Origin of the sequence: Marinobacter sp. RI1, from assembly GCF_041155085.1 — a bacterium.
Classification (GTDB): domain Bacteria; phylum Pseudomonadota; class Gammaproteobacteria; order Pseudomonadales; family Oleiphilaceae; genus Marinobacter; species Marinobacter nauticus.
The window spans coordinates 2179820-2237490 of sequence record NZ_AP031605.1 but is presented as its reverse complement, the minus strand read 5'-3'; the positions used below and the strand labels follow the sequence as shown (position 1 = coordinate 2237490).

Annotated in this window: 50 protein-coding genes and 3 tRNA genes (2 of these 53 running past the window's edge); 13 read left to right on the top strand and 40 right to left on the bottom strand. The window is 57.1% G+C overall.

What is annotated here, in order from left to right; genetic code table 11:
- The 12 genes from pyrF to purU all read right to left on the bottom strand — a co-directional run.
- Positions 1-266, bottom strand: the 5' portion of a protein-coding gene (pyrF, locus tag ACAM27_RS10010; RefSeq protein WP_014421818.1) for an orotidine-5'-phosphate decarboxylase. 445 nt of this gene lie to the left of the window's left edge; the window shows 266 of its 711 coding nt (coding positions 1-266); its start codon is at positions 264-266; the stop codon falls past the left edge of the window.
- Positions 267-313: 47 nt separating this feature from the next.
- On the bottom strand, positions 314-1486 hold the full coding sequence (gene lapB, locus ACAM27_RS10005) for a lipopolysaccharide assembly protein LapB (RefSeq protein ID WP_369611886.1): 1173 nt from the start codon (positions 1484-1486) through the stop codon (positions 314-316).
- Positions 1486-1788 (bottom strand): LapA family protein, encoded by a 303-nt coding sequence (locus tag ACAM27_RS10000; RefSeq protein WP_011784539.1) that lies wholly within the window; start codon positions 1786-1788, stop codon positions 1486-1488. Before ACAM27_RS10000 ends, lapB begins: the two co-directional genes overlap by 1 nt.
- Positions 1789-1859: 71 nt before the next feature.
- Positions 1860-2156 (bottom strand): integration host factor subunit beta, encoded by a 297-nt coding sequence (locus ACAM27_RS09995; RefSeq protein ID WP_011784538.1) that lies wholly within the window; start codon positions 2154-2156, stop codon positions 1860-1862.
- Between the two features lie 132 nt (positions 2157-2288).
- Positions 2289-3980, bottom strand: a complete 1692-nt coding sequence (gene rpsA / locus ACAM27_RS09990; protein ID WP_011784537.1) for a 30S ribosomal protein S1 — start codon at positions 3978-3980, stop codon at positions 2289-2291.
- Positions 3981-4109: 129 nt separating this feature from the next.
- A complete protein-coding gene (gene cmk / locus ACAM27_RS09985) occupies positions 4110-4790 on the bottom strand; it encodes a (d)CMP kinase (protein ID WP_023008146.1) in 681 nt (226 codons plus the stop codon).
- Complete coding sequence (locus tag ACAM27_RS09980; protein WP_369611885.1) at positions 4790-7018, bottom strand: bifunctional prephenate dehydrogenase/3-phosphoshikimate 1-carboxyvinyltransferase; 2229 nt, start codon at positions 7016-7018, stop codon at positions 4790-4792. The genes cmk and ACAM27_RS09980 overlap by 1 nt, the downstream gene beginning before the upstream one ends.
- 1 nt (position 7019) lies before the next feature.
- Positions 7020-8144: a histidinol-phosphate transaminase gene (gene hisC, locus ACAM27_RS09975; protein WP_369611884.1), complete on the bottom strand. Its 1125-nt coding sequence runs from the start codon at positions 8142-8144 to the stop codon at positions 7020-7022.
- A 29-nt stretch (positions 8145-8173) separates the two neighbouring features.
- The gene (pheA, locus tag ACAM27_RS09970) at positions 8174-9271 is read right to left on the bottom strand and encodes a prephenate dehydratase (RefSeq protein ID WP_011784533.1); all 1098 of its coding nucleotides are present in this window, start codon (positions 9269-9271) and stop codon (positions 8174-8176) included.
- A gap of 2 nt (positions 9272-9273) precedes the next feature.
- Entirely contained in the window at positions 9274-10356 is a 1083-nt protein-coding gene (serC, locus tag ACAM27_RS09965) for a 3-phosphoserine/phosphohydroxythreonine transaminase (RefSeq protein WP_014421824.1), read from the bottom strand.
- Entirely contained in the window at positions 10353-12923 is a 2571-nt protein-coding gene (gene gyrA / locus ACAM27_RS09960) for a DNA gyrase subunit A (protein ID WP_014421825.1), read from the bottom strand. The genes serC and gyrA overlap by 4 nt, the downstream gene beginning before the upstream one ends.
- A gap of 126 nt (positions 12924-13049) precedes the next feature.
- A complete protein-coding gene (gene purU / locus ACAM27_RS09955; protein WP_011784530.1) occupies positions 13050-13904 on the bottom strand; it encodes a formyltetrahydrofolate deformylase in 855 nt (284 codons plus the stop codon).
- A 144-nt stretch (positions 13905-14048) separates the two neighbouring features.
- On the opposite strand from purU, the gene ggt reads away from it, so the two are divergent.
- From ggt to ftsH, 3 genes are read left to right on the top strand one after another with little or no spacing between them, the layout of a single operon-like run.
- Complete coding sequence (gene ggt, locus ACAM27_RS09950) at positions 14049-15809, top strand: gamma-glutamyltransferase (protein WP_369611883.1); 1761 nt, start codon at positions 14049-14051, stop codon at positions 15807-15809.
- Positions 15810-15853: 44 nt separating this feature from the next.
- A complete protein-coding gene (locus ACAM27_RS09945) occupies positions 15854-16102 on the top strand; it encodes a hypothetical protein (RefSeq protein ID WP_369611882.1) in 249 nt (82 codons plus the stop codon).
- Positions 16099-18000 (top strand): ATP-dependent zinc metalloprotease FtsH, encoded by a 1902-nt coding sequence (gene ftsH, locus ACAM27_RS09940; RefSeq protein ID WP_369611881.1) that lies wholly within the window; start codon positions 16099-16101, stop codon positions 17998-18000. The genes ACAM27_RS09945 and ftsH overlap by 4 nt, the downstream gene beginning before the upstream one ends.
- A 27-nt stretch (positions 18001-18027) precedes the next feature.
- Here ftsH and ACAM27_RS09935 read toward each other — a convergent pair whose 3' ends face one another.
- The 3 genes from ACAM27_RS09935 to yghU all read right to left on the bottom strand — a co-directional run bounded on the left by ACAM27_RS09935 (position 18028) and on the right by yghU (position 22172).
- Entirely contained in the window at positions 18028-18903 is an 876-nt protein-coding gene (locus ACAM27_RS09935) for a universal stress protein (protein ID WP_369611880.1), read from the bottom strand.
- Between the two features lie 91 nt (positions 18904-18994).
- Complete coding sequence (locus ACAM27_RS09930) at positions 18995-21283, bottom strand: Lon protease family protein (protein WP_369611879.1); 2289 nt, start codon at positions 21281-21283, stop codon at positions 18995-18997.
- Positions 21284-21299: 16 nt separating this feature from the next.
- Positions 21300-22172: a glutathione-dependent disulfide-bond oxidoreductase gene (yghU, locus tag ACAM27_RS09925; RefSeq protein WP_121206301.1), complete on the bottom strand. Its 873-nt coding sequence runs from the start codon at positions 22170-22172 to the stop codon at positions 21300-21302.
- Positions 22173-22318: 146 nt separating this feature from the next.
- Here yghU and ACAM27_RS09920 point away from each other — a divergent pair, with 146 nt between their 5' ends.
- Genes ACAM27_RS09920 through ACAM27_RS09910 form a run of 3 tightly spaced genes read left to right on the top strand, consistent with a single transcriptional unit; the run spans position 22319 to position 26672 of the window.
- Entirely contained in the window at positions 22319-23056 is a 738-nt protein-coding gene (locus ACAM27_RS09920; protein WP_041654795.1) for an ABC transporter ATP-binding protein, read from the top strand.
- A 4-nt stretch (positions 23057-23060) separates the two neighbouring features.
- The gene (locus ACAM27_RS09915) at positions 23061-25436 is read left to right on the top strand and encodes an ABC transporter permease (protein WP_369611878.1); all 2376 of its coding nucleotides are present in this window, start codon (positions 23061-23063) and stop codon (positions 25434-25436) included.
- 27 nt (positions 25437-25463) lie between these two features.
- The gene (locus ACAM27_RS09910) at positions 25464-26672 is read left to right on the top strand and encodes an efflux RND transporter periplasmic adaptor subunit (protein ID WP_369611877.1); all 1209 of its coding nucleotides are present in this window, start codon (positions 25464-25466) and stop codon (positions 26670-26672) included.
- A 61-nt stretch (positions 26673-26733) separates the two neighbouring features.
- On the opposite strand, the gene ACAM27_RS09905 is transcribed toward ACAM27_RS09910, so the two are convergent.
- From ACAM27_RS09905 to ACAM27_RS09885, 5 genes are all read right to left on the bottom strand, one after another.
- Complete coding sequence (locus tag ACAM27_RS09905; RefSeq protein ID WP_014421834.1) at positions 26734-27420, bottom strand: PEP-CTERM sorting domain-containing protein; 687 nt, start codon at positions 27418-27420, stop codon at positions 26734-26736.
- 151 nt (positions 27421-27571) lie between these two features.
- Complete coding sequence (msrB, locus tag ACAM27_RS09900; protein WP_369611876.1) at positions 27572-28765, bottom strand: peptide-methionine (R)-S-oxide reductase MsrB; 1194 nt, start codon at positions 28763-28765, stop codon at positions 27572-27574.
- A gap of 96 nt (positions 28766-28861) precedes the next feature.
- Positions 28862-30328 carry a sensor histidine kinase gene (locus ACAM27_RS09895; RefSeq protein WP_369611875.1) on the bottom strand — a complete coding sequence of 489 codons (1467 nt, stop codon included), beginning with the start codon at positions 30326-30328 and terminating at the stop codon, positions 28862-28864.
- A gap of 2 nt (positions 30329-30330) precedes the next feature.
- Entirely contained in the window at positions 30331-31032 is a 702-nt protein-coding gene (locus tag ACAM27_RS09890; RefSeq protein WP_369611874.1) for a winged helix-turn-helix domain-containing protein, read from the bottom strand.
- 151 nt (positions 31033-31183) lie between these two features.
- Positions 31184-32002 (bottom strand): NAD(P)H-binding protein, encoded by an 819-nt coding sequence (locus ACAM27_RS09885; RefSeq protein ID WP_369611873.1) that lies wholly within the window; start codon positions 32000-32002, stop codon positions 31184-31186.
- A gap of 115 nt (positions 32003-32117) precedes the next feature.
- On the opposite strand from ACAM27_RS09885, the gene ACAM27_RS09880 reads away from it, so the two are divergent.
- A complete protein-coding gene (locus ACAM27_RS09880; protein ID WP_369611872.1) occupies positions 32118-32864 on the top strand; it encodes a cupin domain-containing protein in 747 nt (248 codons plus the stop codon).
- On the opposite strand, the gene ACAM27_RS09875 is transcribed toward ACAM27_RS09880, so the two are convergent.
- The 7 genes from ACAM27_RS09875 to ACAM27_RS09845 form a co-directional block, all read right to left on the bottom strand.
- Positions 32842-33992, bottom strand: a protein-coding gene (locus ACAM27_RS09875) for an IS3 family transposase (RefSeq protein WP_374730284.1) whose coding sequence is annotated in 2 segments (ribosomal slippage) — positions 32842-33755 and positions 33755-33992 — 1152 coding nt in all. Because the reading frame shifts where the segments join, the coding sequence is not laid out codon by codon here. The genes ACAM27_RS09880 and ACAM27_RS09875 overlap by 23 nt on opposite strands.
- Before the next feature lie 98 nt (positions 33993-34090).
- Positions 34091-34516 carry a hypothetical protein gene (locus ACAM27_RS09870; RefSeq protein WP_369611867.1) on the bottom strand — a complete coding sequence of 142 codons (426 nt, stop codon included), beginning with the start codon at positions 34514-34516 and terminating at the stop codon, positions 34091-34093.
- A 436-nt stretch (positions 34517-34952) separates the two neighbouring features.
- Complete coding sequence (locus tag ACAM27_RS09865; RefSeq protein WP_369611870.1) at positions 34953-35309, bottom strand: hypothetical protein; 357 nt, start codon at positions 35307-35309, stop codon at positions 34953-34955.
- Between the two features lie 510 nt (positions 35310-35819).
- Positions 35820-36128, bottom strand: coding sequence for a hypothetical protein (locus ACAM27_RS09860; protein ID WP_369611869.1), 309 nt, complete (start codon positions 36126-36128; stop codon positions 35820-35822).
- A gap of 480 nt (positions 36129-36608) precedes the next feature.
- A complete protein-coding gene (locus ACAM27_RS09855; protein ID WP_369611868.1) occupies positions 36609-36971 on the bottom strand; it encodes a hypothetical protein in 363 nt (120 codons plus the stop codon).
- Between the two features lie 144 nt (positions 36972-37115).
- A complete protein-coding gene (locus ACAM27_RS09850) occupies positions 37116-37541 on the bottom strand; it encodes a hypothetical protein (RefSeq protein ID WP_369611867.1) in 426 nt (141 codons plus the stop codon).
- An 89-nt stretch (positions 37542-37630) separates the two neighbouring features.
- Entirely contained in the window at positions 37631-38101 is a 471-nt protein-coding gene (locus ACAM27_RS09845) for a hypothetical protein (protein WP_369611866.1), read from the bottom strand.
- Between the two features lie 368 nt (positions 38102-38469).
- Here ACAM27_RS09845 and ACAM27_RS09840 point away from each other — a divergent pair, with 368 nt between their 5' ends.
- Positions 38470-39456 carry an integron integrase gene (locus ACAM27_RS09840; RefSeq protein ID WP_369611865.1) on the top strand — a complete coding sequence of 329 codons (987 nt, stop codon included), beginning with the start codon at positions 38470-38472 and terminating at the stop codon, positions 39454-39456.
- Here ACAM27_RS09840 and ACAM27_RS09835 read toward each other — a convergent pair.
- Positions 39453-39788: a 4a-hydroxytetrahydrobiopterin dehydratase gene (locus tag ACAM27_RS09835; protein WP_011784492.1), complete on the bottom strand. Its 336-nt coding sequence runs from the start codon at positions 39786-39788 to the stop codon at positions 39453-39455. The genes ACAM27_RS09840 and ACAM27_RS09835 overlap by 4 nt on opposite strands.
- A 127-nt stretch (positions 39789-39915) precedes the next feature.
- Here ACAM27_RS09835 and imuA point away from each other — a divergent pair, with 127 nt between their 5' ends.
- The 3 genes from imuA to ACAM27_RS09820 are packed head-to-tail and all read left to right on the top strand — an operon-like array spanning position 39916 to position 45152.
- On the top strand, positions 39916-40608 hold the full coding sequence (imuA, locus tag ACAM27_RS09830; protein ID WP_369611864.1) for a translesion DNA synthesis-associated protein ImuA: 693 nt from the start codon (positions 39916-39918) through the stop codon (positions 40606-40608).
- A gap of 3 nt (positions 40609-40611) precedes the next feature.
- The gene (locus ACAM27_RS09825) at positions 40612-42033 is read left to right on the top strand and encodes a DNA polymerase Y family protein (protein WP_369611863.1); all 1422 of its coding nucleotides are present in this window, start codon (positions 40612-40614) and stop codon (positions 42031-42033) included.
- The gene (locus tag ACAM27_RS09820) at positions 42033-45152 is read left to right on the top strand and encodes an error-prone DNA polymerase (RefSeq protein ID WP_369611862.1); all 3120 of its coding nucleotides are present in this window, start codon (positions 42033-42035) and stop codon (positions 45150-45152) included. Before ACAM27_RS09825 ends, ACAM27_RS09820 begins: the two co-directional genes overlap by 1 nt.
- Positions 45153-45208: 56 nt before the next feature.
- On the opposite strand, the gene ACAM27_RS09815 is transcribed toward ACAM27_RS09820, so the two are convergent.
- The 4 genes from ACAM27_RS09815 to dbpA form a co-directional block, all read right to left on the bottom strand.
- On the bottom strand, positions 45209-46543 hold the full coding sequence (locus ACAM27_RS09815; protein ID WP_031209652.1) for a sodium ion-translocating decarboxylase subunit beta: 1335 nt from the start codon (positions 46541-46543) through the stop codon (positions 45209-45211).
- Between the two features lie 13 nt (positions 46544-46556).
- A complete protein-coding gene (gene oadA / locus ACAM27_RS09810; RefSeq protein ID WP_023011360.1) occupies positions 46557-48344 on the bottom strand; it encodes a sodium-extruding oxaloacetate decarboxylase subunit alpha in 1788 nt (595 codons plus the stop codon).
- Between the two features lie 42 nt (positions 48345-48386).
- Complete coding sequence (locus tag ACAM27_RS09805) at positions 48387-48638, bottom strand: OadG family protein (protein ID WP_011784486.1); 252 nt, start codon at positions 48636-48638, stop codon at positions 48387-48389.
- Positions 48639-48863: 225 nt separating this feature from the next.
- The gene (gene dbpA, locus ACAM27_RS09800) at positions 48864-50237 is read right to left on the bottom strand and encodes an ATP-dependent RNA helicase DbpA (protein ID WP_369611861.1); all 1374 of its coding nucleotides are present in this window, start codon (positions 50235-50237) and stop codon (positions 48864-48866) included.
- Between the two features lie 104 nt (positions 50238-50341).
- Here dbpA and ACAM27_RS09795 point away from each other — a divergent pair, with 104 nt between their 5' ends.
- Complete coding sequence (locus tag ACAM27_RS09795; protein WP_011784484.1) at positions 50342-50878, top strand: DUF2058 domain-containing protein; 537 nt, start codon at positions 50342-50344, stop codon at positions 50876-50878.
- 99 nt (positions 50879-50977) lie between these two features.
- On the opposite strand, the gene ACAM27_RS09790 is transcribed toward ACAM27_RS09795, so the two are convergent.
- The 6 genes from ACAM27_RS09790 to alaS form a co-directional block, all read right to left on the bottom strand.
- A tRNA-Arg gene (locus ACAM27_RS09790) sits at positions 50978-51054 on the bottom strand.
- A 20-nt stretch (positions 51055-51074) separates the two neighbouring features.
- Positions 51075-51151, bottom strand: a tRNA-Arg gene (locus tag ACAM27_RS09785).
- 55 nt (positions 51152-51206) lie between these two features.
- Positions 51207-51296, bottom strand: a tRNA-Ser gene (locus ACAM27_RS09780).
- A 126-nt stretch (positions 51297-51422) separates the two neighbouring features.
- Positions 51423-51620, bottom strand: a complete 198-nt coding sequence (gene csrA / locus ACAM27_RS09775) for a carbon storage regulator CsrA (protein ID WP_011784483.1) — start codon at positions 51618-51620, stop codon at positions 51423-51425.
- A 172-nt stretch (positions 51621-51792) separates the two neighbouring features.
- A complete protein-coding gene (locus tag ACAM27_RS09770; protein ID WP_011784482.1) occupies positions 51793-53031 on the bottom strand; it encodes an aspartate kinase in 1239 nt (412 codons plus the stop codon).
- Positions 53032-53136: 105 nt separating this feature from the next.
- Positions 53137-55767 (bottom strand): alanine--tRNA ligase, encoded by a 2631-nt coding sequence (gene alaS, locus ACAM27_RS09765; protein WP_278800384.1) that lies wholly within the window; start codon positions 55765-55767, stop codon positions 53137-53139.
- A 158-nt stretch (positions 55768-55925) separates the two neighbouring features.
- Here alaS and ACAM27_RS09760 point away from each other — a divergent pair, with 158 nt between their 5' ends.
- Positions 55926-56462, top strand: a complete 537-nt coding sequence (locus tag ACAM27_RS09760) for an RDD family protein (RefSeq protein ID WP_219194515.1) — start codon at positions 55926-55928, stop codon at positions 56460-56462.
- A gap of 8 nt (positions 56463-56470) precedes the next feature.
- Here ACAM27_RS09760 and lptG read toward each other — a convergent pair whose 3' ends face one another.
- Positions 56471-57532, bottom strand: a complete 1062-nt coding sequence (lptG, locus tag ACAM27_RS09755; protein WP_011784479.1) for an LPS export ABC transporter permease LptG — start codon at positions 57530-57532, stop codon at positions 56471-56473.
- Positions 57525-57671 carry the 3' end of an LPS export ABC transporter permease LptF gene (gene lptF / locus ACAM27_RS09750; RefSeq protein ID WP_369611860.1) on the bottom strand. 957 nt of this gene lie beyond the right edge of the window, so 147 of the gene's 1104 nt are visible here — the last part of the coding sequence; the start codon falls outside the window, past its right edge; it ends in the stop codon at positions 57525-57527. Before lptF ends, lptG begins: the two co-directional genes overlap by 8 nt.

Sequence of the window (57671 nt, the reverse complement as noted above, 5' to 3'; positions counted from 1 at the left end):
TTCACCATCCACACGCCCAGCTCTGCAGCGGCAGCCACAGCAGCCGAGGTGGTATTAGGGATATCGTGAAATTTCAGATCCAGGAAAATATCAAACCCGCGACTCTGGAGCGCTTTTACCAGATCCGGGCCTGAGCGCGTAAACAGCTCCTTGCCCACTTTCAGGCGGCATTTTGCCGGATCAAGCTGATCAGCCAGGGCCAAGGCGGGATTCTGGGAAGGAAAGTCGAGCGCGACGATGATTTTCGGGTCGTTCAGGTTTTGCACGTTCAGGTTCCTGGGTAGAAAGGTAATCGGGATGGGTCAAAGCGAGGTTATTCCGCCTCTACGCCCTGAATGGGACGCACGGTTTCCCACTGTTTGCAGCTTGGGCACAGCCAGTGTAACTGTTGGCCGGAGAATCCGCAGCTTACGCAACGATAGACCGGGCGGTTGGCGAGAATCAGGTGCCCTATTCTGCTGACAAGGCGCCCTTCATCGGTGGTCATGCCTTTTTCATAGCCCGCCATCTCCACCAACCGCAAAAGCCCTCGCACGGAGGGCCTGGTCTCCAGCTCCATGCGCAGTAGATCAATGGCCGCCGGCCGGCCGGAGGAACGCTCAACTGACTCCACCAGGGCCAGCAGCAGGCTGGTACTGGGATACTGCTCATAGAGCTTACGAAGCTTTTTATAAAGGCGTGAAACATCACCATGCTCACGCTCCAGCTTCATCAATCGGTCTATCGCTTCCGGACCGAACTCCGGATTCTGGTCGAAAATTTTCAGGGACTGGTTTGCCGCCTCCCGAAAATTGCCCTGCCGAATCTGGAGCTTCATCAGCAGCAGGGTTGCCCGCACACAGGAGCGGTCGTAATCCAGCGCTTCTTTCGCCAGCTTCTGCGCTGTCCAGCGGTCGTCGTTACGGCTCAGGGCGCCATCAGACAATTCGCAGGTAATGTAGGCCAGCGCTTTGAAGGTAGCAGGATCCGCATCACCACGAGTGAGGGTTTTTGCCACCTGGGCCGCTTTCTCCCACTCTCTCTCCTGCTGATAGAGCTCAATCAACGCAGTGGCTGAGCGGCGCCCGTACTCGCGGTCGCCCATCAACTGGTGAAACAGTGCTTCGGCCCGGTCGAGCAATCCGGCATTCAGATAGTCTATTGCCAGTTCCTGGGTAACCTGGGGCGAATAACGGGCCGGCAGCTCAGGCCTGGCAAGAAGATTCTGGTGAATCAGAATGGCGCGGTCTGTCTCTCCCTTGTTCCGGAAATGGCTGCCAATGGAGAGATGCAAGCTGACGGTGTCTTTGTTGACGGCAAGGGATTGAACGAAGTTCTCGACAGCCTGATCAGAGTAGTTGGTAAAGAGAAACTGCAGACGGTCCCGAACGGAATCCTCGTCCATAATGGCTCGGGAGGCGCGACCAGAGCGGTTTCCGTATCGACCTACAGCCCAGCCAGCGGCAACGGCCGCCGTCAGAAGCAGCCACTGAAACAGCATGTCCATCAAAGTGCCCGGTCGTTTTGTGCCCTGGATTTTTCGAGTGCGTGCTCTGTCCGCTCAAGACGCTTCTGCAGATGACGGCGCGATACAGACGTCCGGACGGTAGCCATGGTAGTCACAAGCACCCCAACCAGTGCACCAATCACAAACGCCATGATGATCCAGACAGCAACGCCATGGGGCTGGGTTTCGAACAACAGGAAGTTGAGCGAGACCGCCATCTGATTATTCAGGGAAAACACCAGCGCCAGAAGAATCAGAACCAGAACCAGCAAGGTAATTAGGATCTTCCGCAGTCCTGCCATGTCTTAAGCGCTCCCAACGGGTCAGATGCCCGGTATGTGAGGTTTCGTGTGTTAATTGCCTTCTCGGGGCCTCAGAAACCTTTTTTCATGCTGTCGTTGACCTGCTCTCGCAGCTCTTTGCCGGGCTTGAAGTGCGGCACAAACTTGGCTGGCAGTTGCACGGCGTCTCCGGTTTTCGGGTTACGTCCGGTGCGGGCAGCCCGATGATGCAGGGAAAAACTGCCAAATCCACGGATCTCAATTCGCTGGCCGTCGGCAAGGGACTGAGACATATGCTCGATGATGCTTTTCACCGCGAGCTCAACATCCTTTACGGAGAGCTGAGTCTGCTTCGAAGCGATCAGTTCAACCAGTTCGGACTTCGTCATGAGGCTTTTCCCTCTGTCGTTATTATTCCGCAGCAAATTACCGGGTCCCAATGCCTCTAGTTTAGCCAAACCAGAAAAAAACACAAAAAAAACGGGCTCTTAGAGCCCGTTTTTTTGACACCAACCGGAAACTTAGTCCTTGTTAGCGTTCTGCTGCTGCATCTGCTCCTTGATCAGGTCACCGATAGTGGTGGCACCTGAGGATTCTGCAGCCTTACTGCGTACGTTTTCCAGGGCCTGCTTGTCGTCCTCAACGTCTTTGGACTTGACAGACAGGTTGATCACGCGGTTTTTGCGATCGATGCTGATGATCTTCGCTTCAACTTCTTCGCCTTCCTTCAGAACGTTACGCGCGTCTTCTACGCGGTCACGGCTGATTTCAGAGGCTTTCAGTACCGCTTCAACTTCTTCGTTCAGGGCAATGGTGGCGCCTTTGGCGTCAACCGCAGATACGGTGCCCTTAACGATGGAGCCCTTGTCGTTCAGCTGAACGAACTCGGCAAACGGATCGCTTTCCAGCTGTTTGATGCCCAGGGAGATGCGCTCACGCTCTGGATCAACAGACAGGATAACGGTTTCAACTTCGTCGCCCTTCTTGTATTCGCGAACGGCTTCTTCGCCAGTCTCGTTCCAGCTGATGTCAGACAGGTGAACCAGACCATCGATGCCACCGTCCAGGCCGATGAAGATACCGAAGTCCGTGATGGACTTGATCTTGCCGGAGATACGGTCGCCCTTGTTGAAGTTGCTGGAGAAATCTTCCCACGGGTTGGCAACGCACTGCTTGATGCCCAGAGAGATACGACGACGCTCTTCGTCAATATCCAGGATCATCACTTCTACTTCGTCACCTACCTGAACAACCTTGGACGGATGGATGTTCTTGTTGGTCCAATCCATTTCGGATACGTGGACCAGACCTTCAACACCCTCTTCCAGCTCGGCAAAGCAGCCGTAGTCGGTCAGGTTGGTTACGCGAGCAGTAACCTTGGAACCTTCCGGGTAACGACCTTTGATGTCGACCCAGGGATCTTCGCCCAGCTGCTTCAGACCCAGAGACACACGGTTGCGCTCACGGTCAAACTTCAGGACTTTAACATTGATTTCGTCGCCCACATTCACGATTTCGCTCGGATGCTTGATGCGCTTCCAGGCCATATCAGTGATGTGCAGCAGGCCGTCAACACCGCCCAGGTCTACGAATGCACCGTAGTCGGTCAGGTTCTTGACGATACCCTTGATTTCCAGACCTTCGGTCAGGGTTTCCAGCAGAGCTTCACGCTGCTCGCTGTTTTCAGCTTCCAGAACGGCGCGGCGGGAAACAACCACGTTGTTACGCTTCTGGTCCAGCTTGATAACCTTGAATTCAAGCTCTTTGTTCTCCAGGTGCGCAGTGTCGCGAACCGGACGAACGTCTACCAGGGAACCCGGCAGGAAGGCACGGATGCCGGCCAGATCAACAGTGAAACCACCTTTGACCTTGCCATTGATAATACCCTTGACCACTTCCTCAGCTTCGAAGGACTTCTCGAGAACCTTCCACGCTTCAGCGCGCTTGGCCTTTTCACGGGACAGACGGGTTTCACCGAAACCGTCTTCAACTGCATCGAGAGCCACATCGACAACATCGCCGACAGCTACTTCCAACTCGCCTTTTTCGTTCAGGAACTGGGAGGCGGGGATAACGCCTTCGGACTTCAGTCCGGCGTTAACGGTGACCCAGTCGTTGTCGACGTCAACTACGGTTCCCTGGACGATGGAACCCGGTTGCATGTCAATTTCTTTTAGACTTTCTTCAAAAAGATCCGCAAAGCTCTCGCTCATTATGTGCCCTATATGATCAACGCAAGTGTGCTCCGTGTCACCAGCAACACGGTCTGTTAACGATGTCCGGAATCAGCCAGCGGCTGGCAGAGTACGCTGTTCCGGCATTTCAACGACAAAAAGGTGTAGTCAGGCCTGACCTGCTGCGGCCATACACCTGTCTAACACCTCTTCGATACTCAAACCCGTAGAATCAATGACTTGCGCATCATCTGCAGGCTTGAGGGGGGCCGCAGAACGGTTCATATCCCGCTCGTCACGTACCCGTATCTCCTCTAAAAGGGCGTCAATGTTAACATCGACACCTGCTTCCTTCAACTGATTGTAGCGCCTGCGGGCCCGCTCCTCGGCACTGGCGGTCAGGAAGATTTTGACCGGTGCATCCGGAAAGACCACCGTACCCATATCGCGCCCATCGGCCACCAGCCCGGGCGCCACCCGGAAATCCCGCTGGCGCTGCAACAAGGCATCGCGCACCGGTTGCATGACGGCGACTTTTGACGCGTTATCACCGCAGGTCTCGGTGCGGATTTCGGAGGTAACATCTTCCCCGGCCAACAGAACCTTCGCAGGCTCACCCGGAGGCGTCGGCATGAACGCAACATCGAGCCCTGCGGCAACCCGAACCAGTGCCGGCTCGTCGTCCAGCGCAACCCCTTGGCGGGCAGCCGCCAGGGCCGTCAGCCGATACAAGGCACCACTGTCGAGCAGATGCCAGCCCAGTTTGCGGGCCAACATCTGGGTAACGGTACCCTTGCCAGAACCGCCAGGGCCGTCAACCGTAATTACCGGTGCCTTGCTATTACTCATCAATCACTACCTTCTGCGTTAATTCGAATACCTGTCTGCAATGCCAGATCAACAAAACCCGGGAACGATGTAGCCACGTTGGCGCAATCGTTGATCCGGATAGGTCCGGTTGCGCGCAATGATGCCACCGCAAACGACATGGAAATGCGATGATCACCATGGCTTTCCACGGTACCGCCGCCTATTTCCTGGCCGCCATCTATAATGATGCCGTCGGGTGTCACGGTGGTCTCCACACCCAGAGCCGCGAGACCGTCCGCCATCACCTGGATACGATCACTCTCTTTCACCCGAAGTTCCTCGGCGCCGCGCAATACCGTGCGCCCTTCGGCACAAGTTGCAGCGATAAACAATACCGGGAACTCGTCGATAGCCAGCGGCACCTGCTCTTCCGGAATGTCGATGCCCTTCAAACGGGCTGACTGTACCCGAAGATCGGCTACCGGCTCTCCACCGATGACCTTCTCATTGAACACTTCAATGTTGGCACCCATCTGTTTCAGGATATTGATTACACCTACACGGGTGGGGTTCATGCCAACGTGGCGAAGCGTCAGGTCAGAATCTTCGGCAATACTGGCCGCCACCAGGAAAAACGCGGCCGAGGAAATATCAGCCGGCACATCAATGGCGCAAGCAGACAGTTTGCCTCCACCGGTGACACTGGCAGTCGCACCATCGCGGTGAACGTGGTAACCGAAACCCTCCAGCATGCGCTCGGTATGATCCCGGGTTGGCGCCGGCTCAGTCACCGAGGTAACACCCTCAGCGTAGAGTCCCGCCAGCAGCAGACAGGATTTCACCTGGGCACTGGCCACCGGCATTTCGTAATGAATGCCAGTGAGTGCATGTCCACCCCGAATCTTCAACGGCGGCCGACCACCCTCACCGGTGTCGATGACCGCTCCCATGGCACGCAGTGGATCTGCCACGCGCCCCATAGGCCGCTTCGACAAACTGGCATCGCCCGTGAGCTCAGAATCGAAGGGCTGAGCGGCCAGCAATCCGGCAAACAGGCGCATGGCCGTACCCGAGTTACCCAGATACAACGGGCCACGGGGCGCCTGCAGGCCTTTCATACCGACGCCGTGAATGCGCACGAAGCCGTCATCCGGACCTTCGATGGTGACGCCCATATCCCGGAACGCCTGCAGGGTGGCAAGACTGTCCTCCCCCTCCAGGAAGCCCTTCACTTCGGTTGTCCCCTCAGCCAGGGCACCGAGCATGATGGAACGGTGAGACATGGACTTGTCGCCCGGAACCCGGATGTCACCTCTCACGGTGCCGCCCGGCTGCATTTGGAAAGTCACCTGTTTATCGCTGTTGTTAGTCACGTACGCCTGTCCTGAAAGCATTTTGGAAAAATGTTCCCGCGCCGCCTTGGCACGGCTGAAAACCCTGAGCAACGTGGCACCATCGCCACAGGCAATGGCAGCGCGGAGTTGATCCAGATCTTCGGTAAAGTGGTCTATTACCCGGAGTACGGCATCCCGATTGGAGAGAAAAATGTCGTGCCACATCACCGGATCGCTTGCGGCAATCCGGGTAAAATCACGGAACCCACCTGCGGCATAGCGGAAGATATCCATATTCTCATCTTCGCCCGCCAGAGTGTCTACCAGCGAAAAAGCGATCAGGTGGGGTAAATGGCTGGTGGCCGCGAGCACCTCATCGTGATACCCCACCGACATGGTAAGCACGGTCGCACCGGCACCTTCCCAGACGGTCCGCAAACGATTCAGGCCATCTTGGTCGGCATTTTGCGACGGCGTCAGGATCACCTTGTGATTGGCAAAGAGATCGGGCCGGGCCGCACGGATACCGCTCTTCTCGGAACCGGCAATGGGATGGCCGGGTATTACCCAGGGCGGCAGCTCACCAAACACTGCCTCCACATCAGCAACAAAACTGGACTTGGTACTACCCACATCAGAAAGGATGGCGCCCTCTTCGAGAACGGGCCGAATTTGTTCCAACACCGCACGGGTGGCCCGCACCGGAACGGCCAACACCACCAGATCACTGCCCTTTACGGCCTGCTCGATGGAATCCGCAGCCTCGTCTATTACACCCAGTTCAACGCCGAGAGCCAGTTCATCCTGACGGGTATCAAAACCGGTCACCATTCCCGCAAGCTGTTGCGTGCGTATGGCGCTGGCCAGAGAACCGCCAATCAGCCCCAGGCCGATAACCGCAACCCGACGAAAAGGCGCACTCGGAACTGTCACTTCATGCCCCCAGCCCTGCTGACGCCAATGCCTCAGCCAGCGCATCAAGAAAACGTTCATTTTCTTGCGGAAGGCCGACCGATACACGCAGGTGCCGGGGCATGCCATAACCAGCGACGGGCCGAACAATCACGCCATGGGCCAACAAGGCCTGATAGATACCGGCGGCTGGCTCACCCACTTCCACGGCAATGAAGTTGCCTGCCGAAGGGATGTAGGGAAGCCCCATGCGATCGAAGCCTTCCGCCAGTTGTTGCAGGCCGGCTTCGTTCACCTCCCGGGATTTCTGCAGATAGGCTTCATCCTCAAGAACAGCTGTGGCCGCCGCCAGGGCAACGGTATCGACATTGAATGGCTGGCGAACCCGGTTCAGGATGTCAGCAATGGCCGGAGAACTGATGCTGTAGCCCACTCGCAACGCTGCAAGCCCCCACGCCTTGGAAAAGGTGCGGCAGACAATCAGGTTCGGGTATTTGTCCAGCAGTCGAATACCATCCGGGTACTCGTCACCAACAAGGTATTCGCAGTAGGCCTCATCCAGAACAACCAAAACCTGTTCAGGGATACGATCCAGAAACGCTTCAATCGCATCGGCGGTGTGCACGGTACCGGTGGGATTATTCGGATTAGCAACAAACACCAGCTTGGTGCGCTCGGTCACCGCGTCGGCCATGGCATCCAGATCATGCCCCCAGTCTTTTGCAGGCACCGCCACACCTCGGGCGCCAATCGCCTGGGTTACCAGCGGGTATACTGCGAAGGCATACTGGGAAAACACCACTTCGCTATCAGAGTCGACGAAACACCGGGCAATGACTTCCAGCACATCGTTGGAACCATTCCCGAGGGTGATCTGGCTCATTTCCACGCCAAAGCGACAGGCCAGAGCCTGCTTCAGATCAAAGCCATTGCCGTCCGGGTACAGGCACATTTCGTCGAGGGCATTTCGGGCGGCCGATACCGCTTTCTCACTCGGCCCAAGCGGGTTCTCATTGCTGGCCAGCTTGATGATCTCCGACGGATTCAATCCCAGCTCCCGGGCCAGCTCTTCAATCGGCTTGCCGGGCTGGTACGGAGACAGAGCCTGAACACCTTTTACCGCAAGACTCTGGTAATCCACTGACATTGAACTCTCCTCAGGATCGACATTTGAAATCAAAGTACGCCGATGGGATAGGACCCCAGGCGCTTCAGCTCCACGGCTTCTTCATCAATTTCAGCCAGTACCTTGCTGATCCTGTCATCCTGCATGTGACCTTCGAAATCAATGTAGAAAACATAAGCCCAGGTGCCACTGGGCGAAGGCCGCGTTTCAATCCGTGTCAGACTGATGCCGTGACGGTGGAACGGCTCCAGCAGCTGATACAGAGCGCCCGGTTTGTTGCGCATGGAGACCAGAATCGAGGACTTGTCCTGGCCACTGGCCGGCACCTCTTCCCGCCCAATGATCAGGAAGCGGGTGGTATTGTCCGGGCGATCCTCAATGCTGTTAGCCAGCTTTTCCAGACCGTACAGCTCCGCCGCCATATCTCCGGCAATCGCCGCCGCGCCCGGCTCTTCAGCCGCGCGGCGCGCCGCCTCGGCATTGCTGGAAACGGTAATACGCTCAATACCGTAGCGATGTGTATCCAGCCACTGCCGGCACTGGGCGAACGACTGCTGATGGGAATAGATGCGGGTAATTTCCTCATCCTTGTGCTTCGGCGATACCAGCAGATGATGATGAATGCGAAGCTGCACCTCACCGCAGATTTTCAACGGCGAAGACATGAACATATCCAGGGTGTGATTGATCATACCCTCAGTGGAATTCTCCACCGGCACCACACCGTAATGCGCCGCACCGGATTCCACCTCGCGGAATACCGCATCAATCGCAGGCAGCGGCACGCTGACGACAGAGTGGCCGAAGTGTTTGAGCGCCGCCGCCTGGGTGAAGGTGCCTACCGGGCCCAGGAAGGCAATATGCATGGGCTTTTCCAGCGCCAGGCAAGCCGACATGATCTCACGGAACAGCCGCGCCATCTCTTCAGCGGGCAAAGGCCCCGGGTTCTTTTCCTTGATCCGGCGCAACACCTGAGCTTCGCGCTCAGGCCGGTAAAAGAATACATCCTCACCGGGATTGGCCGCCATTTTGACATGGGCCACTTCCTGCGCACATTTCGCCCGGGCACTGATCAGCTCCATGATCTGCTGATCGAGGGCGTCGATCTCCTCCCTTAATTCCCCCAGGCGGGTCTTCTCATCCGTCATGATCAGCCCCGCTCCTTCGCAAATTCCGCCATGTAGTCGATCAGGGCGTCGACACCTTCTTCCGGCATAGCGTTGTAGATGCTGGCACGCATACCACCGACGGAGCGATGCCCCTGCAGGTTGAGCAGATGCCGGGCTTCAGCGCCTTTCAGAAATTCAGCATTAAGCGCATCATCGGCCAGAGTGAACGGTACGTTCATCCAGGAGCGGAAGCGTGGTTCAATGGGGTTGGCGTAGAAATCGTTGGCATCAATGAAGCCATACAGCTTCTTTGCTTTCCGGGCGTTCATCTCGCCCATGGCTTGAACACCGCCCTGCTCTTTCAGCCACTTGAACACCAGCCCGGACAGGTACCAGGAATAGGTCGCCGGGGTGTTGTACATGGAGCCGTTATCGGCGATGACCTGATAGTTCATCATGGTCGGCGTCTCTTTCCGGGCCTTACCCAGGAGATCCTTACGGATAATTACCACCACCAGGCCCGAGGGGCCGATGTTCTTCTGGGCGCCGGCATAGATCAGACCGAATTTGCTGATATCCAGCGGCCGGGACAGCATGGTGGAAGACATATCCGCCACCAGCGGCACATTGCCACTGTCCGGAATAAAATCGTATTCCAGGCCACCGATGGTTTCGTTCGGCGTGTAATGCAGGTAAGCGGCATCGGCACTGGTATTCCAGCCGGACTGATCCGGAATGGTGGTAAACCCGCTGTCTTCAGAGCTGGCAACCACATTCACATTACCGTAGCGCTTGGCTTCGGCAATGGCCTTTTTCGACCAGATACCGGTGTTCACGTAATCGGCCGAGGCCTTGTCACCAAGCAGATTCAGCGGAATGGTCGAGAACTGGCTGGAAGCTCCACCCTGCATGAAGAGTACAGCGTAATCATCTGAAATACCGGCCAATTCACGGAGATCCTTCTCAGCCGCTTCTGCAATGGCAACAAACTCATCGCTGCGATGGCTCATCTCCATCACCGACATGCCGGTGCCGCGCCAATCGAGCATTTCGCTCTGGGCCTGCTTCAGCACAGCTTCCGGCAAGGTGGCCGGACCAGCACAGAAATTGAACGCCCTGCTCATTCTTCGGTTTCCTCGCCTTCCACTTCTTCTTCATCATCGGATTCTGCAATCCGCTCCACACCCACCAGGCGCTCATCTTCCTGGGCCAGACGGATCAGACGCACGCCCTGGGTATTCCGGCTCAGTACCGACACCTCATCAGTGCGGGTACGCACCAGTGTGCCCTTGTCGGAGATCAGCATCATCTGGTCGCCATCAAACAGTTGCAGCGCAGTCACCAGATTACCGTTTCGCTCGGAGCACTGCATGGCGATAACGCCCTGACTGCCACGGCTGTAGGCCGGGAATTCATCAATGGCCGTGCGCTTGCCATAACCATGCTCACTGGCCGTCAGAATCACACCGCCTTCCTGCGGAATGATCAGGGACACGACATGGTGGCCTTCCGGCATCTTGATACCGCGGACACCACGAGCCGTCCTGCTCATCGGGCGAACCTGCTCTTCCTGGAAGCGCACCGCTTTACCGGCACTGGAGAACAGCATCACTTCGGCAGAACCATCGGTAATGGCGGCACCAATCAGGGTGTCACCCTCATCGAGATTCAGGGCAATCAGGCCACTGCTGCGTGGGCGCGAGAAGTTCGGCAGCGGTGTCTTCTTGACCACACCGGCCGAGGTGGCCATCAGCACAAACTGATCTTCCGGGTAATCCCGTACCGGCAGGAAGGTGGTAATACGCTCTCCTTCGTCCAGCGGCAGAATGTTGACCATGGGGCGACCACGGGAGCCACGGCTACCGCGGGGAATCTCGAACACCCGCAGCCAGTACACCTTACCCTTGTTGGAGAAGCACAGAATGGTGTCGTGGGAATTCGCAACCAGCAGCTTCTCGATAAAGTCTTCGTCCTTCATCGACGTTGCCGCTTTACCCCGGCCACCACGGCGCTGGGCCTGGTAATCCTCAACGGCCTGGGTCTTGGCATAGCCACTGTGGGAAATAGTCACCACCAGATCTTCTTCGTCGATCAGGTCTGCGATGGTCAGGTCGCGACGGGAGCTGGTGATCTCGGTACGGCGCTCATCGCCATACTGGCTGACAATTTCTGCCAGTTCGTCACGAATCACCTGCATCAGACGCTCGGGGTCGCCCAGGATATCCAGCAGATCGGCAATCTTCTCCAGGATTTCCTTGTACTCGTTCTGGAGCTTTTCGGTTTCCAGACCGGTCAGGCGGTGCAGTCGCAGATCCAGAATCGCCTGGGCCTGCTCCGGCGACAGGTGGTACAGGCCTTCTCGGAGGCCATAAATCTCCGGCAAATCATCCGGGCGGCAAGCATCTTCACCTGCACGCTCCAACATCGCGAGTACGTCGCCAGGCGCCCAGCCCTTGTCCATCAGCTTTTCTTTCGCTTCTGCAGCAGAGGGCGACTGTTTGATCAACTCGATGATTTCATCAATGTTGGCCAGGGCAACGGTGAGACCTTCCAGAATATGGCCCCGCTCACGAGCCTTGCGCAGCTCATAAATGGTGCGGCGGGTGACCACTTCCCGACGATGACGCACAAACGCATCGAGCATTTCTTTCAGGTTCAGGGTCTTGGGCTCGCCGTTGATCAGCGCCACCATGTTGATACCGAACACGGTTTCCAGCTGAGTCTGGGCGAACAGATTGTTGATGATCACATCCGGGTTCTCGCCCCGACGCAATTCGATCACAACCCGGATACCTTCCTTGTTCGATTCATCACGCAGCTCAGAGATACCTTCCAGGCGCTTTTCCTTCACCAGTTCCGCGATCTTCTCGATCAGACGGGCCTTGTTCAGCTGGTAAGGCAGCTCGGTGATGATGATGGATTCGCGGCCGGTCTTCTTGTCCTGCTCAATCTCGTGGCGGGCACGGATATAAATGCGGCCACGTCCTGTGCGGTATGCTTCCACGATACCGGCACGGCCATTGATGATGCCCTGGGTGGGGAAGTCCGGGCCCGGGATGAATTCCATCAGCTCATCGACCGTGAGATCCGGGTTATCGATCAGTGCCAGGCAGCCGTTCACCACTTCCGTCAGGTTGTGGGGTGGAATATTGGTCGCCATACCCACGGCAATACCGGAGGAGCCGTTCACTAGCAGGTTAGGCACACGGGTCGGCAGGACTTCCGGAATACGTTCGGTGCCGTCGTAGTTGTCTACGTAATCGACGGTTTCCTTGTCGAGATCCGCCAGCAGCGAATGGGCGATCTTCTCCATGCGGATTTCGGTGTAACGCATGGCGGCGGCATTGTCGCCGTCGATGGAACCGAAGTTACCCTGGCCGTCTACCAGCGGGTAGCGCAGGGAGAATGGCTGGGCCATTCGAACGATGGTGTCGTATACCGCAGAGTCACCGTGGGGGTGATATTTACCGATAACGTCACCCACCACACGGGCGGACTTCTTGTAGGCCTTGTTCCAGTCGTTACCCAACTCGGACATGGCGAACAGCACCCGGCGGTGTACCGGCTTCAGGCCGTCCCGGACATCGGGTAATGCCCGGCCAACGATAACGCTCATGGCGTAGTCGAGGTAGGACTGTTTCAACTCGTCTTCAATATTGACCGGCAGGATCTCTTTGGCTAACTCACCCATCGAGAAAGGTTCCTTTGCGTTATCTGGAAGTCGTTCCGGGGCCGTTTCCGGGCCCCGTCTTTATTCTTCAACAAGCCGCCAAGCATACCACAGACCGCCCCCACCGGGGGCAACTGTGGTAAAGCCTTAATCAAACACCACGGTCTTGTTTTCGTAGGTAATCACGCGGTCTTCAATGTGGGACCGCAGGCCCCGGGCCAGAACATTTTTCTCCACATCCTTACCCAGGCGAACCATGTCTTCGATGGAGTCGCTGTGACTGATCCGAATGACGTCCTGCTCGATGATCGGGCCCTCGTCCAGATCCTGGGTGACATAGTGGCAGGTGGCACCAATCAGCTTCACACCCCGGCTGTAGGCCTGATGGTATGGGCGGGCACCCGCAAACGACGGCAGGAAGCTGTGGTGAATATTGATCACCTTGCCGGAGTACTTTCCGCACAGCTCGGCAGGCAGAATCTGCATGTAACGGGCCAGGACCACCACGTCGGTTTCGTATTGCTGGAACAGCTCGTCGATATGGGCGAAGGCCTCAGCCTTGTTCTCTTTACTCACCGGCACATGGTGGTAAGGAATCTCGTGCCACTCCACCATACGGCGCAGATCATCGTGGTTGGAAATCACCGCAACGATCTCGCAGTTGAGCTCTTTGCTGTGCCAGCGGTGCAACAGATCGGCGAGGCAGTGTGATTCCTTGCTGCACATCAGGATAACCCGCTTGGGGCGCGCGGAATCGGCAATGTGCCAGTTCATGTTGAACTCGCGGGCAATCGGCTCAAAGGCGGCACGGAACTGATCCAGCCCGAACGGTATCGATTCGGCCTTGATTTCATGCCGCATGAAAAACCAGCCGGCCTGGGTATCGGAGTGGTGGCTCGCCTCGGTAATCCAGCCGTTATAGGTGGACAGAAAATTACTCACCTTGGCAACAATCCCGACCCTGTCCGGGCAGGAAATAACAAGACGATAGGTATGCTCCATGAAGCCTTTCCTTAACTTGAATCCGGGGAAAGCGGGCGCGACAGGAAACCACAAACCGGACATTCACGGCGATGGTCGGTACGCACCGGTAAAAATGACCGGCTATGATAGCCTATCTGACAGCCAGAAACGAGGAATCCGACCATGGACAGAGTGATCTACAGCCCCGCTTCGAAAATCAGCCACAGGCGGCTCTGGAGAGCGACAACCGCGCTGATGCTTTTCCTGCTCGCCTACAACACAAGCGCCAACGAACAGGCCATTCTGGAAGGGGAACGTTTCCATCCGGTTCAGGGCACCCAGGGTATGGTTGCCACCAGCCACACCCTGGCCACAGAGGTTGCCCTGAAGGTATTGAAAGACGGAGGCAACGCCATTGATGCCGCTGTTACCGCCGGCTTCGCCCTGGCCGTCACCCAACCCCGTTCCGGCAATATTGGCGGTGGCGGCTTTCTGGTCTACTCGCCCGGTAACGGCGATGCCCCGGAAGCCATTGATTATCGCGAAACCGCACCGGCTGCAGCCACCGAAACCATGTTTCAGGATCAGGACGGCAATGTCGTGAGCGAACGCAGCCGGTTCAGCCATAAGGCCACCGGGGTACCCGGCACCGTAGCCGGGCTGGCGCTGGCACTGGAGCGGCACGGCACCCTGAGCCTGAGCCAAGCCCTGGCCCCGGCGATTCGACTGGCCCGGGAGGGCTTTGTGGTGCCCCACCGATTCACCGAAGGCCTGGAGCAGGCCCGGGACCGCCTTGAACGCTGGCCAGCCACCCGCGCTACCTTCTATAAAAAAGATGGATCGGCCCCACAACCTGGCGAAGTGTTTCGCCAGCCGGAACTGGCCGACACCCTCCAGCGCATTGCCGAGCAGGGCGTAAAAGGCTTCTATGAAGGTGAAACCGCACAGTTGATTGTGGCGGAAATGCGACGGGGCGAGGGTCTGATGACTCTGGAAGACCTGCGCAACTACGAACCGGCCGTTCGCCAGCCGGTCCACGGCACCTATCGGGGATTTGATATCTACTCCATGTCGCCGCCCTCCTCTGGCGGCACTCACATCGTGCAGATCCTCAACATTCTGGAGGACTACCCCATCGGCGAATGGGGGCACAACTCCGCAAACACTATCCACCACATGGCCGAGGCAATGAAACTGGCATACGCAGATCGCTCGGAATACCTGGGTGATACAGACTTCGTAGCTGTGCCGCTGGAAGGGCTGACCAGCAAGGGCTACGCCGACCAACTTCGCACATCCATCAAGGCAGACAAGGCCCGGCCCGCCAGCGAGATCGCGCCTGGAAAACCTGGGCCCTGGGAAAGCCCGGAAACCACACACTTCTCGGTGGTGGACCGCTGGGGCAACGCGGTATCAAACACCTACACCATCAATTTCAGCTATGGCTCGGGCATTACCGTGGCCGGTGCCGGCTTTCTGCTCAATAACGAGATGGACGATTTCAGCGCCAAGCCGGGGGTTCCCAATGCTTATGGCCTGATCGGCGGCGAAGCCAACAAGGTGGAGCCAGGTAAACGCATGCTCAGCTCCATGTCGCCGACCATCGTACGAAAGGACGACCGCAATTTCCTGGTAACCGGCAGCCCCGGCGGCTCCCGGATCATCACCACCACCTTGCAGGTGATCATGAATGTGATCGACCATAATATGAACATACAGACAGCCGTCAGTGCGCCGCGCATCCACCACCAGTGGTTACCGGACGAGATTCGGGTGGAACAGGGTATCAGCCCAGACACTCTGGATCTGCTCCGGGCGCGAGGTCACACCATCAACACCGGCTCGGCCATGGGTGCCATCCAGAGCATCCTGATTGGCGAAGACGGCACGCTATACGGCGGAGCCGATCCCCGGCGCAGCACTTCGTCTGCCATGGGATTCTGAGCCATTCAATATTGACCGGGCGCATCCCGGACAGGAGGTAACTGATGTATCTTTCCGTACAACTGAGCTGCTATCCGCTCAAGGACGACTACAAACAACCGATCTGGGATCTGATTGCACGCCTGGAACAGACCAGCCTTGAGGTCCTCCCTGGTCGCATGAGTACCGAGATCTTCGGCGAGTATGACGAAGTGATGAAGGTGCTCTCAGACACCATGAAATGGTCTTTCGAGACCTACGGTAAATCGGTGTTTGTAGCAAAAATCATGGAGGGTGACCGGAGGCCGAAATGACACCCAGCAACGAACCCGGAAAGCAGGACCAGACACCGCAGCCGCAACCGACGATACCCAACCAGTACTCGTTTCTGTGGTTGAGCGCGGCCATTTTCCTGATGTTCCTGTGGCTACAGGGGAACAACCAGCAGCAACAACAGGAGCTGGCCTATTCCGAGTTCAAACAGGCCGTAATAAGCGGCCAGGTTGCCGAAGTTACCCTGCGCACCGAAGAGATCAGCGGACGCTTTACGGATTCCGGTGCCAGCCGGTTTGCCAACGACAGCCGGCCACCGTCGAGCAGTTTCATAACGCTCAGGCCACAGGTGGAAGACCCGGAGCTACTACCACTACTGGAAAGACAGGAAGTCCTGGTTCGGGGTTCCCGCTCCGGCCGCCCCTGGTGGCAGGAGCTGATCCTGGGCTTCCTGCCCTGGATCCTGTTACTGGCGCTGATGTTCTGGTTCTGGGGTGCCGCCCAGAAACGCATGACTCAGGGCGGTGGCCCCTTTGACTATGGCAAGTCCAGGGCCCGCCGCGCCCGCAGAGAAACCTCCACCACGACACTGGACGACGTGGCGGGCATTGAGTCCGCAAAACGGGACATTGCCGAAATTATCGACTTTCTGAAGTCTCCGGATAAGTATCGTCGCCTGGGCGCTGTAATGCCTAAAGGGGTTCTCCTGGTTGGCCCGCCGGGCACCGGCAAGACCCTGTTGGCGCGGGCCATTGCCGGCGAGGCGGAAGTTCCCTTCTTCAGCATCAGCGCCTCCGAGTTCATCGAAATGTTCGTGGGCGTTGGCGCGGCACGGGTTCGGGACATGTTCCAGACCGCTCGCAAGGAAGCACCGGCACTGATCTTTATCGATGAGCTGGACGCCGTCGGGCGCTCACGGGGAGCTGGCCTGGGGGGCGGCCACGACGAGCGCGAACAGACCCTGAACCAGATTCTCACGGAAATGGACGGTTTCGAGGCCCATGAGAACGTTCTTGTGCTGGCCGCCACCAACCGCCCGGATGTATTGGACACCGCTCTGCTGCGCCCGGGCCGGTTTGACCGGAAAATCACCCTGGACCGCCCTCACCGGGAGGCCCGGGAAGCTATTCTGAAGGTACATGTGCGCAAGGTGCCGCTGGCTGCGGATGTGGACCTGACGCAGGTGGCCGCACGCACGACCGGCTTCTCCGGCGCCGACCTGAAAAACCTGGTGAACGAAGCGGCCCTTACAGCCGCCCGCGACAACCTCGTTGAGGTAAACAACCACTGTTTTGAAGTGGCCCACGATCGCCTGATTCTGGGTGAAGAAAGGGACGCCCAGTTAACACCGGAAGAGCGTGAAGCCGTGGCCTACCACGAATGCGGGCATGCCATTATGGCCTATTACATGCCCAAGGCAGATCCTCTCACCAAGATCACCATTATTCCCCACGGCATGGCCATGGGAGTGACCGAACAGACCCCGAAAGAAGACAAATACAATTACACCGAAAGTTACCTGGAGGACCGCATCAAGGTGATGCTGGGCGGGCGTTCTGCCGAAAAAATCATCTACGGGGAAGTCAGTACCGGCGCCCAGAATGACCTGAAAGAAGCCACCAAACTATTGAGACGAATGGTCGGCCAGTGGGGCATGAGCGAAAAGATCGGCCCGCTGGGCCTGGGCATCGGCGAAGAACATGTGTTCCTTGGCCGGGAAATGGGCGCGCCCCGGGAGTACAGCGAAAAACTCGCGGAAATGATCGACTCGGAAATCCAGTCGCAATTACTGGCCTTTGAAGCCTTTACCGTGAGCTTCCTGACCGAACACCGGCAGGAACTGGATGCCCTTGCCAGAGCCGTCATGAAAAGGGAAACCCTGTCAGCCGGGGAAATAACCGAGGTGCTGGAGGAAGCTCGCAGCCGGGAGACCGCCTGAACAACTGCCGGCACAACAGCGGTTTGCTCAGGGCGTGATGGTGACCGGTAGATTCAGTTGGCAAAGCAGGGACTCCGCGCCTTGCTGTTCAAACAGGCTGCACTGACGGCTGATCACCAGCTGTGCTGCTCCCTCCTCCCGCACGGCCCTCGCCATGGCAGCAGCACCGGCTTTGGGCAAACGCCTGACCCGGGCAGCAATGCCCCCGGCTTCAAGCATGGCTGCAAGCTCCTCAAGAAATTCGCGATCATCAGCGGCGTCTGAGCGCACCAGAACCGTCAGCGCCCGCTGCCCACGCCTGGCCAGCTCCACGCCTACCCGCACAGCCCGATGATTCGCGCCCTGATCGTGGTTCAGCAACACCACCACCCTGCCCGGTGGTAATGAGCGCGATTCCGGCCACAACAGCACATCTCCCGGCGCCTGCCGCAACAGGCCCCGCGCGGTTGAGCCCAGCTTGAAAGATGAAATACCGGACCAGCCAGCCCCGCCGAGCACCAACAAATCATCAGGCTGTACCAGCCCCAATACCTGCTCTACCACTTCCCCCCGGCATAATCTCAGTGCCTGGGCCACACCCCAGGGCGCCAGGGTTCGCTCGAGAGTGCGGCGAAGCTTCTCTGCAGTTGCCTGCATCCGGACTTCCAGAGCGTCGACATCCATGGGCCTCGCCACGCCGGAACTCCGGCCCACTTCCCGGGCAAAACCGTAACCGGCACTACGCAGCAGGCTTACTTCCTCCACAAAGATACCCAGAACTTCGGCTTGCTGCGCACGTGCAATGTCTGCCGCAGCCTCCAGGGCTGCCAGACTCCGCCTGGAACCATCCAGCAACACCAATATCCGCCGGGCTACGGCGGGGGCTGGCTCCGGAGTTTTATGACTGACCGTTGTGTCCGCCATTGCCATTATCCTGACCCGTGTCTTTGTTCTTGCTTTTGCCAACCTCGGCAAACGCGGCCAGCCTGTCTGCCACGCGTCGGTTAAAGCTGCCCTAAGGGAACACGCCATCAGCATCCGGTTGCCCCGGCTCCAAGCCCGTCAACAACTCAATGGCCTGGTCGATATGGGTAACGGGATAAATGGAGAACCTTCCGTCCTGCACCGCTTCCCGCACCGATTCATTCAACATCAGATGCTCCACATTGCTGGCCGGCAACAAGGCACCCTGGCTGTTTACGCCGCCGTCCTGCCGGCAGACATTGAAGAAGCCTTCAATCTTTTCGTTGACGCCACCCACCGCCTGCACCTCACCATGCTGGTTCATGGAGCCGGTAACCGCCAGGGACTGCTTGAGCGGAACGCCGGCGATGGCGGACAACAACACACAGGTTTCCGCCACCGAGGCAGAATCCCCTTCCACGCCACCGTAGGATTGTTCAAAGGCCAGACTGGCCGACAGTGAAAGCTCATTCATCGGCGCATAACGATTGGCCAGGAACCGGGACAGAATCATCACCGCCTTGCTGTGGATCGGCCCACCAAGCTTGGCTTCCCGCTCGATATCCACCACCTGGCCCTTGCCAGGGCGCGCCGTGGCGGTAATTCGGGTGGGCTGACCAAAGCGGGTGGCGCCTAGCTGCAGTACCGATAGACCATTCACCTGCCCCACCTGCTCGCCCTGAGTGGCAATCATCACCACACCCCGGCGAATCTGCTCCAGACTACGCTCGCGGACCCGGCTCGCCCGGTAGTCCCGCTCGTCAATGGCCTGCTGCACATGGCTGGCGCACACGTGTGGGCTGTCGGCCACGCCATCCCAATGATCCGCCTCGGTGAGCAGATCTTTCAGTACACGATCATGGGCCGTCAGCTTGTTCTGATCGCTGGCCAGACGGCTCGCGTGTTCAATCAACCTGGCAACCGCCTCCCTGTCCAGGATTCTTACGCCAGCCGACCGGGCCATGGTGGCAATCATCCGGGCGTAGAGTAAGTAGCTGGCCTCATCCCGCTCCATGTCGTCTTCAAAATCCGCTTCCACCTTGAACAGGTCCAGAAAGTCCGGATCGTAGTGGGACAGCAGGTAATACAGTATCCGGTCGCCAAGCAGCACCACCTTTACCGAAAGCGGAATCGGCTCCGGTTGTTGGCTTACCGTGGTGGCGAGGCCATACAGGCGCTCCAGGGATTCGATGCGGATCTCGCCGGAAAAGAGTATGCGTTTGAGGCTTTCCCAGGCCATAGGCTGCGACAGTACCCGCCGGGCGTCGAGGATCAGGTAGCCACCGTTGGCCCGATGCAGAGCCCCGGCCCGAATCAGGGTGAAATCCGTGTACAGGTTACCCTGGTGGGCCCGGTGTTCGATCTGGCCCGCCAGGTGTTGGTGGTTGGGAAGATCTTCATAGATGACGGGGGCCCCAAGGGTCTCGGCATTATCCACCAGCAGGTTCACCCGGTAGCGGTTCAACAACCCTGCCGGTGCGCCGTTTTCAGTATCCTGGAAGGCCTCGGCATGCTCCACCACATCCTCTCGCACCGCGTCCAGGTGAGCCACCACGGCCGGCACGTGCCCCCACTTCTCGCGCAGCTCCCCCATGGGGCCGCCCAGGGTAAGCTGAACCATTTCTTCATTCAGGGCATGGACCCGCTCCCGGACTTCCTTGCGCAGCCGGGGCACCTGCTGGATAGCCTGCTGGAGCTTTTTCTGGAGGTCTTCCACCTTGGATTCCACCAACTCCTTTTCCTCATCGGAGAAGGTCTTGTATTCCTCAGGCTCAATCACCTCGCCGTTGCGCATGGGCGCGAAGGTAAAACCGGCCGGGGTGGTGAGCATGGCTATATTGTTGGCGTTTGCCTCTTCCTGAATCTCAGACAGACCTTGCTGCTGGCGCCGGGTAACCTCTTCCTGCAATTCCTGAATACGGGCCTGGTATTCCTCGCTTTCAAAGGTGGCCGGTATGGTGGTCTTCAGTTCGTTGGCCAGTTCGCTCATATCGGCCTTGAACAAGCGCCCCTCCCCCGGCGGCAGCTCAATGGCCCCGGGTTTGTCCGACTGCTGAAAATTGAACACATGACACCAGTCCGACGGCACCGGTTTTTCCGCGGCATGGCTGGCCAATACCCGCCGTACCAGCTCATGCTTGCCGGCACCGGAGGGCCCCAACACGAACAGGTTAAACCCCTGGGCCTTCATGCTGGCCCCGAATTCCAGGGCACGCAGTGCCCGGTCCTGACCGAAGGGCAGAACCAGATCTTCCAGGCTTTCCGTGGTTTCAAAATCCAGTTTGTCCAGCGGGCACCGATGGTAGATCCGGTCTTCGGTAAGTGCGTCGGGCAGAGCCATCCTTCCTCCCTATGGCTTAGGCGTTGCCTTCCAGTTTGTCCTGGGTGCGCAAATCAAAATCGCTGGCATCGTGCCGCTCGTGCAGTTGGGAGGCAAGATCGCCCCAGGCCTTGTTCACCATACGGCCACGCTTAACTGCCGGGCGCTTGGCCACCTCGTCGGTCCAGCGAACCACGTTGGTATAGGTGTGGGCTTCCAGGAATTCGGCCGCCTCGTACACCATGTTTTTCACCAGGGCTCCGTACCAGGGCCAGATGGCCATGTCGGCGATGGTGTATTCATCACCGGCAATGTACTGGTTATCCGCCAGCTGACGATCGAGCACGTCCAACTGGCGCTTCACTTCCATAGTGTAGCGGTTGATGGGGTACTCGTACTTTTCTGGCGCGTAAGCATAAAAGTGACCAAAGCCGCCTCCCAGGAAAGGCGCACTGCCCATCTGCCAGAACAGCCAGTTCATGGTTTCTGTGCGTTTGGCCGGGTCCCTGGGCAGAAACGCATCAAACTTTTCCGCCAGGTAGAACAGAATGGAACCAGACTCAAAAACCCGGATGGCCGGGTCCACACTGCGATCCAGCATGGCAGGGATCTTGGAGTTGGGATTCACCTTCACGAACCCGCTGCTGAACTGATCCCCTTCGGTGATTCGAATCAGCCAGGCATCATATTCCGCCTCCTTGATGCCTTTTTCCAGCAGCTCCTCAAGCATGACCGTTGCTTTCACACCGTTGGGCGTTGCCAGGGAATAAAGCTGGAACGGATGCTCCCCCACTGGCAGCTCTTTTTCATGGGTAGGGCCGGCGATGGGGCGGTTGATGTTAGAGAACTTGCCGCCGTTGTTCGGATCCCATTTCCAGACTTTCGGAGGTGTGTAAGTTGGGTCACTCATTCCGTTTTCTCCCATTGGCTTTACAGGGTTAGTGGCATGACTGTAACCGAATCCGGCACGGGTACGCACGTGGAATACGTCTGCGCGGGATCAATAATCGGTCATCGGTATTGGGCTATACTCGGCTCTGGATCAACTGGACTGCAATGGAACCTGCCATGGCGTGTCACGCCGACCGGACCGCTCCTGTCTTTCAAACGAAAGGCCTGACCAAAACCTACCGTCAGGGCGATGTGGAAGTACATGCCCTGCGAGGGGTCGATATCAGCCTTTATCCTGGGGAGCTGGTAGTGATGCTTGGCGCCTCAGGCTCAGGCAAATCCACGCTTTTGAACATTCTGGGCGGACTGGATGTGCCCACCACCGGCGAAGTTCGTTATCAGGACATCGACCTGGCCGGCGCCTCAGACCGGGAGCTTACCCGCTATCGCCGGGATTATGTCGGGTTCGTGTTTCAGTTCTACAACCTCATCCCCAGCCTGACCGCCCGCGAAAACGTCATCGCCGTGACCGAGATTGCCCGTGACCCCATGGCGCCGGAAGAAGCCCTGGACATGGTGGGCCTGGCCAGTCGCCTGGACCATTTCCCAGCTCAGCTTTCCGGTGGCGAGCAACAAAGAGTGGCCATTGCCAGAGCCATATCCAAGCGACCCCGGGTGCTGCTGTGCGATGAGCCTACCGGAGCCCTGGACTCGGCCACCGGTATTCTGGTCCTCGCGGCATTGGAACGGGCCAACCGGGAAACCGACACCACCACAGTGATCATCACCCACAATGCTTCAATCGCGAACATGGCGGACAGAGTGATCACCCTTTCGGATGGCGTGATCAGCGGTGAGCACCGCAACTCAGAACGCCAGGACCCGAACACCCTGAGCTGGTGATGCCATGATTTTCGGGCCGAGCGTACTGCACACCAAACTGAGACGGGAAATCTGGCAGATGCGCGGCCAGCTGCTGGCGATCGCGCTGGTGATTGCGGGCGGGATCGCGGTTTGCCTGATGTCCCTGGTCAATTACTCCTCCCTCACAGCCACCCGGGATCAGTACTATCAGGAGCACCAGTTTGCTGATGTTTTCGTTTCGGTAAAACGGGCCCCCCGCCATGTGCTGCAAACGGTTTCCGAGCTACCGGGTGTGACCCGCCTGAGCGGCCGGGTGGAAGGCGCCGCGAAGCTCAATCTCCCCGATTACGATGAACCTGTGTCGGCCCACCTGGTGTCTGTTCCTCCGACCGGCCAACCCGAGGTAAACCAGCTGTATGTCCGGCAAGGTCGACTGCCAAGCGCCACCCACGCCAATGAAGTCGCAATCATTGGCAGCTTCGCGGATGCGCACCAGCTCACTCTGGACGACAGTTTCAACGCCATCATCAATGGCCGACAACAAACCCTGAAAATCGTGGGCATTGTCGAGTCGCCGGAATTCATCTACGTGATACCTCCGGGGGGCATGCTGCCGGATTATCAGCGCTTTGGCGTGCTCTGGCTGAATCAGGAAGCACTGGCCGCCGCCATGGACATGCGGGGCGCCTTCAACAGCCTGGTACTGCAGATCGACCCGCGGCATCCTGTGGAAGATGTGATCGACCCACTGGACCGGTTGCTGGCGCGCTACGGCAGTACCGGTGCGTTCGCCCGGGCTGACCAGTTCTCACACCGTTTTCTCAGTGACGAGCTCGAGCAGCTGAAGGCCATGGCGATTATCTTTCCTTCCATTTTTATGGGCGTCGCCATGTTTCTGCTGAATGTGGTGGTGACACGCCTGATCAGTACCCAGCGGGAAATCGTCGCCATTCTCAAAGCCTTCGGCTACAGCAATGGCCAGATCGGCTGGCACTACAGCCAACTGGTGCTGGCCATTGCGTTTACCGGGCTTGCCATCGGCTGCGCCAGTGGCCTCTGGCTGGGGCATCGGTTGGGAGAGCTGTATATGGATTACTACCGCTTCCCTTCGCTACTGTTCCGAATCAATCCCTGGTGGCTGGCGTTACTGGCCCTGATCAGCATGGCAGTTGCACTGCTCGGCGGCTGGCGCTCCATCCGCGCTGCGGCCGCCCTGCCCCCGGCGGAAGCCATGCAGCCCGAGAGCCCCGCCCGATACCGGATTACCATTACCGAACGGCTGCTGGGCTGGGTGCGCTTTCATCAGCCTTCACGCATGATCGTCAGGCAGCTCGCCCGCAAGCCAGGCCGAACCGCCCTCTCGGTATTTGGCATTGCCATGGCCACGGCCATCGTGGTGGTTGGCAATTTCCAGTTCAGCTCTGTTTCGCTGATGGTGCACACCCAATTCGCCCGGGTGCAGAAGCAGGACCTGACCGCCACACTCACCGACCCGGTCAACCCGACCGCACTGTACGGAATGGCGCGCCAATCCGGTGTGCGTTACGTCGAAGGACGCCGGGCCGTTACGGTAGAGCTGGTTAACGAACACCGCAGATGGCGCACGGTGCTCACCGGCTTACCCCGGGACGCCAAACTGCAATTTGTGGTTAACCAGGATCTGGAGAACGTGGCCATTCCTGCTGCCGGCCTGTTGGTAACCGACTTTCTGGCCAAGGCCCTGAATGTTGAGACCGGAGACACAGTTCGGGTGCGAGTGCTGGAAGGCCGACGCCCGGAACTGGACCTCACGGTGGCTGGCATTACCAGCGAGTTCCTCGGTGTGGGCGCCTACATGAATCTGACCGCCATGAACAAGGCGCTGCGTGAAGGCCCGAGAGTGAACCAGATGCTGATGAATCTGGCGCCGGAGCAAACCAACACCGTCTACCAGGAACTCCGGGATACGCCGGGAGTGATGGCCACCAATCTGCGACAGGCCATGCTCGACAGCTTCTTCGAGACTCTCGCGCGCACCTTCCTGACCTACACCTTCATCATCAGCCTGCTCGGCGGCATTATTGCTTTTGGTGTGATCTACAATACCGCGCGGATTTCCCTGGCCGAACGAGGGCGAGACCTGGCGAGCTTGAGAGTACTGGGGTACAGCCACAACGAAGTCGCCCACATTCTGCTCGGAGAACTGGCCATACTGCTGTTACTGGGAATTCCTCTGGGTTGGGCGGTTGGTTTTGGATTGGCAAGTTTTGTGGTTACCGCGATGCAGACCGAACTCTATCGCGTTCCCCTGGTCCTGACCGGCCAAACCCTGGCCTTGGCGGCCAACGTGGTCATTTTGTCGGCATTGATTTCCGGCTTCATCACCTGGTGGCGACTTCGTAAACTGGACCTTGTCGCGGTTCTGAAAACCCGGGAATAATTCACACACACTCACATGGGACCCAACATGGCGACACAACGCATCTCCAAAGGAAAATGGGCCTTCTGGCTTTTGATGGCCTCGGTGGCAGCCATCGTCTTCGCGCTTATCCTGCGGCCAGAGCCCGTTTGGGTTGACCTTGCCTCCGTCGAACGCGGCCCCATGGAAGTGACCATTCTTGAAGAGGGTAAAACCCGGGTCAAAGATCGCTATCTGATTTCCTCCCCCGTGGCCGGCTATATTCACCGGGTTCAGCTGGACGTAGGCGACGCGGTGATTCCCGGGGAGCTACTGACGTTTGTGGACCCGACGCCCGCCAGCATCCTGGACGCCCGAACCCGCGCCGAAGCCGAGGCTCGGGCAGCCGCCGCCCAGGCGGCACTTCAATCCATCCAACAAAAGGTTCAGGCGGCGGAGGCTGATGCTGAGTTCGCTCAGAATGAATACCAGCGCCTACTCGCTCTGGAAGAATCCCGCTTTGTCTCCACCGAACAGTTACAACAAGCGAAATCCACGGCAGCCCGGGCACAGGCAATCCTGCGTTCCGCCCGGTTTGATGAAGAGGTGGCCGCCCATGAACTGGCCGCCGCTCAAACCCGGCTGCAGATTTCAACCGCGTCCTCCAATGGCCAGAAACCTGCCGAGCGGGTCGCCGTGCGCTCTCCGGTTAACGGTGCGGTTCTGGCACTGGTTCGCCAGAGCGAGGGCGTCATCCAGGCCGGCGAGCCGATACTGGAGGTCGGAGACCCTGGCGCTCTGGAAGTGGTGGTCGAGGTCTTGAGTTTCGATGCCGTCAAACTGGAACCCGGCCTTGGCGTGCGACTGAGTGGCTGGGGCGGGCCGGTACTGGAAGCAACGGTTCGTCGTATCGAGCCTATCGGGTTTGAGGATGTATCCGCTCTGGGCGTGGAAGAACAACGGGTTCAGGTTATTGCCGATATGGTCAGCCCACGGGAGCAGTGGCGACAGCTGGGAGACGGCTACCGGGTGGACGCTGACTTTATCCTGTGGCAAAGCGAAGACACCTTGCAGGTACCCACCTCAGCGATCTTCGAATACAACGGCGCTTCTGCGGTTTTCATGGTTGAGAGCGAAACGGCGAGACGCCGGACAGTCACGACAGGACCATCCAACGGTTTAATGACCCAGGTAACGCAGGGACTGCAGGAGGGCGTTCAGGTGGTCCGGCACCCCGGCCGTGGCCTGGAAGACGGCGATCAGGTTCGGGTGCGTTAACGCAACCCCCTGAATGGAACGAAGCCGGCACATAGTGTGCCGGCGTCCGTTTTCAATGGGATCAGGCTTTCGTTCTGCGCGAGAAGCCCAGCCCAGCCAGACCAAGGCCGAGCAAAAGAAGGCTGGCTGGCTCAGGCACTTTCGCGGCGGACGAGAAGGAGGCTGAAAACGCCAGGTCGCCGTAGTTCGACCCGGAACTCCAGCTCTGGGTATCCCAGGTACCGGCACTATTGCCGTTGTTCTGCCAGAAAAAGCCACCGTCCAGATAGGCAGACTCGTCACGCAGGGAGCCTGCAGAGGCGGTACCAGTCTGGCCATCGAACAAGCCGGTCGAACTGATAAACGCGATGTAGTCGTTACCCCCGACAAGATTCAACCCGCCGGTGTTGAAGGTAAACTCTTCCATACCATCAAGACCACCGTTGTTGGTTGAGGACACAGCGGCACTCTGGAAAAGCACGGAGCCGGTCGCGCGGGTGGTGGCAGCATCCCAGTCCATTACATAGAAAGCAAAGTCCACGTAATCGGGGTTAACTCTGTCGTTCAGGAAGAACGTCCAGCTATCCAGCTGGGTTTCAGAACCGCCCACCTTGAAGGTTTGTCCGTACGTAGCACTGTTAGATTCACCGAAGGCGGCTATTTCGCTGGAGCCATTCCAGCCAGATACGGTTTCGATAACACCCGCGTTGGCAACGCTGGCGAGCCCGGACACTGCAACAACAGAAAGCGCTTTGCCCAACTTGTTCATCTGTACTTCCTTATTTGGTTCTTCCAGAGATAATGACGTTGCCAGCAAGGAAGCACATAGCGTGCCTATTTATATCTTATTGATATTTAAAACCTTTATTAGAACATAAAGCCAGTCATGTAAATTATTCCGACGCTATTATCGCGCAATCTTACTCGACAGCGTCGATCCATTTGCCATACCCCGCGGCTTCCATTTGCTCCAGCGGGATGAACTTCATGGCTGCGGAATTCATGCAATAGCGCAATCCCGTCGGTGCCGGACCATCGTCAAAGACATGGCCCAGATGAGAATCCGCATGGGCACTGCGAATCTCCGTCCGGGTCATGAAAAACGACTTGTCCTCACGTTCTACCACTGCCTCTGGCGTAATCGGGCGAGTGAAGCTCGGCCAGCCGGTACCGGACTTGTACTTATCCCGTGAGGAGAACAGCGGCTCACCAGAAACGACATCCACATAAAGCCCCTCCCTGGTGTTGTCCCAGTAGGTATTGTTGAAGGCGGGTTCAGTACCATCCTCCTGCGTGACCTCATACTGCATGTCCGTCAAACGCTGCCGAAGAGTCTTGTCATCCGGCTTTTGAAAACGTTCGGGGTTAAAACCCCCGCTTGCCGCCGCTTCTGTCGGATCGTCCTCCGCAGGCATCGAGTCATTGACTCCGGTATTGGGCTGATAGCGCGAGAAATCCAGCTCATAATCCTCGCCATAGACCTCTTCAATAAACTGATAACGCCCCGAATTGAAGGTATAGAACTTGTAGCGGACCGGATTCTTCTTGTAGTAGTCCTGGTGGTATTCCTCCGCCGGATAGAATCTCTTGAGCGGCTCAATGGGGATCACCACCGGTTTGTCATAGACGCCGGAAGCCTCCAGTGCCTGCTTTGCCGCCTCTGCGAGGCGCTTCTGCTCCTCGTTGTGGTAAAAGATGGTGGGCCGGTACTGCCGACCACGGTCAACGAACTGGCCCTCCAGGTCGGTCGGATTCATCATTCGCCAGAGGCCGGCCAGCAAGCCCTCATAGGTCATTTTATCCGGGTCGTAATATACCTGGACGGCTTCAGTGTGGCCTGTGCGCCCGGAAGAGACCTGTTTATAGGTCGGATTTTTTTCTTCTCCACCAGCGTAGCCAGACACTGCCTCGACAACACCAGGAATCTTTTCGTAGCCGGCTTCCACGCACCAGAAACAGCCGCCAGCAAAGGTTGCCACGGCCAGATCCGGATCATCCGGTGCATAGGCATTACCTGCACTATCCACTCGCTCTGCTGCCACCTGTGCCGCAAAAAGACCGGCGGCGGAGACCAGCGCCAGGGCGGAAAACAGGCCTATAACTTTGCGTTTCATGACACTTCTCCTCGCTTGAATCCATAATCACAGCCTAGCGATCTGAATTCACAAAAACGTTCAGCAACTATCACAAATCTATAACGCAGCGGAAAGCTAGCTGGAGGAAGCTAACGGTAGCCAGAGGGTAAAGACAGCACCGTTCGCATTGTGCGCTGAGAGCCTGCCATGCTGCAGGACGACCAAGCGCTGGGCGATCGCAAGTCCCAGGCCGGCATGCCCGGTGCGTTCGGCTCCGGCGGCCTGGTAGAAGGGGTCAAACACCTGGCCAAGGTCTTCTTGGCGGATGCCAGGCCCAGCATCGGCAACAGTGATCGATGCTCCACCATCCCGTACTGACATCGTGAGTATGACTCTTGTATTCCGCGGAGAATGGACGATGGCATTATTGATGAGATTGTCCAGAACCCGCTCGGTCATCGCGATATCCGCCAGCACGCTCTCGGTCTCTGTCGCCGAAATGATGAGCTCAACACCAGCTCGGTCTGCTGCTGGCCTATGCTTCTGAACGACGTCGTAGAGCAACTCAGCCATGACAAACGGCTCGATATCCGGCTGTTTTTCACGGGCGTCCAGGGCGGCCAGTTCGAACAACTCCTCAACCTGCCTGCCCAACCGGTGTGTTTCTGACAGGGCCACCGCCAGGAACCGGCCTCGCTCCTCGGCTTCCAGGGTCTCATGCTTCATCCGCAGCGCTTCCAGGTAGCCCTGAATGGACGCCAGCGGTGTTCGAAGATCGTGAGACACCTGAGCAACCAGCTGTCGACGCTGGGCGTCTTTGTGCTTCAGGAGATCCAGCTGCGCCACAATGCGGCGCGCCATGAGATCAAACCGAGAGGCCAGGTAATCAATGTCGTCGCCCTTCTCGGCCAGTGGAGGACTCTGCTCAGAGGACAATTCCCTTTCAAACGACTCCACCCGTTCAGTCAGCCGGGACAGCCGCCGCGTTAACATTCGGAAGAATACCAACCCGGCCAGGAGCCCCACGAGCAGGCTCACCGCCAGGGCGCCTGCGCCCATCTGCAACAACCGGTTGCTGTGAACCATGCTCTCCGCGAGGTCGAATTCTTCGCCCCTCAGAACCACATAAAGGTAGCCGGCAGGGGCGGCTGCCGAGGGAACGGGGGTCACAGAGAACACTTTTTGCCGATCGTGACTACGAGGGTCGTCCCCCGGCAGAGGATAGGCGTCCGGGTTTTCGAGCAGTGTCTGGATTGGTCCGAGGGATACCCGATTGCGCTTGATTCGGTCCGGATCGGCGGAATAGGCAAGAATGGCCCCATCGGTATCCAACAGGTAAATCTCAAGGCTGGGATTGATCGTCATATACAGCTCGAACAGCTGCTTCAGGGCATCCCGATTCAACTGGCCATCGGTGACCAGGTTTCGGTCAGAAACCAGATTCTGCGCCAGATTCCGGTTCAGTTGCTGGTTAACGGCAGCCGAATACTCCCTGACCGAGGCCAGACTCAGCAAAGAAAATAGCCCGCCCACCACCAACAGCAGTAGGAACAGACCAATGGCCAGCCTCGCATACAGGGTTCGAAGCACGGAAAGGCCCATGGTTAATCCATAAACCGATAGCCCACGCCCCAGACCGTCTGAACGTAACGTGGTTCGGCCGGATCGGGTTCAATCTTGTTACGCAGGCGGTTGATATGGGTGTTTACGGTGTGCTCGTAGCCGTCGTGATTGTACCCCCAGACGGCATCCAGCAATTGGGCCCGGCTGAAAACCCGGCCACGATGGGAAGCAAAGTGCCACAGAAGATCGAACTCACGGGCGGTCAGATCGAGCTCGCGGCACTCCAGGAAGACCCGGCGTCGAACCGGATCAATCCGCAGCCCGTCCGCCTCGATCTCCGCCACGTCGTCTTCGGGTGAGTTCTTCCGGGAGAGCGCGTCCACCCGCCGGAACAGAGCTTTGATGCGAGCGGACAGTTCCGCCACGCTGAAAGGCTTGGTGAGGTAGTCATCCGCCCCCATTTCCAGCCCCAGCACCCTGTCCAGCTCGGTGCTCTTTGCGGTCAACATGAGCACCGGCACATAGTCCGCACTGGAGCGTATCTCCCGGCACACCGCCAGGCCATCCAGGCCTGGAAGCATGAGGTCCAGAATCACCAGATCAATACCACCGTCCCGGAACCGCGCCAGGCCGCTGTCGCCCCGGTCCCGCAGAACCGCAGTCATGCCCAGGTCGGATACCTGCATGCGGACCAGTTCGCCGATACCGGGATTGTCTTCGATTATCAATACCGTGCGCGGCATGCAGCTGAGGGCTCCTTTCGGTCAACACTGGCTGTCAATCCAGTATTATCGTCAGTCCTCTGAGTCTATCGTGGAAAGTTCACAAAACCATAAACTTCTTCATAAACTCCGGACACAGACAATATCGAACCTCAAGCAAGCGATCACCCAATTACCACACCCCCATAGGCACAACATCAGCAACATAGTCCCTGAACCGGCGCGCAGGCCGCCCCAGCACTTGTTCAACCGTTGGAGTGGTGCTTTCATTGCGGCCATCAAGAATGTTCACAAACAGTTCGTTGATCAGCCACGCCATGTCGTCTGCCATACCCTGCGCCCTGGCGCCATCCAGATAGGCCTCCACCGGTAACGGCGTAAACCGGATCTCACGGCCACTGGCCGCAGCAATCGCATGCACACACTCCTCGAACGAGAGCAGCTCCGGACCGGTAACTTCCAGTACCTGGTTTTTCAATGCGGGATTGGTCAGCGCCGCTACCGCCACACTGGCCAGGTCATCCACATCGATGAATGGTTCCCTGGCGTTGGGCCTGGGGAGCACCAGCTCACCCGCCTGCAGGCCCTGCAGCATAAAGCTTTCACTGAAGTTCTGCATAAACCAGCTGGCGCGAACCACGTTCCAGTCCAACCCGCTGCTTTCCAGTACCTGTTCTGCCCGCCGTGCACCCGCCTCTCCACGCCCCGACATCAATACCAGGTGCGCCACACCCTGCTGTTTAGCTTCCGCCACAAAGGCACGCACATCCGTTTCCGCCGCCGGCACCGCGAGATCCGGGAAATACGTAACGTAGGCAGCACGCACTCCCTGAAGTGCTGCGGCCCAGGTACTGCGGTCTGCCCAATCAAAGGGGATGGGAGAAGAGCGTGACAGGCCGCGCGCCTCCAGCCCCATCTCACCCAGTTTTGCCAATACCCTGGAACCGGTCTTACCGGTGGCGCCAACAACAGCGATGACTTCTGATGTCATGGTTTGGTCCTCGTTAAACGATCACTGAAGGTTCCAGTTTACGAGGACAAAAACTGATGCTTAATGCTTTTCTATCTACTATATTTTGCAGATCGTCCAAAACCCGTGAGAAACAATGATCCCTGAACTTGAGCGGCGCATGCCGACAACCTCCGATCCACTCGGCGAGACGCTGTGCTCACTTCGTATGGACGGTACCGTCTACGCGACTGCCGAACTGATTAGCCCGTGGGGCATGGAGATGCCGCCGCTCGGGGGCAAAATGATGTTTCACATCGTCACCCAGGGAAGCTGCTGGTTGCGTTTCAAAGACCAGGACAGCCTGCTCCTTAAAACGGGCGACATGGCGCTGGTACCCAAAGGGGAAGGCCACTGTATCTCCCATAGTAACAATCAGCCGTGCGAGCCCTTTTTTGATATTCCCGTCACCCGGCTGACAGACCGGTTTGAGTTCATGCGCTATGGCGGGGCCGGCACGGAAGAACAGCGCACGGGCGAAGAAGAAACCCGACTGACCTGCGGCGTGCTTGGCTTCGACCAGATTGCGGCTCAGAAGCTCATTCGTGAACTGCCACAGTGCATTCACATAAAAGGCGACGATGGCGCCCTGCCCGCCCAGCTTACAACGCTGATACAACTGATGGAGCAGGAAGCCCGCGCACTATCACCCGGCGGGGTCACGGTGATGGCCCACCTGGCAGATATCATCGTGATTCAGGCCATACGACACTGGATCAACTCCAGCGCGGAAGCCAGCAAAGGCTGGCTGGGCGCGCTGAAAGATCCGAAACTGGGCAAGGCTCTGGCGGCCATACACGCACTGGCAAGCCCCCGATATCCTAGACACCTGATAGCTTTGTGAAATACCGCTTTTCGAAGTCCACGGGGGATAGCCCACCGTTATTTCCGTGCCGGCGAACCGGGTTATAAAACATCTCAATGTAATCGAAGATATCCTGCCGGGCTGTTTCCCGATCCTTGTATATTTTCCGTTTCACTCGTTCACTCTTGAGCAATGAGAAGAAGCTTTCGGCAACCGCATTGTCGTGACAGTTTCCGCGACGGCTCATGCTGGGTTTCAATCGGTGGTCCTTCAGGAAGTCTCTCCATTCACGGCTGGTGTACTGCGAGCCTTGGTCTGAGTGAATCAGAACCTCCTGTTTCGGTCTCCGCCTCCAGGAAGCCATCAGCAAGGCGTCCATAACCAGGTCCGTCGACATCCGTGGCTTCATGGACCAGCCCACAATTTGCCGAGAGAACAAGTCCAGAACGGTGGCGAGATACAAGAAGCCCTCGTGAGTTCGAATGTAGGTAATATCAGTCACCCATCGCTCGTTCGGCTTCTGAGCCTCAAAATCGCGATCCAGATGATTGGGCGCGACATGAGCAGGTTCTCCGCCGTAATAGCCTTTGTGGCGCTTGTAGCCGCGCTGAGCACGGATACCTTCCGTCTTCATCAATCGGTACACCCGATTTTTGCTGCACCTCTCACCGAGGTCCTTGAGATCCAGGGTGATATTTCGGTAGCCGTACACGCCACCACTTTCGAGCCAGGCCTGCTTGATCAATCCCACCAAGCGACGGTTGGCCTTAGTGCGAGAGCTTTCCGGTTCATGCAGCCAGGCATAAAAACCGCTGAAGTGGACTCCCAGCACTCGGCACATCACACGGACTTGAAATTCACTCTTGTGAGCCCTGATGAAGCGATACTTTACTTGGACTCTTTGGCAAAGAACGCTGCGGCCTTTTTTAGTATGTCACGCTCCTCACTGACCCGGCGCAACTCCGCTCTCAGTTTGCGCAGCTCATCCTGCTGCTCACTGATCTGTTGATGTTGACTGCCCGCATCACCGTAAAGCTTGATCCATTTGTGCAGACTGGCCGAGGTAATCCCTAGCCTCCGACACACATCGGTCACTTTGTAGCCCCGCTCAGTGACCTGTTTGACCGCCTCGATTTTAAATTCTTCGGAGTAACGCTTTCCGCTCATTGCCAACACCTGTAGATTTGCGTTTAGTGTAACGCTATCAGGCGTCTACTGTATCGGGGGCTTGCCACAGCGTAGTACCGGTCAGCTTCACCCACTGGTTAACTGATGTGCCTGATTGCCCCGGAATCATCTGCATAGCAAAGACCTGGGATAGCTAAGGTAATCGCCCCAAACTCGGGCAGCGCTTCGCTCTTCGCAACTACCGGAAAAGATACTTTGGAAGAATCGTCTGAACTTGGTCTCGTGATACCGAACCAGAATCCGATGGCCTCCCTATTGCGCCACAACAGGGGCTGGCAAGATGCAATATCGGCGGGTCTTGACCAGATTACGTAGCCGAGCCACTCATCACCGTTGGATTCCGTAAACCTTGCTCGAACCAGAAGATGAGAGTTGGGATCACTGAGCTCCATATCCCTTGCCGGCCTTATTTCAGTTTCATCTTCTCCTTCATCCATAGGGAAAACCCAAAAAGGGTGTTTCTCTATGTCAGGTTCAGTAAGCTCCCAAATCTGTTTTCTCATTCTTCTCTTCAGTTAACGCCAGCCAGCATGCGCGGCTACGGAATGGAGGCGAAGCCGCAATGCAGTAGGCGTCGCGTGCCTGGCCTTGTTATGTGCTTACTCATCATATTCAATGAAATCCCATAGGCCTTCGTCCTTGAATCTTTGTATAGCCTTTTCCATCAACTCCAAGGATACCGAATCTCTAAACACCGTAACGGTCCTAGTTCTCTCTGTGTCATCTCGGAAAATCTCTATCACAAGCTCGTCATCTTGGTATATCTCGACACCAATACCGTCTCTTGGATTCACATCGCTAGCAACAACGACTCTATCTTTTGGGAAGGACATTCAGCCCCCGTGACACATAACGCCGATGTTAAGCGGCCGACTTGCCGTAGCACCGCGTAGGCAAGGCGGTCCGGTGGAGGCCCGCTAGGGCCGGAGCGTACTTGAACTACTGGTTATGCGATTTACCCGTAAGGTAAAACCTGAATACCAATGCTTGTACCAGCGCGACCAGCCCCCAAAAAGCTGCAGCCTGTAGATTTGAGAAGATCAAAACACCCGCAAAAAACAGAATAGCGACGACAACGTAATATCGATAGCCACCACTCGTATACTTACAAATAACCCAATGACTGGGGAGACCGACCGCTAACCAGCCAAGCACCGAAAGCAAAATGTAAACCGCACTAAAAATGCCGGCGAATGCGAGAAAGCCATAGGCACTATTCAGGCTGGAAAATGCATCTAGCGTTAACGCGCCGTAAACGAAAAATGCAGCACCTACCCAGCCAATGCTCTTTAACATGGCTTTGTCCCAACAGCCCAACTCCAATCATTCTCTCCTACGCATAACGCCAGCCATAAGCGGCGCCCTGACAAGGGCGTCCGGTGGAGGGCCATCGGCCCGGAACAACCTTCATGGCCTTGTTATGAGTTTTCACTGTCGTATGCATTCATCAAAGTATTTAGTCTTGCTATATCGGGGCTTTCGTTAAAGAGATCTGGATCTCGCTCGAAGAGCATTTCGATGTAGTTGTGCATGATCTTGTACTCCCGAATATTGCGAATCCTTCCACGTCGCAAGATTGGATTGACCTGAAACCCGAACACCTGGCGGTCAAGCACGATGATGCCGAACCTGAATAGGACGAATACCAACAACAATAGAGCAAATACAAGAATCAAAGGCACCCAACTTTCCTCAATTTACTCATAACGCCGATGTTAAGCGGCCGGTTTGGAGGCGCACCGCGCCGGAAAACCGGTCCGGTGGAGGCCGATAGGCCGGAACGTACTTGAACTACTGGTTATGTTTTTAGGCTTCGTAGGTAGCGATCTCACTTAGCCACCAATTCAATTTGTCATCAAGTTGCCATTTTTCAGGTGTCTCGAATGCCTTTTGGAGAATTTGTTTCTCTGTCTCGACGTCAATGGCCTCAACTACCAAGCTTCCGCTTTCCCAAAGTGTTGCTCTTCCCAGAAGGCCATTGCCATCAATTTCGATGTAGCGAGATTTAACGGTATCTCCCAACTCTCCGGTTATAGAGACAGCATAGCCTTCAGCACCAAATATTTTTGATTTGGAGGATTTCCACTGTTCTAAGTACGCTAATAGCTCATTCATGGTGAAACATAACGCTAAGGTAACCGGCGCCGGAGCGCAGCGGAGGGAACCAAAAGCGGTACGCTTTTGGCGTCCGGTTGACCGCCTGGTTAATGGCCGTTCACCACCATGGTTAAGCCTGGAAACCCAGGCCGCATGCCCTCTCCCGGACAGCTTGCACCAACTCGACGGATGGCGACAGGAACCAGAACGCAAAAGCCGCCGACCCGGTTACCATTTAAGACGGACGGCCCCGCGACTGGGGCACGTCATGAATACCGACACTGCTGGCCATTGTGGCAACCAAACCAAACAGCGCATTTTCCGGCCTTGGCGATCACCAGAGTGAGCGGGCTTACAACCAATCCCGGTGCCAAGGCCTTTGCACCCCACCTGCTAAAAACTCACGAATGCCGGGCCAATAACGCTGAGCTTAGCGGCGACCTTGTAATGGAGGCGAAGCCGCAATGAAAAGGGCGTCCGGCGGCCATCGGCCGCGCACTACAGCGACTTGTTAAATGTATTCTCGGCGTAACGCACGATTTCGGATGCCGACGACAGATATTCGTTGGGATATTCAGCGAAATCCTTGTCGATAGGATTGTGGCTCATGTATGTGCGTTGCCGCCAACGATCGATGGCCTCAATCTCATCTGCAGCGAGAGATCGCCAATTCTCTCTCAAAAATGCGCCATGCCATTCATGAAGAACCCTTGCGTCGCCAATTTCGGCGATAGAACCAAAGCATTTCTCATCGTATGGCCACTTAACCAGAAAGCTGAAGCTCGCGTACGGCTCATATGGCACAAAACACCAGAGCGTGCCGCATTCCGGACACAACTTCAGCGAAATCCAATTTGCCACCCGAACTTGTTCAAGCTCTGGGAGCCTGATGTATGTCCAGATTGATCTACTCTCTGATTCGCAGGTTCTACACATGACATTTAACGCCTTGGGTAAGCTGCCGGTGCGGAGCGCAGCGTAGTACCGGTCAGCTTCACCCACTGGTTAACTGATGTGCCTGATTGCCCCGGAATCATCTGCATAGCAAAGACCTGGGATAGCTAAGGTAATCGCCCCAAACTCGGGCAGCGCTTCGCTCTTCGCAACTACCGGAAAAGATACTTTGGAAGAATCGTCTGAACTTGGTCTCGTGATACCGAACCAGAATCCGATGGCCTCCCTATTGCGCCACAACAGGGGCTGGCAAGATGCAATATCGGCGGGTCTTGACCAGATTACGTAGCCGAGCCACTCATCACCGTTGGATTCCGTAAACCTTGCTCGAACCAGAAGATGAGAGTTGGGATCACTGAGCTCCATATCCCTTGCCGGCCTTATTTCAGTTTCATCTTCTCCTTCATCCATAGGGAAAACCCAAAAAGGGTGTTTCTCTATGTCAGGTTCAGTAAGCTCCCAAATCTGTTTTCTCATTCTTCTCTTCAGTTAACGCCAGCCAGCATGCGCGGCTTTGTAGTGGAGGCGAAGCCGCAACGAAAAAGGCGTCGCCGTGCCTGGCCTTGTTACGAGAGCGGCTTCCATAAATGCTCTCTCAGTCTGACCTTACTTTCCATAAGCCCTGCTTCGAGAGACTCCGCCTGATCCACCAACCGCTCTAGCTCTGAAAATTCAATTACTTCATCTTCTTTTTTTTCTGAAGCAATAGCTTCAATGAAGTTATCTTCTTCGCTGAAAAGGCATAGCACTAAAGGGTTGTGAGCGACAGCATTACGTTTTTCGGCAAGCTTTCGAGCTTTCTTAAGGTTAGTGATGAATGCTTCAATTTGTTCGGCCGGTGCATCCTGCTCTCTAGCAAGGTCGACTACCAAATCGACTCTCTGTGCAAATCTCATATTCATTACATGGCAGTAGACAGAAGGCTTGAGCCACTCTTTTAAGCAGCGCAAGGTAAGGCTTTCCATTGCAGCGAAGGCGATCAAAAATCGACCAACCAACGTCGCCCACTTGTGATCAAGGTCTACGATCTTTGCCATGGTATTCCTTGCTCGTAACAGCTAATTATACGAACGCGTTCGTATAACACGCATTCGTATAACTCCAAAAAACTCGGCCCTAACAAACCCCAGCTTCACCAATAAAATCAGAAAATTACCTGAATCCACCACGGCTACCGCCGGAGTTATACGCCCGTGTTCGAGCCACCCCTGCTCCAGATTGGGGGCGTATAACTCCGCACGCCCCGATACTCCTTTTCAAACTTATCAGAAGGTTAGCAACATTTCGCCCTGGTTTCCCGGAGTTTTGCGAACGCGTTCGTATAACTCCGCTTCTGGATACTTGATTGACAATCCCGAAAAATCAAATACTGTATATTTATACATAACCATCAAGGAGCCAGGATATGGACATCCGCTGCCCGATTTCTCCGCAATCCACACGCTTTCTGGATCGGCTCAGAAATTTTATCCGACTTCGCGGTCTCGCTTACAAAACCGAAAAAACCTATGTGTTCTGGATCAAGCGCTTTATCCGCTTCCATGGTCGAAAACACCCGGAATCTATGGGTACAGCGGAGGTTGAAGCCTTTCTTTCCCATCTGGTTCTGCAGGCGAATGTCAGCGTGGCTACTCAGCGTGTCGCTTTGAATGCTTTGATATTTCTTTATCGGGAGTTTCTGGGAACACCATTGGAAAACCTGGAGTATGAAGCGGCAAAAAAGCCCAAGAGGCTTCCGGTTGTGTTCAGCCCGGACGAGGCCAGGCGGGTAATTGATAATCTGAAGGGCGAATTCAAGCTGGTGGCCATGCTGATCTACGGTGCCGGCCTGAGGATTAACGAAGCTCTTCGCTTACGTGTCAAAGACGTCGATTTCGGCATGCAGCAGTTGATCATTCGCGAAGGGAAAGGCAGCAAAGATCGAATAACACTCCTGCCAGACCGTCTGATTCAACCACTGCAAAACCAGATTCATGCGGCACTTCTGCAGCATCAGGCTGATTTGGCCAAAGGCTGTGGCTCGGTATATATGCCGGCTGGCTTGTCCAAAAAATACCCCAATGCCAGTCAGGAACCGGATTGGCAGTATGTTTTTCCCGCGCCGGATCTTTCTATCGATCCTCGCTCGGGTATCCGGCGAAGACACCACATGATGGATCGAACTGTGCAAAAGCACTTCAAACACGCTATCAGGGAGGCGGGCATTCATAAACCGGCGGGCAGCCATACCTTCCGGCATAGCTTTGCCACCAGGCTACTGGAATCGGGCTACGATTTACGGACCATTCAGAAACTGCTCGGCCATTCCGATGTCCGCACCACGGAAATTTATACCCACGTTGTTCGCAAGGGTGGCTTTGGTGTTCGTAGCCCGGTAGACGAAGCCTTTTAATAGAGTTCGTCGGTTCTGGCGGCCATGATGAAATCGTTTTTGTGCAGGCCTCCGATTTTATGGGTCCACCAGCGTACGGTGGCTTTCCCCCATTCCAACAATATCGCGGGGTGGTGGCCTTCTTCTTCCGCCAGGTCCGCCACCTTGTTGGTAAAGGCCTGGGCCTGGACAAAGTTTTTGAAGGTAAACACCCGCTGTAACTGCTCTTCCCCATCCTGAACGATCAACTGCCATTCAGGCACGTCTTTCAACAGGGTCTGCTTTTCAGCATCCGTGACCTGGGGTGCATCGGCACTGCAGGCGCTGCAGCTTTGCTGGCCAAGATTCGACATAGCGTCCTCCACTATATTTGTGGCTTCAACCACATCGTGGGTGCCCACCCGTCGTTTATCAACCCGGCAGTTGAAATCGACCCTTTTTCCGAATACTGTATATATAAACAGTACTCGAGAAATAAGCATGAGCAAATCACTCAACCACCTGCTTCAGGATGCCCGTATCTGGCAGGGTCATAAGCCCCAGAAACACGCCTCTCCGGCGGAGCACACGGGGTATCAGGTTCTGGATAACCAACTTGGTGGGCTCGGCTGGCCCAAGGGTGCCTTGAGTGAATGCCTGCTGGACAGCTGTGGCATTGGCGAGCTGCACCTGGTACTTCCGCTTATGCAGAAGGTCGCCAGGCAGGGAAAGACCATTTTCTGGCTGAACCCGCCCCACACACCTTATGCCCCGGCGCTGGCCAGGGCTGGCGTAAATACCGATCAACTGGTGCTGGTTCAAACTCACGATCCCGCTGACTTTCTGTGGACACTGGAAAACTGCCTGCGCTCCCCTGTCACAGGCCTGGTGATGGCCTGGCCGGGGAAGTTGGCCACCCGGGATATCCGCCGGCTGCAACTGGCTTCCGAAGCGGGTAACAATGTCTGCATTCTGTTTCGGGAACGTCGGCAGGCAGAGCAGCATTCACCGGCCGCGCTTCGGCTGGAATTGATTCCCGGAGAACACCAGGATCTCAAGATCAACATTCTGAAACGCCGTGGTAGCTGGCCAGGGCAGCGCTGCACTCTTGCCCTTGGGCAGCGCGCGGGCATTCAGGCCAGCGACCCCACTGGTGTTATTCAGGGGCCATGGTCACAGGATGGAGCCACCTGATTCATGTTGTGGCTGTATCTGCACTTCCCTCACCTGCTGCTGGATCATGTTCGCCGCAGCAAGCAAACTCAGGGCGCACTTGCGGTGGTCGATCTTGCCGGGCAGGCTATTCTGCAGGTTTGCCCAGAAGCCGATCACCTGGGTATTCGGCCGGGCATGCGCCTCAAGACCGCACTGGGCCTGGCACCAGACCTGGTGATTCTGCATCTCGATTCTCAACAGGAAGCCAATCTGCTGGAAGAGCAAGCCCGCTGGCTATACCGTTACGCGGCCCACATTACCCTGTCGCCGCCGCACGGTCTGTGGGCTGAAGTCAGCAGCCTCCAGCGGTTATATGGCGGGCTTCCCGCCGTTTGGCAAACCGTCGAGCAGGCTCTGGAAGAGCGGCAACTCACTGCCTGGCTGGCTCTTGGGCATACGCCACTGGCGGCTCAGCTCCTTGCGCAAGCAGGCAAAGGCGAGTGCACCGCAGACAAAGGCCACATTCTGACGGCCCTGGGCAAACTGCCTCTGGTGGCTGCGGGTTTTGATGAAAAATCCTGTACCCGCCTGCATCGCCTGGGGCTGAATACGCTGGCTGAAGTCTTCAATCTGCCAGCCCGGGAACTGGCACGGAGGCTATCCCCGGAGCTGCTGGCACGTATACAAAAAGCCCAGGGCACCAGGCCAGACCCCAAATCGCCCTGGCACCCCCCGCACCGATTCCGCCAGCGGGCCGATTTTATTCAGGAAGTGGAGCATGCCCAAGGGCTTTTGTTCGCGCTGCAGCGGATTCTGACCGAGCTGGAAGAAGACCTGTGCTGGCGCCAACAGGACACCGATACCCTGCATCTTTTACTCCAACACCGGCACGAAGAAGCCACCCGGTTAACGTTGCGAACGACTGGCCCGGAGCATCGGGCAGAGAGTTTTCTGAAACTGCTGCGCCTGAAACTGGATCAGCACCCGCTGCGGGCACCGGTGATCAGTCTGTCCCTGTCGGTAAAGCGGTTTCTGGGCCGGGAAGCTCCGGTTGGCCAGGACCTCCTGGGCGATGGACAGGACCTGAATGAAGCCTGGCATACGCTGGCCAGTCGTTTACAGGCCCGGCTTGGTACTGAGGCATTGCAACAGCTTGCACCGAGGGCAGACCACCGCCCGGAGTTTGCCTGGACAGCCTCCGCCATAAAACCAGCCAGCAGGCACAGCGAAACACCAGAGGTCTCTGGCCTGCCTGCGCGCCCTTTATGGCTGTTATCCACGCCGCACCCACTGGCAGAACCTCCGGCCAGATGGTTCTCGGGGCCGGAACGCATCAGTGCTGGCTGGTGGGACGGCCAGCGGGTGCACCGTGACTACTATATTGCCCAGTTGTCCAACGGCCAGTTGGCGTGGGTGTTCCGGGATATTCGCGATGGCTGGTACATACACGGGTGGTTTGGCTGATGGATTCTGATTACGCCGAGCTGTTCTGCTTCAGCAACTTCACCTTCCTGACCGGCGCCTCCCACCCCCATGAACTGGCCGAGCAAGCCGCGGAGCTTGGCTATCGGGCAATTGCCATCACCGATGCCTGCTCGGTGGCGGGCATCCCTAGAGCCTGGGCAGCCCTTAAAGACAGCCCGGTAAAGCTGATTACCGGGAGCTGGTTCGAACTGAGCGATACTCCCGAGGGCGCCACTGCCCCACCCCGGTTCATACTGCTGGCTCGAACCCGCGAGGGCTACGGTCAGCTTTGCCAATTGATCACCACCGGGCGGCGACGCGCTGAGAAAGGGCAATACCGGTTATTTACCCGGGACATCGAAACCCATTCGCTGGACCACTGCCTCTGCCTGTGGCTGCCACCGCTGGTATCACAAACCAACGCGCACCAGGCATTGATCACCGGCGAATGGCTGCAACGGATTTTCGAGCACAGGCTACGCCTTGCAGCGACCCGCACACTGGAAGCCGGCGAGGAACAGCAACTGGTCCGTGTACGGTGGTTAGCTGAACAAATGCGCTGCGCAGTGGTGGCAACCGGCCAGGTTCATATGCATCGCCGCGAACGCCAGCCATTACAGGACGTGCTGACAGCTCTGCGCCACCACACCACGCTGGAACAGGCCGGACACTGCCTGTTTCAGAATGCCGAGCGTTATTTGCGCCCGATACCGGTTATCCGGCGACTATTCCCCGAGCCCTGGGTTCGGGAGACCGTGGCAATCGCCGAAGCCTGCAGCTTTGAGCCTGGCAGCCTGCGTTATGAATACCCTCCCGATTTAGTGCCGGAACACGAAACACCCACATCGTTTCTGGCGCGACTCACCCGGGAGGGTGAACGGCGGCGTTACCCATCGGGCACACCCATGAAGGTGCAGGCACTGATTCGCAAAGAGCTGGAGCTGATTGCCGAACTGCGCTACGAACACTATTTTCTCACCATCCACGACATCGTCGACTTTGCCCGGCGCCAGGGCATTCTTTGCCAGGGCCGGGGATCCGCAGCCAATTCCGCAGTCTGTTACTGCCTGGGCATCACCGAGGTGAACCCGGCCAATGTGGAACTGCTGTTTGAACGGTTCATCTCCAAAGACCGGGATGAGCCCCCCGACATCGATGTGGATTTCGAGCACGAACGGCGTGAGGAGGTCATTCAGTACATTTACCAGCGCTACGGCCGGGAGCGGGCCGCCCTGGCCGCCACCGTGATTCGTTATCGCCCCCGCAGCGCCATTCGGGATGTCGGCAAGGCGCTGGGCTTTGATGCCACACTGGTGGAGAAGCTGCTGGATGGCATCGACTGGCGTGACAAGACCACCGGCTGGCGCCAGCAGATTCTGGACAAGGGCCTGACCCGCAGCCCCAACGTCGCGGATCAGTTCTTCACGCTGGTGAACACCTTGCTGGGCTTTCCACGCCACCTGTCCCAGCACGTGGGCGGTTTCGTGATCAGCGCCGGCCCGCTTTCAGAACTGGTGCCTGTCGAGAATGCCGCCATGGAAGGGCGCACGGTTATCCAGTGGGACAAGGACGACCTGGAAAGCCTGGGGCTGATGAAGGTGGATGTCCTGGCCCTGGGCATGCTCACCGCCATTCGCAAAGCACTGGCGCTGATCAGTGAAGAGAAAGGCACGACGTTTACCATTCAGGACGTCCCTCAGGAAGACCCTGACACCTACGCCATGCTGCAAAAAGGCGACAGTATCGGTGTCTTTCAGGTGGAGTCCCGCGCCCAGATCAACATGCTCCCGCGGCTGAAACCGGAAACCTGGTACGACCTTGTGATCGAAGTCGCCATCGTTCGCCCGGGCCCCATACAAGGCGACATGGTGCACCCCTACCTGCGCCGAAAACACGGCATGGAAGCAGTAGAATACCCCAACGATGCCGTACGCCAGGTGCTGGAGCGCACCCTCGGGGTGCCGATCTTCCAGGAACAGGTCATCAAACTGGCCATGGTCGCCGCCGGTTTCAGTGCGGGCGAAGCCGACAAACTTCGCCGTGCCATGGCAGCCTGGAAATCCCATGGCGATCTGACACCTTTCCGCGACAAACTGATTCAAGGCATGCTGGAGCGGGGCCACGATGCCGACTTCGCCGAGCGCCTGTACAAACAGATCTGCGGCTTTGGTGGCTATGGATTTCCGGAATCCCATGCCGCCAGCTTTGCCTTGCTGGTGTACGTCTCCGCCTGGATCAAACGCCACCACCCGGCAGCGTTCTATTGCGCTCTGCTCAACAGCCAGCCAATGGGCTTTTACTCGCCCAGCCAACTGGTTCAGGATGCCCGGCGCCACAACGTTACCGTGCTGCCACCAGACGTCAACCACAGCCAGTGGCAGCACACCCTGCAAGGTCAGGAGCAGCACCTGCTCCTTGGCCTTAGAATCATTCAAGGCCTGTCTCGCAATGGCGCCGAGCGCGTCCACCAGAACCGCCCGGCAAACGGTTACCAAAGCGCCGCCGAACTGCGCGCCCGAGCTGGCCTCAACCAGAGTGACATGGAACTTCTCGCCGGCGCCAACGCCATGCCCGGCTTCACCCGCAACCGCCACCAGGCTTACTGGCAACTGCTCGAACACGAAGAACCCGCTGAGCTCTTCGCTAACGAAGCCATGACCAAATACACACCGGAACCCTGCCACCTGCTCCCGGAGCCCACCGAAGGGCAAAACGTACTGGCCGACTACAGCAGCCAGGGTTTAACACTACAAAGGCATCCCCTTGCCCTGCTCCGCGAACAAGGCCACCTGCGCCATTGCCTCACCGCCAATCAACTCAAAGCCACCCGTCCCGGCATCCCCGTACAAGTTGCCGGCCTGGTCACCGGCCGCCAACGGCCCGGCACCGCTTCCGGCGTCACCTTCGTCACCCTTGAAGACGAAACCGGCAACGTCAACGTCGTCGTCTGGCTAGACACCGCCCGCCGCCAACGCAAACCGTTGCTCACCGCCCGGTTGTTACACGTAAAAGGAGTTATCGAGAAAGAAGGGGATATCGTTCATGTCATGGCCGGCAAGCTGTCTGACTTGAGCCATCTGATCAACTCGCTACCGGTCAGCTCCCGGGATTTCCACTGACCACAAACGCAAAAACCCCGCCAAAGGCGGGGTTTTCAGGGCAGTGTCGGTAAGGATCAGCCGAGCAGCTTGATCATTACCCCCGCTGCAACCGCAGAGCCAATAACACCGGCCACGTTCGGGCCCATAGCGTGCATCAGCAGGAAGTTCTGCGGGTTGGCTTCCAGGCCCACCTTGTTGGAGACCCGCGCCGCCATCGGCACCGCGGATACACCTGCGGAGCCAATCAACGGGTTGATCGCTTCCTTGGTGAACTTGTTCATCAGTTTCGCCATCAGTACACCGGAAGCGGTGCCTACACCGAAAGCCACAATACCCAGGCCCAGGATACCCAGCGTCTGGCCATCCAGGAACTTGTCGGCCATCAGCTTGGAGCCAACAGACAGACCCAGGAAGATGGTTACGATGTTGATCAGCGCGTTCTGTGCGGTATCGCTCAGACGCTCTACCACGCCACACTCACGCATCAGGTTACCGAAGCAGAACATACCCAGCAGCGGAGCCGCATCGGGCAGGAACAGAACCACGGCAATCAGAACAACCAGAGGGAAGACAATCTTCTCTTTCTTGCTCACCGGGCGCAGCTGCGACATCTTGATGGCACGCTCTTTCTCGCTGGTCAGCGCCTTCATGATCGGCGGCTGGATCATCGGCACCAGCGCCATGTACGCATAAGCAGAGACGGCAATCGCACCCAGAAGATGCGGGGCCAGTACGCTGGATACGTAGATGGAGGTGGGGCCGTCGGCGCCACCAATGATGCCGATTGCAGCGGCCTCGAGGATATTGAACTCCAGTATCCCCGTCCAGTCCAGCAACGCCGCGCCAATAACGGTACCGAAAATACCGAACTGCGCAGCCGCACCCAGAAGCAGGGTTTTGGGGTTAGCAAGCAAAGGGCCGAAATCGGTCATCGCCCCTACACCCATGAAAATCAGCAGAGGACCAACGGTACTGCCGATAATCACAGAGTAGAAGTTATACAGCATGCCATTGCCGTAGCCGTAATCCTGCGCAATGGAGTTGGCCATCGCCATTTCGGAATAACTGGCTTCTTTCACCGCTACTTTGAAGGCTTCTTTCAACTCAGGCGTAATCGCCTGTCCGACCTGATAGGCCACATCCAGCGGCGCCGCCAGTGCAGCCAGAACCTTGGAGTTGCCACCCTGCAAAGCAAAGTGAATAGCGTTTTCAGCCGCAGTCAGGGCAAGCCCTGCCTCCGGAATATTCGCCAGAATGCCACCAAACCCGATGGGCACCAGCAGCAACGGCTCAAACTTCTTGTTGATCGCAAGATAGAGAAGCAACAGGCCAATAGCGATCATGATCACCTGGCCCAGCTCGATGTTGAACAGGCCACTGCCTGTCCACAGTGTCATTAATTTATCCATGGAATGCTGGCCCTTATGCGATTGTCAGCATTTCATCATCAGGGGAGACGGCATCACCGACCTTGATGAAGACTTCGCCGATAGTACCGGCTTTCGGTGCGCGAACCTCGGTTTCCATCTTCATGGCTTCGAGGATAATCAGCACGTCACCTTCCTCAACGGTGTCACCCGGGGAAACCAGAACCTTGAAGATGTTACCGCCCAGCGGCGCCACCAGAGGCTCGCCTTCGCCTGCCGCCGGAGCAGGTGCAGAGGAAGCGGCCGGAGCAGACGCGGTGCCACCGTCACCCTGGATCTGGGTAATCTCGCCACCTTCAGAAACCGCCACCACAAACTTCTTGCCGTTAACGTCCACGGTGTAAGTCTCCGGGCCCGCGGCTTTCTTGGCCGGCGCGGCGTCTTCTGCGGTCGGGACCGGCTCGAACGCATCCGGGTTGTTGCGGTTCTCCAGGAACTTCAGGCCGATCTGTGGGAACAGCGCGTAGGTCAGCACGTCGTCTTCAAGATTGTCGGCCAGCTTGATGCCCTTCTCGTCCGCCAGCTTCTTGAGCTCGTCGGTCAGCTTGTCCATTTCCGGTTCAAGCACATCTGCAGGACGACAGGTCATGACTTCCTTGCCATCCAGAACACGCTCCTGCAGCTCTTTGTTCATGGGGGCTGGCGCTGCGCCGTACTCACCCTTCAGAATGGCGGAGGTTTCCTTGGAGATGGACTTGTAACGCTCGCCGGTCAGAACATTCAGTACCGCCTGGGTGCCGACAATCTGCGAGGTCGGGGTCACCAGCGGAATGAAGCCCAGGTCTTCACGAACCTTGGGAATTTCTTCCAGCACCTGGTCAAACTTGTCGCTTGCGTTCTGCTCACGCAGCTGGTTTTCCATGTTAGTCAGCATACCGCCCGGTACCTGAGCAATCAGGATGCGGGAATCAGTGCCGCGCAGGCTGCCCTCGAACTTCGCGTACTTCTTGCGCACCTGGCGGAAATAGGCGGCAATTTCTTCCAGGAGGTTCAGATCAAGACCGGTGTCACGATCGGTACCTTCCAGGATGGCCACAACCGCCTCGGTGGGCGAGTGACCATAGGTCATGCTCATGGAGGAAATAGCAGTATCCACGTTATCGATACCGGCTTCCGCAGCCTTGATGGCGGTGGCGGTCGACATGCCGGTGGTGGCGTGGCACTGCATGTGGATGGGGATATCCAGCTCTTTCTTCAGGCGGCTGACCAGATCATAGGCCACATACGGCTTGAGAATACCAGCCATGTCCTTGATTGCGATTGAGTCTGCGCCCATGTCGGCGACTTCTTTCGCCAGATCTACCCACATATCGATGGTGTGCACAGGGCTGGTGGTGTAAGCAATCGTACCCTGGGCATGCTTGCCAGTCTTGCGAACGGCCTTGATCGCGCGATCCATGTTGCGGGGATCGTTCATGGCATCAAAAATACGGAACACGTCTACGCCGTTCTCGGCGGCACGCTCACAGAAACGGTCAACCACATCATCCGCATAGTGACGATAGCCCAACAGGTTCTGGCCGCGCAGAAGCATCTGCTGGCGAGTATTGGGCATGGCTTTTTTAAGTTCGCGGATGCGCTCCCAAGGGTCTTCGCCCAGGTAACGGATACAGGCATCAAAGGTAGCCCCACCCCAGGATTCCAGCGACCAGAAACCCACTTTGTCGAGTTTCTCGGCGATTGGCAGCATGTCGTCCAGACGCATGCGGGTGGCGAGCAGGGATTGGTGGGCGTCACGCAGAATTACGTCCGTAATCCCCAGCGGTTTTTTCGTGTCAGTCATCGTGTCAGCCTTCTGTTAAAAGGTTCTAATCGTGTACCGGGGTCACTTCTTGTGGCGTGACCGGTATTGTGCAATCGCCTTCTTGATGGCCTCGGCGGTGTCAGGGTCAACCGACGTGGGCGCCTTCGGCTTGGCACGTGGCGTTCTGGCCGGGGTTGCCGGCTCTGGCGGCGCAAACCGCAGGATGATTTTGGACATCAGGCCGGTCGCGAATACCAGAATAATCAGGAACACGAACACGAAGCCCATGCCGGCAATCATCAAGTCTACGGCTTGTGACATCAGCTCATTCATATCGAACAGCTACCTGTATTGGTTTGTTGATTTCCCCGTACCGCCCGACAAGCCACCACTAAAACTAAAGTCTAATGGCCCGGCGGAACAATTCGGGAGGCAAAATCCTGCGTAATTTACCGTTTTCAATGACCAGGAGCAACCTGAAGCACGCATTTCTATAGGGACTTTCCGAGCGTCCCGGCCTGAAATGACACCTGCTGCAACAGCCTCATCAGGCGTTAATCATGCATATCTAACCCGGAATTTCCGACCTTTCACCTTACCTTTCTCCAGCCGCGCCAGCGCCTGGGCCGCCCATCGGGATTCAACCGCCACGAAGCACTGAAAGTCGAACAGATCGATTTTGCCAACGGCAGCGCCGGGAATACCGGCCTCGCCGGTAAGAGCTCCCATCACGTCGCCAGGGCGCACTTTGTCTTTGCGACCGCCAGCCAGGCACAGCGTTTTCATGGCCGGTGTAACCGGGCGCAACGCCTCCGCCAGCAACGCTTCGGTATCGCCCCACAACACCGGCTCGCCCCGCTCCGTTTCCAGGCGTGTAATCTTGTGGCCCTGGCGCGGAGTGCAGAGAGTAACCGCATGCCCCTGCTCGCCTGCCCGGCCGGTACGGCCCACCCGATGGGTATGCACCTCGGGATCCCGCGCAGGCTCGGCATTGATGACCAGTGGTAGCCCTTTGATGTCGAGCCCCCTTGCCGCCACATCGGTAGCCACCAGAACCGTACAACTCTGGTTGGCAAATCGAACCAGAGCGCTGTCCCGTTCGCGCTGGTCCAGATCGCCATGTAGCGACAACGCCGAAAAGCCGAGACGACCCAGTTCATCCGACAGCTCATCACAGTCCCGTTTGGTGGTACAGAACACCAGAGACGACACCGGCTGAAAACGGGAAAGCAGTGCTGCCACGGCCGCCGCCCGCTGATCCGGCTGGATTTCGTAAAAGGATTCTTCAATGGTGATGGCGGCCGCTTTTGATTCCACCCGCACGTCTTCCGGCTTGCTCTGGAATTGCTCGCTCAGCTTTCTGATGGCCGGCGGCCAGGTGGCGGAGAACAGCAGCGTCTGCCTGCTACCGGGGGCTTGGGAGACAATGCTGGTGACCACCTCCTCGAACCCCATATCCAGCATACGGTCCGCCTCGTCCAGCACCAGCACTTTCAAGCCATCCAGCGAAAGCGTACCTTTGCGCAGGTGGTCATCTACCCGGCCAGGGGTACCCACGACGATATGAGCGCCATGGCTGAGCGACCCGATCTGGGGGCCGATAGGCACACCACCACACAACGTCAGCACCTTCACGTTATCTTTGGCCCGTGCCAACTCTCGCAACGCTTTGGCCACCTGATCCGCCAGTTCCCGGGTGGGACAAAGAACAAGACTCTGAACCCGGAAGCGTCGCGGATCGATGGCCTCGATAATCGGTATCCCGAACGCTGCTGTCTTGCCGCTGCCGGTTTGCGCCATGGCAATCACGTCCTTGCCCGCCAACGCAAGCGGAACTGCCTCTGCCTGAACCGGCGTGGGTTGCTGGTAACCCAATTGATCAAGGTTGGCCTGCATGGCCGCAGAAAGACCAAGCGCTTTAAAAGATGACATAGAAAAATCCGTGGGGTGGGTTGTGATGGGTTATTGAGAGAATGCTGACGGCGTATACTTAACGTTTGATCGCACCAGTTTATCATGAATTCACGGAGTCGCTGATGGCCTCACTGCAGGAACAGTTATTAAAGGCCGGGCTGGCCGACGAAAAGAAAGCCCGGGAAGTACGAAATGAAAAACGAAAACAGAGAAAGCAACAGCCCAAAGGCGCCACGACCGTAAACGAAGCCGAAGAGCGCGCCCGCAAGGCTCGCCAGGAAAAGGCCGAGCGGGATCGGCAGCTCAACCTTGAGCGCAAGAAAGAGGCTGAGAAAAAGGCGATTCAGGCACAGATTCGGCAGCTGATCGAAACCAATCGCCTGGACCGGAGCCGCGGCGAAACCTCCTACCAGTTTGTCGACGGCAAGAAGATCAAGAAGATTCTGGTGAACGAACAGATGGTGGACCAACTCTCTCGAGGCCGTCTGGCCATTGTGGCGCTGGGTGACCACTATGAGATCGTCCCGGACAGGGTGGCCCGCAAGATTATGGAGCGCGATGAGAGCGCCATCATCTCAATGCATGATCGTAAACAGGATGACGCAGGCGAAGACGACCCGTATGCAGGGTATGAAATCCCCGACGATTTGATGTGGTAAAGACAATAAAAAACCCCGCACAAGGCGGGGTTTTTTATTTTGTATAGCAAAACGCCTCAGCCTGTGGGGTACACAAACTGAGGCGCTTTGACTTTAATATGGCGCGGCTGGGAGGATTCGAACCTCCGACCGCCTGGTTCGTAGCCAGGTACTCTATCCAGCTGAGCTACAGCCGCTTGAAACTGGTTTGCGATGTTGGCGCGGCTGGGAGGATTCGAACCTCCGACCGCCTGGTTCGTAGCCAGGTACTCTATCCAGCTGAGCTACAGCCGCGCATCGCAACGTTGAGTGCTACCTCAACTGTTCTCACTTCTCTCCGGGGAGAAAATGGCGGAGAGGGAGGGATTCGAACCCTCGGTACGATTGCTCGTACGGTTCCTTAGCAGGGAACTGGTTTCAGCCACTCACCCACCTCTCCTTGAGAACGGGGCGTATACTACCATAATTTTTCTGTTTTCATAGGGTTGACACGACTTTTTTCTGGCCGATTTTCCCCACAATCAAAAAAGCCGTCCGGGTTACCCTCGAACGGCTTTTTAACTGATCAACGATTGCCCGATTCCGGCTCTTCGGAGCCTTTTTCAGATTGAATTCGCTGATAGATTTCTTCGCGGTGAACCGCCACATCTTTTGGCGCGTTCACACCGATGCGTACCTGATTCCCCTTTACACCCAGAACGGTGACGGTAATTTCGTCGCCGATCATCAGGGTTTCGCCAACACGGCGAGTCAAAATCAACATATCCCTTACTCCCTATTCCAGAGCTACCTGTTCCGACAAACACTACTGTTTACTTCTTGCTTTTATAATGAGATCACTTCAGACACTAAAGACGCAGAAATACTTATACTTACCTGAATCCTGATAGCTATCTTCAATGACCTTGATCAGAGAGCATTTGAGACCTCCTGCCTCAGGCACTCTCCTCCACCCCGGCTTTATCCAGCTCGAACGCACTGTGCAGTGCGCGAACGGCAAGCTCGAGATACTTCTCATCAATCACCACCGAAATCTTGATTTCTGACGTGGAGATCATCTGAATATTGATGCCCTCATTGGACAGCGCTTCAAACATCTTGGTTGCAACGCCCGCATGGGAGCGCATACCCACGCCTACGATGCTGACCTTCGCGATCTTGGTATCTCCACCCACTTCACCGGCACCCAGCTCAGCGGTAACACCGCGCAACACTTCCTGGGCCCGTTTGAAATCGTTGCGATGCACCGTAAACGTAAAGGCAGTCTTGTTATCCTCGCCCACGTTCTGAACAATCATATCTACTTCGATATTAGCATCACTGACGGGCTTGAGAATCCGCAGTGCGCTGCCCGGTGTATCGGGCACACCAGAGATCGTCAGCTTGGCTTCGTCACGATTGAAAGCAATGCCGGAAACAACCGGTTGTTCCATGGCGTTCTCATCCTCAAAAGTAATCAGGGTGCCCTCGCCTTCCTGAAAGCTGGACAACACCCTTAATGGAACGTTGTATTTACCTGCAAACTCAACTGAGCGAATCTGGAGTACCTTAGAACCCAGACTAGCCATCTCGAGCATTTCTTCAAATGTAATGCGCTCCAACCGGCGGGCACTGTCCACTACCCTTGGGTCAGTTGTGTAAACACCATCTACATCAGTATAGATCTGGCATTCATCGGCTTTCAGTGCCGCCGCCAGGGCAACCGCCGTGGTGTCAGAACCGCCACGGCCGAGCGTGGTGATATTGCCGTTGTCATCAATGCCCTGGAAGCCGGCTACCACAACCACCCGACCGGCATCCAGATCTTCCCGCATGCGCTGCTCATCAATCTGCTTGATACGCGCCTTGGTATGGCTGCTGTCCGTGAGAATCCTGACCTGGGAACCGGTGTAGGACCGGGCATCGCAGCCCCGCTTCTGGAGCGCCATGGACAACAGGGCAATGGTTACCTGCTCGCCGGTGGAAACCAGAACGTCCATCTCACGGGGGGTAGGCTCATCCATAATATCGTTGGCGAGTGCAATCAAACGGTTGGTTTCACCGCTCATGGCCGAGACCACAACCACGACATCGTGCCCTTCTTTGCGGAACCGACAGACCTTGTCAGCTACCGCTTCAATCCGCTCGGTTGTCCCGACGGACGTACCACCAAATTTCTGAACCAGCAGAGCCATGTTTCCCAAACTCCGAAACGGGGTGTCACAACGGGGCTAGGCGCCCCGCCATTAAAAACAAACGGGCGGGATTATAAACCTCCGCCCGTATCAGAAAACAGTTGTTTACCCGATATTTTGCTCAACCCAGGCCGGTACACCAGCCAGTGCTTCGGCCAGACGGGATGGATCATTACCACCACCCTGGGCCATGTCGGGGCGACCGCCGCCTTTGCCATCTACCAGCGAGGCCAGATGCTTCATTAAATCGCCAGCCTTGATGCGGTTGGTGGCGGACTTGGTAACACCGGCCACCAGCACCACCTTTCCGTCTTCGACAGTGGCCAGCACCACAACGCCCTCGCCCAGCTTGTTCTTGAGCTGATCCGCAGTTTCCATCAAGGCCTTGCGGTCAGCGCCTTCCATCTCGGAGGCCACCACTTTCAGGCCTGCCACTTCGACCGCGGAACCAGCCAGATCAGTACCCGCGGAACTCGCCAGTTTTGCTTTCAGGGCATCGACATCCTTCTCAAGCTGGCGATTGCGGTCCAGAACCTGCTTGACCTTGTCGACGACAGAATCACGGGTGCCCTTCACCAGACGTGCGGTCTCGCGCAGCGTACGCTCGGTTTCATCAACCCATTCCAGCGCACCCAACCCGGTTACAGCCTCAATACGACGAACGCCAGAGGAAATGCCGCTTTCGGAGGTAATGCGGAACAACCCGATATCGCCGGTACGGGCAACGTGAGTACCACCACACAGCTCAACAGAGTATTTGTCGGTACCCATGGTGAGCACCCGTACTACATCACCGTACTTCTCACCAAACAGAGCCATCGCGCCTTTTTCCTTGGCGGTATCCATATCGGTAATGTCGATATCTACCGGCGTGTTCTCCAGGATCTGCTCGTTAACCGTACGCTCGATTTCTCTCAGCTGCTCCGGCGTCACGGCTTCAAAATGGGAGAAGTCGAATCGCAGTTTGTCCGGGTCGACCAGCGAGCCCTTCTGGGTAACGTGTTCCCCCAGGATATTGCGCAGGGCCGCATGCAGCAGGTGCGTAGCCGAGTGGTTGCGCTTGGTGCGTTCACGACGGGCATGATCAATCCGCGCATCCACTTCCAGCCCGGGGAACAGCTCACCTTCAATCAGGGTGCCCACATGCAGGTGGTTATCACCTTCTTTGCGGGTGTCGGTTACCTGGAAGCGGCCACCGCTCCAGGTCAGCAGGCCGGTATCACCCACCTGACCACCAGACTCCGCATAGAACGGCGTGCGCTCCAATACCACCACACACTCATCACCCGCTTCCGCGTTACGCTCCTCACCGTTGACCAGCACCGTGCGGATACGTTCATGACCATCGACGTGGTCATAACCGGTAAACTCGGTCTTGCCCTCAATCGTGATGCCGGCGGCATTGTAGTCGATACCAAACTTGCTGGCGGCACGAGCCCGGTCGCGCTGGGCCTCCATGGCTTTTTCGTAGCCTTCGTAATCCAGAGTCAGACCACGCTCGCGGGCAATATCGTTGGTCAGATCGACCGGGAACCCATAGGTATCGTAAAGAGTAAACACGGTTTCACCGGGAATCTCGGTACCCTTCAGCTCCGCAATGTCCTGCTCCAGCAGGCGCAGACCTTTATCCAGGGTCTTGGCGAACTGTTCTTCCTCCTGCAGCAACACCTTTTCGATCTGCTTGCGACTACTCACCAATTGCGGATAGGCCTCGCCCATCAGTTCAACCAGAGCGCCGGTAAGCTTGTAGAAAAACGGCTGGGTAGCACCGAGCTTGTTGCCGTGGCGAGCTGCGCGACGAATAATTCGGCGCAGAACAAAGCCGCGCCCTTCGTTGGACGGCATCACGCCGTCGGCAATCAGGAAGGCGCAAGAACGGATATGATCCGCCACCACGCGCAGAGACGCTTCTGTGGTGGCCGCACCACCCAGGATCTCGGATGCCGCCTTCAACAGGTCCTGGAACAGGTCGATTTCGTAGTTACTGTGAACACCCTGCAGAACCGCAGCAATCCGCTCCAGCCCCATGCCGGTGTCCACCGAGGGCTTGGGCAGGTTCAGCATCTCGCCGTCGGCAGTGCGGTTGTACTGCATGAAAACCACGTTCCAGATTTCGATGTAGCGGTCGCCATCTTCTTCCGGGCTGCCGGGAGGCCCACCTGCCACATCCGGGCCGTGATCGAAGAAAATCTCGGTGCACGGGCCGCAGGGTCCGGTATCACCCATCTGCCAGAAGTTATCGGAGGCGTAGCGGGCGCCTTTGTTGTCGCCGATGCGCACAATCCGTTCCGCCGGCACACCGATTTCCTGGTTCCAGATATCAAAGGCTTCGTCGTCTTCGGCGTAAACCGTTACCCACAGCTTCTCCTGGGGCAGGTTGAGGTGCTGTTCGCCAGTCAGGAACGTCCAGGCAAAATTAATGGCCTCGCGCTTGAAGTAATCGCCGAAGCTGAAGTTGCCAAGCATCTCGAAGAAGGTATGGTGGCGCGCTGTATAGCCCACGTTTTCCAGATCATTGTGCTTGCCTCCGGCACGCACACATTTCTGGGAGCTGGTCGCTCGTGTATAGTCGCGCTCCTCGCGGCCGAGGAAAAGATCCTTGAACTGGTTCATCCCCGCGTTGGTAAACAGCAGAGTGGGATCATCGTGGGGTACCAGTGAACTGCTGGGCACAATGGCATGCCCTTGCTGCTGGAAATATTCTAGGAATGCTTGTCGCAACTCTGCGGTTTTCATAGACCTTTGATACCTTTCGACCTGATACACCTTGCCAGACACCCGCCGAATGAACCGCCGGGTCTGAGGTTAAATGCGATTACTTACATGCGTGTGCAAATCGGCTACTCTAGCACACGCCGAGAACTTGAAAAACGTGAAAACTCACAGGAGACGCCATGCCCCGACGCTTTCATGAAGCCGATGAACTTCTGCCACCGGCGACCGGCCTGAAACGCGCCCTGGCCATTATTTACGATGGACTGATCAGTATCGCCGTGCTGCTTGTCGCCAGTTGGGTATACACCATGATTGCTGGATGGATTACGGGCTGGGATCGCTATGAACAAATGGCCGAAGCCGGTGAAATCTCAGGAGATCCGGGGCTGACCTTCGTTCTGTTTCTGGTGTTGTATCTGTTTTTCGCCTACTTCTGGACCCGCATCGGCCAGACCCTCGGCATGCAGGTATGGCGCGTTCGCATCGAGAATCTTGATGGCACCTCCGTGAGCTGGACCCAGGCCCTGATTCGCTATGTTACCGCTGCGATCGTCGTTTTCCTGAGCATTCTCGGCGCCTACTACCTGGGCGCGCTGACGTTGCTGCTCAGCATCCCGGCCATCATCGCGTTGTTCTATCCCATCAATGGGCTGTCGCTGACCGACCGCACCTCCAACAGCGTGGTTGTTCAGGTGGCCAGGCCCGAGAAGAAATAGGTCTGGCGCTACCCCGCCCGACGCATCAGGACGGCTCCGACAATACCGTTAACAACAATCGGAGCCAGCACTGCAATCAGCGGATTAAAGCCATAAACCATACTCATCGGCCCCAGCAGATCCTGCATATACTTGAACAGCAATCCCACCAGCAGACCGGTAAATACCCGGAACCCCATGGTCACAGACCGCAGTGGCCCGAACACAAAGGAGATGGCGACCAACACCATCACCGCCGTACCCAGAGGCATCAGTGCCTTTTTCCAGAACGCGAGCCAGTATTGCGCCGCACTCAGCCCCTGCTCTCCGAGATAGGCCGCGTAGGTATAAAGGCCCGTCATCGACAGATTCTCCGGCTTCACAATCAGTACACTCAGCACGCTCGGCGACAGGCCGGTCTCCCAACGCAGTGACGCACTCACATCACGCACCGTCCGCTCCGGTTCAATGCGGGTGGAGGTCACGTTCTCCAGCAACCAGTAGTCGCCCTGATAAATGGCACGCTCGGCGAAGCTGGCAACCTGCAATTGCCGGGCATCGTCAAACCGGAACAGCGAAACCCCATGCAACACACCGTTTGGCTGAACCGCATTCAGGTGCATGAAGGTATTGCCTTCGCGATGCCACACCCCTTCCGCGGAAGCCACGCTGCTCCCCGCACCCAAGGCCACCGCCTTGTCACTCTGGGCAATACGTTCGGTGGTCGGCGCGACATACTCACCAATCGCCACGCCGAGCAGAACCACGATCAGCGCCGGCTTCATGGCAGACCAGACAATGCGTTTGAGCGACACGCCGGCTGCCCGGATCACCGTCAGCTCCGAGGAACTGGCCATGGAGCCCAGGCCGACAAGGCAACCCATGAAGGCCCCAAGAGGCAGGTAATCGTAGATTCGCCGTGGCAAGGTCAGCGCCACATACCACAGCGCCTGCAGGGTTTGATATTCGTTGCGCGTGTCTTCCAGTTCAGCAATGAATGCAAAGATCACATCCAGCGACAACACCACAACCATAACCAGGAACATGGCGCCGCCAACAGTACGCATCACATAACCATCGATCTTATGCACGCTGGCGCCCCTCCCTCTCAAGACGACGACGGTTCAGCCACCCGGGGCCAAACTGCAGCCACAGGCCGAGCGCCAGGAACAGCGCATGCACCCAGAGCATACCCACCCATTCAGGCACCTTTTCATCCGCCAGCGCATC

Coding starts and splice junctions, on each gene's coding strand:
- lapB (WP_369611886.1), bottom strand. CDS start 1,486: ATGGACATGCTGTTTCAGTGGCTGCTTCTGACGGCGGCCGTTGCCGCT.
- ACAM27_RS10000 (WP_011784539.1), bottom strand. CDS start 1,788: ATGGCAGGACTGCGGAAGATCCTAATTACCTTGCTGGTTCTGGTTCTG.
- ACAM27_RS09995 (WP_011784538.1), bottom strand. CDS start 2,156: ATGACGAAGTCCGAACTGGTTGAACTGATCGCTTCGAAGCAGACTCAG.
- rpsA (WP_011784537.1), bottom strand. CDS start 3,980: ATGAGCGAGAGCTTTGCGGATCTTTTTGAAGAAAGTCTAAAAGAAATT.
- cmk (WP_023008146.1), bottom strand. CDS start 4,790: ATGAGTAATAGCAAGGCACCGGTAATTACGGTTGACGGCCCTGGCGGT.
- hisC (WP_369611884.1), bottom strand. CDS start 8,144: ATGTCAGTGGATTACCAGAGTCTTGCGGTAAAAGGTGTTCAGGCTCTG.
- pheA (WP_011784533.1), bottom strand. CDS start 9,271: ATGACGGATGAGAAGACCCGCCTGGGGGAATTAAGGGAGGAGATCGAC.
- serC (WP_014421824.1), bottom strand. CDS start 10,356: ATGAGCAGGGCGTTCAATTTCTGTGCTGGTCCGGCCACCTTGCCGGAA.
- gyrA (WP_014421825.1), bottom strand. CDS start 12,923: ATGGGTGAGTTAGCCAAAGAGATCCTGCCGGTCAATATTGAAGACGAG.
- purU (WP_011784530.1), bottom strand. CDS start 13,904: ATGGAGCATACCTATCGTCTTGTTATTTCCTGCCCGGACAGGGTCGGG.
- ggt (WP_369611883.1), top strand. CDS start 14,049: ATGGACAGAGTGATCTACAGCCCCGCTTCGAAAATCAGCCACAGGCGG.
- ACAM27_RS09945 (WP_369611882.1), top strand. CDS start 15,854: ATGTATCTTTCCGTACAACTGAGCTGCTATCCGCTCAAGGACGACTAC.
- ftsH (WP_369611881.1), top strand. CDS start 16,099: ATGACACCCAGCAACGAACCCGGAAAGCAGGACCAGACACCGCAGCCG.
- ACAM27_RS09935 (WP_369611880.1), bottom strand. CDS start 18,903: ATGGCGGACACAACGGTCAGTCATAAAACTCCGGAGCCAGCCCCCGCC.
- ACAM27_RS09930 (WP_369611879.1), bottom strand. CDS start 21,283: ATGGCTCTGCCCGACGCACTTACCGAAGACCGGATCTACCATCGGTGC.
- yghU (WP_121206301.1), bottom strand. CDS start 22,172: ATGAGTGACCCAACTTACACACCTCCGAAAGTCTGGAAATGGGATCCG.
- ACAM27_RS09920 (WP_041654795.1), top strand. CDS start 22,319: ATGGAACCTGCCATGGCGTGTCACGCCGACCGGACCGCTCCTGTCTTT.
- ACAM27_RS09915 (WP_369611878.1), top strand. CDS start 23,061: ATGATTTTCGGGCCGAGCGTACTGCACACCAAACTGAGACGGGAAATC.
- ACAM27_RS09910 (WP_369611877.1), top strand. CDS start 25,464: ATGGCGACACAACGCATCTCCAAAGGAAAATGGGCCTTCTGGCTTTTG.
- ACAM27_RS09905 (WP_014421834.1), bottom strand. CDS start 27,420: ATGAACAAGTTGGGCAAAGCGCTTTCTGTTGTTGCAGTGTCCGGGCTC.
- msrB (WP_369611876.1), bottom strand. CDS start 28,765: ATGAAACGCAAAGTTATAGGCCTGTTTTCCGCCCTGGCGCTGGTCTCC.
- ACAM27_RS09895 (WP_369611875.1), bottom strand. CDS start 30,328: ATGGGCCTTTCCGTGCTTCGAACCCTGTATGCGAGGCTGGCCATTGGT.
- ACAM27_RS09890 (WP_369611874.1), bottom strand. CDS start 31,032: ATGCCGCGCACGGTATTGATAATCGAAGACAATCCCGGTATCGGCGAA.
- ACAM27_RS09885 (WP_369611873.1), bottom strand. CDS start 32,002: ATGACATCAGAAGTCATCGCTGTTGTTGGCGCCACCGGTAAGACCGGT.
- ACAM27_RS09880 (WP_369611872.1), top strand. CDS start 32,118: ATGATCCCTGAACTTGAGCGGCGCATGCCGACAACCTCCGATCCACTC.
- ACAM27_RS09870 (WP_369611867.1), bottom strand. CDS start 34,516: ATGAGAAAACAGATTTGGGAGCTTACTGAACCTGACATAGAGAAACAC.
- ACAM27_RS09865 (WP_369611870.1), bottom strand. CDS start 35,309: ATGTTAAAGAGCATTGGCTGGGTAGGTGCTGCATTTTTCGTTTACGGC.
- ACAM27_RS09860 (WP_369611869.1), bottom strand. CDS start 36,128: ATGAATGAGCTATTAGCGTACTTAGAACAGTGGAAATCCTCCAAATCA.
- ACAM27_RS09850 (WP_369611867.1), bottom strand. CDS start 37,541: ATGAGAAAACAGATTTGGGAGCTTACTGAACCTGACATAGAGAAACAC.
- ACAM27_RS09845 (WP_369611866.1), bottom strand. CDS start 38,101: ATGGCAAAGATCGTAGACCTTGATCACAAGTGGGCGACGTTGGTTGGT.
- ACAM27_RS09840 (WP_369611865.1), top strand. CDS start 38,470: ATGGACATCCGCTGCCCGATTTCTCCGCAATCCACACGCTTTCTGGAT.
- ACAM27_RS09835 (WP_011784492.1), bottom strand. CDS start 39,788: ATGTCGAATCTTGGCCAGCAAAGCTGCAGCGCCTGCAGTGCCGATGCA.
- imuA (WP_369611864.1), top strand. CDS start 39,916: ATGAGCAAATCACTCAACCACCTGCTTCAGGATGCCCGTATCTGGCAG.
- ACAM27_RS09825 (WP_369611863.1), top strand. CDS start 40,612: ATGTTGTGGCTGTATCTGCACTTCCCTCACCTGCTGCTGGATCATGTT.
- ACAM27_RS09820 (WP_369611862.1), top strand. CDS start 42,033: ATGGATTCTGATTACGCCGAGCTGTTCTGCTTCAGCAACTTCACCTTC.
- ACAM27_RS09815 (WP_031209652.1), bottom strand. CDS start 46,543: ATGGATAAATTAATGACACTGTGGACAGGCAGTGGCCTGTTCAACATC.
- oadA (WP_023011360.1), bottom strand. CDS start 48,344: ATGACTGACACGAAAAAACCGCTGGGGATTACGGACGTAATTCTGCGT.
- ACAM27_RS09805 (WP_011784486.1), bottom strand. CDS start 48,638: ATGAATGAGCTGATGTCACAAGCCGTAGACTTGATGATTGCCGGCATG.
- dbpA (WP_369611861.1), bottom strand. CDS start 50,237: ATGTCATCTTTTAAAGCGCTTGGTCTTTCTGCGGCCATGCAGGCCAAC.
- ACAM27_RS09795 (WP_011784484.1), top strand. CDS start 50,342: ATGGCCTCACTGCAGGAACAGTTATTAAAGGCCGGGCTGGCCGACGAA.
- csrA (WP_011784483.1), bottom strand. CDS start 51,620: ATGTTGATTTTGACTCGCCGTGTTGGCGAAACCCTGATGATCGGCGAC.
- ACAM27_RS09770 (WP_011784482.1), bottom strand. CDS start 53,031: ATGGCTCTGCTGGTTCAGAAATTTGGTGGTACGTCCGTCGGGACAACC.
- alaS (WP_278800384.1), bottom strand. CDS start 55,767: ATGAAAACCGCAGAGTTGCGACAAGCATTCCTAGAATATTTCCAGCAG.
- ACAM27_RS09760 (WP_219194515.1), top strand. CDS start 55,926: ATGCCCCGACGCTTTCATGAAGCCGATGAACTTCTGCCACCGGCGACC.